Origin of the sequence: Alcaligenes sp. WGS1538, assembly GCF_043187505.1 — a bacterium.
Lineage (GTDB): Bacteria > Pseudomonadota > Gammaproteobacteria > Burkholderiales > Burkholderiaceae_B > Alcaligenes.
The window spans coordinates 3205609-3260916 of the sequence record NZ_CP171109.1 but is presented as its reverse complement, the minus strand read 5'-3'; the positions used below and the strand labels follow the sequence as shown (position 1 = coordinate 3260916).

Here is a 55308-nt window from a genome sequence, read left to right as displayed (position 1 = left end):
CCACCAGGCTGTCCATGTCCTGCTGGCGCAGGCCCGGGTCGCGCGGCAGGCTGTATTCGAGCCGGCCGTGGTGTCCCTGGAACAGGGCGTGCCACTGGCCGGGAGCGCCGGGCCCGGCCGTGATCAGCACGGCATGCGCGCCCGCGGCCAGCAAGGCGGCGGCCGCCGATTCGCTGTCTTCCAGCAGGCCTTCCGAGCGCCACTGTTCCAGGCTGGCGTGGTCCACGACCAGCAGGGAGCTGAGCGGCAGCAGCAGGCGCAGGCAGGCATCCAGGGCGTCCTCGGCGTCGATGTCGTCCAGGCCGGCGGGCATGGCGGTAAGGTGCAGCACCAGGGGCAGCTCGGGGTAGTCGGCGCAGATCTCGGCCACCATGCTGGCCATCTCGGGGCTGTAGAGCGGTCCGCACTTGACGGCCTGGATGTTGACGTCCTCGAGCAGGCAGCGGGCCTGGTCGTCGGCAACGTCCTCGGCCAGCGGCTGTATGCTTTCCAGCTGGGCGGTGTCGCGCACCAGCAGCGCCGTGGGCACGCTCAGGACGTGACAGCCCAGCCGCGCGCCGGTCACGACGTCGGCCGGCAGGTGGGCGCCGCCGCTGGGATCGTGAGGCGCCAGAACGAGCGCCAGCCCTGGACTTGAATTTTCGAGATCAGCAGCCATCTTGTATCAAATGTGGTCCAGCGCCAATTATCTGGCCCGGATGCCGCAGGGTTTAGTAATATTGACCCCATTTTAATGGATTGCCCCGATTTGCACGCGGATCGGACTATGTTTACAAATACAGTAGGAATGTTATGCGTACGTGGATGTGCCTGATTTGCGGCTGGATTTACGATGAAGAAGCGGGGCTGCCCGAGGAAGGGATCGCCCCCGGCACGCGTTGGGAGGACGTGCCTCCGAACTGGGTCTGTCCCGAATGCGGCGCCCGCAAGGAAGATTTCGAACTGATCGAAGTGTGATCGGCCCGTTCCCCACGGTGGTCTGCCCCGACAGGAGGTGCGTATGAGTGCAACAAGCCAGTCGCCGCTGGTCCAGGAAAGCGCCAATCTGACCCACCACCTGTTGCTGGCCATGCCCGGCGTGGTATCGGGCAGCCTGGCCGACACCGTCATCTACGTCTGCGAGCACAATGAGCAGGGCGCCTTGGGCCTGGTCATCAACCGGCCCACGGACCTGACCCTGGCCGATCTCATGTCGCGCATCGAAGTCGAGGTGGACGCCGACACAGACCTGGCCGGCACCTCCGTGTATTTCGGCGGACCGGTGCAGACCGACCGCGGCTTCGTGCTGCATGATTCGGACAAGGCCTACACTTCCAGCCTGGCGGTGGGCGAACTGACCCTGACCACCTCCAAGGATGTACTGCAGGATGTGGCGCACGGCCAGGGCCCGCAGCATATGCTGGTCACGCTGGGCTACGCGGGCTGGAGCGCGGGGCAGCTGGAAAGCGAGATGGCCGGCAATGCCTGGCTGAACGTCAAGGCCACTCACGAAATCCTGTTCTCCACGCCCTTCGAAAAGCGCTACGACAGCGCGCTGGCGCTGCTGGGCATCGATCCCCTCATGTTGTCGGGCGGCGCGGGCCATGCCTGATCGTGCAGAGGGCGCCGGCGCGCCGGCCGCCGAGACCATCCTGGCCTTCGACTACGGCCTGAAGAAGATCGGGGTGGCGCTGGGCAACACCTTGACGCGCCAGGCTCGTCCCTATGCCATCCTGCGCCCCGTCACGCGCGAGCAACGATTTGCCGCCATCCAGAAGTTGCTCGACGAGTGGCAGCCCGACCGCCTGGTCGTGGGTTTGCCTTTGACCGCCGAGGGCGCGGAGCAGTATGCTTCGCTTCGCTGCCGGCGTTTCGCCAACCAGCTGCATGGCCGCTACGGCCTGGCGGTGGAGTTGGTGGACGAACGCGGCTCCAGCATGGAGGCTCAAGCCTTGCTGGGAAGCAACGACGACGACGATGCGGTGGCCGCCTGCGTGATCCTGCAGCGCTACCTGGACCGCCTGCCGCCCGTCTGAGTCCCTCACGAGGCTGAAGTCCTTTGAATACATTCCGTTTTGCCTGGCGCGCCGTGGCGCTGATGTTGTGGATACTGGCAGGCCTGCTGCTGGTGGGCCTGGCATTTCCCATCCTGCGCCCGGGCGGGCGACGCGCGATGGTGCTGGGCATGTCGCGCCTGCTGATGCGCATCTGCGGCGTCGCCGTCCTCCAGCATGGCCGCGCCGTGCAGGACAGAGCCGTGCTCTATGCATCCAACCACGTATCCTGGCTGGACATCTTCGTGCTCAACAGCGTGCGCCCCACCTCCTTCATCGCCAAGAGCGAAATCCGTCGCTGGCCCGTGGTGGGCTGGCTGGTGGCCGGGGCCGGCACGGTGTTCATCGAACGCGGTCAGCGGCGTGCCCTGCATACGGTCAGCCAGCAGATGGAGCGCTGCTTCGAACGGGGCGACGCCGTGGGCCTGTTTCCCGAAGGCACCACCTCGACAGGCCTGGACGTCAAGACTTTCTATGCCAGCCTGTTCGAGGCGGCCATCAATCTGGAGGTGGACATCCAGCCTGTGGCGCTGCTGTTCGAGCAGGCCGGCCGGCGCACCGAGCGTTTCGCCTTCGTGGGCGAGCAATCGCTGGTGGGCAATATCTGGGTCCTGCTCAGTTCGCGCCGGGTCCAGGTGCACTGCCATTTCCTGGACGTCATGCCCGCCCAGTCCTGTATGCAGTGGGGCCGCAGTGCCACGGCCCAGCAGGCCAGGGAACGCATCCGGGCTGTCGTCCGCCCGGACTGGCCGTATGAGGTCGACACGACTGATGAATCCGAGGCGCGCGCCAGCGCCGAGGTGGACTAGGCTCGGGCTGACAGGCCGGAGTTTTTCATCATTCGCCGGGCTTCTGGTTTTCGGGGCAATGGATCTGTACCAGCCGCCGGTCCTGCAGGCGCACGGCGCTCAGCTGTCGACCCCAGACGCAGCCTGTGTCCAGGCTGAGCAGCGTGGGCGTGTTCATCAAGCCCAGCGTGGACCAGTGACCGAAGATGATGGGTACGTCGGCGCAGGCCCTGTCCGGCAGTTCGTACCAGGGCAGGAGTCCTGAATCGGGGTCCGGCGCACCCTTGTGCTTGAAATCCATGCTCCCGTCGGCGCGGCACATGCGCATGCGCGTCAGCGTGCTGACGATGGCGCGCCGGCGCGCCTGACCCGTCAGGGCGGGGTGCCAGGCGTCGGGTTCATTGCCGAACAGTTCGGCGATATGTTCGCGCCAGTCGTCGGCGCGCAGCAGGGCTTCCAGTTCGCGGGCGTGCTCCAGGGTCTGTTCCGGGCTCCAGGCCGGATGCACGCCGGCGTGCACCATCAGATGCTCGTGTTCGTAGTGCGCCAGCGGCTGATGGCGCAGCCAGTCCAGCAGTTCCTGTGCGTCCGCCGCGGCCAGCAGCGCCGCCAGCGTGTCGTGCTTGCCCGGCTTGCGCACCCCGGCGGCCACGGCCAGGCAATGGATGTCGTGATTGCCCAGCACGCAGGTGGCGCGCTCGCCCAGCGCCCGGATGCGGCGCAGCGAACCGGCCGAATCGGGGCCCCGGTTGACGAGGTCGCCTGCGAACCAGAAATGGGCCTGCTCGTCGGCCTGGATGTCGGGGTGGCGCAGCAGCGCATCCAGGGAAGCGCAGCAGCCCTGGATGTCGCCGATGGCCCAGATGGATGCGGAATGGGTCAGGGGCATGGTTCAGTTGGAGACGCTGGAGTGGCGGCGGCGCAGGTTGTGGCGGTTTTCCATCAGGATGAGCGCGCCCAGCGCCAGGGCCATGGCGATCAGGTTGGGCACCAGGGCGGTGACCCAGGGCGGCAGGTTGCTGAGCATGGCCACGTTCAGGGCCAGTTGGTTGACCATGAAAAAGCCCACGCCCAGCAAGATGCCGGTAAAGACTTTGGTGCCCACCCCGCCGTGGCGCGTCTGCATGAAGCCGATGGGCGCGGCGATGGTGATCATGACCAGCAGGGTGAAGGGGTAGGCCACCTTGCGCCAGAGCGCCACCACCTGACGCTTGGTCTGCAGCTTGTTGGCGTCCAGGTAGTCGATGTAGTCCTTCAGGTCCAGGATGGACATGCGTTCGGGCGTGACCACCCGGGCGATCAGGCGGTCGGGCGTCAGCGTGGTCTGCAGGGTCAGTTCCGGCCGCTTCTCGATGCGCGCCAGGGGCTGGTCCGGCGCCTGGGCCTGGGCCAGGGCAAGGTGGGAGGACTCGCTCAGATGGGTTTCGGTCACGTCGCGCAGCACCAGTTCATTTTCCTTGAACTGGCCCGACGGCGCCTGGGCCACCATGTTCAGTCGCTGGCCGTCCATGAAGTCGTAGATGCTGACATCGCTGACGCTGCCGTTGCCCTGCAGGTTGGCGATGTTGATGATGCGCATGCCGTTCCCCGGCTTGTTCTCCTTGAACCAGTAGCCGCTGTCCAGCCGTCCGCCGCCCGAGCGGCCCAGCAAGGCCATGCCCTGCTCGCTGGACTTGATCTCCGCCATGGGCGTGACGTATTCGGACAGCACGAAGGCGCCGGCCACCAGGGGCAGGGTGACGGTCCAGAGCATGACCATCATGCGCAGCCCGCTCACGCCCGAGGCGCGCAGGATGACCAGTTCGTTGCGCTGGGCCAGGCTGGCCAGCGCCAGGATGGCCCCGATCAGCAGTCCGATGGGCAGCAGGTCGTACAGGCGCGTGGGCAGCTCCAGCGCCTGGATATAGAACAGGCTGGCGAGCGTGAACTTGGAGCCCACCTTGTCCAGTTCCTCGATCAGGGCGAAAAAGGTGAACAGCCCCAGCAGGGCGATCAGCACGACGGCGCTGGAGCGGTAGATTTCGGAAGCGAGGTAGCGGCGGGCGGTGCGCATGTAAATAGGGCTGTTGCGATGACGAGGCTAGGTTAACAAAAAAAGCCGTGTACGGTCATGGAATGGCGACCTGCCGCATGCGCTGGCTGATGGTGCGGGTGCGCGATTGCAGGTAGGGGCTGTCGCGGCGCCGGTCGTAGTAGGCCGGGTTGGGCAGCATGCTGGCCAGGCGGGCGGACTGCACGGCGCTCAGGCGCGCGGCGTCCTGCTTGTAATAATGGCGGGCCGCCGCCTGTGCGCCGAAGACGCCTGTGCCCCATTGGGCGACGTTCAGGTAGAGCTCAAGGATGCGTTCCTTGCTCATGACTGCTTCTATCATGTAGGTCAGGATCAGCTCCTGGCCTTTGCGCAGATAGCTGCGCGAGTCCGACAGGAACAGGTTCTTGGCCAGTTGCTGGGAAATCGTGGAGCCGCCGCGGCGGCGCGCCGAGCCTTTCTCGGCCTGACGGCGGTTGTAGTCCCAGGCTTTGCGGATCGCGTCCCATTCCACGCCGGAATGCTGCATGAAGTTGGCGTCCTCGGAAGCAATGACGGCGCGCTTGAGATTGGCGCTGATCTGCTCGTAAGGCACCCATTCGTAGCGCACCTGCGCATCGGGTTGCGCGGCGCGCAGCTCGCGCTGCTCGGCTGCCATGAAGGGCGTGAGCCTGGGCGGCATCACGCTGTACCACAGCACCATCAGGAACAGTGCTATCTGGTAGAGCAGTATGCCGGCGGCGGCCGCCAGCAGCAGCATGCCGGCCAGTTTCCAGGGGCGGGCGGCCAGTTTCACGTCAGACTTGTCCGACCTGGCTGCGCAGCGCGGCCAGCACGGGTTCCACTTCGGGCTCCACGCCGTGCCAGATGGCGAAGCTGGCGGCCGCCTGGCCCACCAGCATGCCCAGGCCGTCCATGACCTGGTCGGCGCCGGCCCGTTCGGCCGCCAGCATGAAGGCCGTGGGTTCGCCTGCATAGAACATGTCGTAGGCCAGGGAGTTCTTGCGGTAGCGCGCATCGGGCAGCTCGGGCAGCGTCTGTTGCAGGCTGGCGGAAGTGGCGTTGATGACGATGTCCCAGTCGCCGGAATGGTCGTCCAGCCCGCCTGCGCTCAGGCGGCGCGAGGCGTCGGGCTCCAGCGCCACGACATGCTCGCGCAGGTCGTGGGCCTTGCTGCTGGTGCGGTTGATGACGTGCAGCAGTTCGCAGCCGGCCTCCAGCAGGGGGAAGACCACGCCGCGCGAGGCACCGCCCGCGCCGATCAGCAGGATCCGCATGTCCGCCGGGTCGTGGCCCAGGCGGCGCAGGTCCGAGCACAGGCCCACGCCGTCCGTATTGCAGCCGTGCAGCTCGCCGTCCTTCATCCACAGGGTATTGACCGCGCCGGCCATGCGGGCCCGGCGGGTGAGGCGCTTGGCGGCCAGCTCGAAAGCCTGTTCCTTGAAGGGCAGGGTGACGTTCAGGCCCTTGCCGTCGGCGAAGAACTCCCCGACGGCGGCTGCGAAGCCGTCCTCCGGCGCCAGGATGCGCTCGTAGCTCAGCGCGATGCCGCACTGGCGGGCGAACTGTTCATGGATCTCGGGCGAACGGCTGTGCTTGATGGGGTTGCCGATGACGCCGTAGCGGCCGGCGGAAGTCGTGTCGGACATGAGAGGCTCTAAGGAAGTGTCTTGTTATTGGATCCGGCCGGCCTTCGTGTTCTGACGGATCCTCCGGACACGGGGGGCCGAGTGAAGCCTGGTCGAGGCTTTATTTTACCGCCGGGCCGCTGGAACGCCGAATTGTCCGAGGTGAAACAGGCCTCTTGGAGCATGAAGGAAGGCGCGCGGTCAATCATTGGCCGGGCCCTGCATGCTGAGGGCGTCGCGAGTGAATTCCCAACTGCGGGTGATCACCAGCACATCGGCGCCGGGGGCCACTTCCGGCGGCAGGGGGGCGAAAGGGGCGGCCAGCTCGACGATGCGCCGGGCGGCAAGGTTCAGAGCCGGGTCGGAGGCGGGCCGCGTCAGTTCGGCGCGCAGCAGGCTGCCGTCGCGTCGTATGTAGACCGTCATCTGCAATTGCCCGTAGAGCCTGCGGCCCTCCTGCCGGGGGTAGTGGCGGGTGCCGGTCTGCTCGATGGTCTGGCGCCACTGGTCCAGGTAGCGCGCCTCGCCGCTGGCGCGCGCGTTCGGGCCGGCGTAATGGTAGCGCGGCTGGCGCTGCTGTTCGCGGATCTGGTCGCGCAGCAGCGCGATGCGCGCGTTGCGGACCTGGGGGCTGCGGTCGTCATCGTCCTGCCCGGGGGCCTGGGCGGCGCCGATGTACTCGGGGGCCGGGGTGGACGACGGCACGGCGTCCTGGCTGTCCAGCTCGCCCAGCAGGCGTTGCTGCTCGGCTTCCAGGCTTTGCTGGCGCTTGCGCAGCGCCTCCAGCACCAGCAGGTCGGGCAGGTCGGGATCGGTGAGCGGCAGGGGCTGGCTGGCCTGGCCGCGCGCATCCTGCCCGCCGCCTTCCAGGTTCAGTTGCGCGAGCAGTTGCGGATCCAGAGGGGCGGATTCGGTGCTGAAGTTGACCAGGGCCACGTCCAGGCTGCGGGCGGCCTGCGGAGCGGGCGCGCGCGCGGGCCAGAACACCAGCGCGGCGTGCGCCAAGGCCGAGACCGCGACCGCCGGCCAGAGGTAATCGCCTTGCGCAGGGCGGCGGGGCGGCCTGGCCATGGCCGTCAGGCTGCGGCGGCGACCTCGCGCAGGCGGCATTCCACCGTCAGCGCCAGTTCGTCGAAGGCCAGCAGGTCTATGGTGACTTCCTGGCCGCGCTCCAGGGCGGGCAGGCCGGGCACGTGCAGCACCAGGGGGGCGTCGTTCAGGCGCACCAGGTCTTCTTTGATATAGGCGGCGCGCGCCTGGGTGATGCCGTTCTGCTGCAGCCAGCGCAGGCACCAGTAGCGCTCCAGCGAAGATTGGTAGTCGGCCCATTGCGCGTACTGGCCTTCGAAGGCGCCGATGATGGCGAACAGGTCGGCGTCCTTGGGCTGGAAGGGGGCGGCCAGGCGGGCGGAGATGCCGTGTTCGGCCGCGGCCAGGATCTGTCCCTGGTTGATCAGGTCCACGTAGCGGCGCAGCGGCGAAGTGGACCAGGTGTATTGCGGCACGCCGATGGACTCATGCGGCGCGGGCGTGGTGGACATGCGCGTGCGCATGAATTGCTGCGAGCGGTAGATGCCGGGCACGTTGTGCTCGGCCAGCAGGCCTCCCCAGAGCTGGTTGGCCAGGATCATGTATTCGGCCACCAGCAGGCTCAGCGGGGCGTTGCGCACGCGGGGTACCAGGCGGATGACGGAATCGGGGTCGTCGTGCGGTCCGTCCAGCTCGAAGGTGTATTCCACGCGGTTGTTGTTCTCGGGCTTGCCGCGCACGGCCTCGCGCTGGGCGGCAAGCTGGCGCGAGAAGGTCCACAGCGGACGCAGCCACTGCGCATAGGGCAGTTCGGCCGCGGGATCGTTCAGGGCCTCTTCGGAGATCAGCGGGTCCAGTTCGTGCTGGCGCAGGTTGCGCTCGACGGTGATGCGCTCCAGGCGGGTGTGATGCGCCAGGATTTCGCCGGTGCTGATGTCGGCGTCCACGTACAGCGACAGAGCGGGGCGCGCCTGGCCCTCGTCCAGGGAGAAGCGCGCGATCAGCTCGGGCGGCAGCATGGGAATCTTGTGGCCTGGCGTGTAGACCGTGGCCATGCGGTTGCGCGCGATCTGGTCAAACTCGTTGCCGCGCTTGACGGCCAGCGTCGGCACGGCGATGTGCACGCCCACGCGGATGCGGCCGGGCTCGGGCGTCTGCACCGACAAGGCGTCGTCGATCTCGATGGTGTTGGCGTCGTCCACCGAATAGGCGGTGACGTCGGCCTTGGGCAGATCCTGGCCCCATTCCTGGACCTGGATGGGCGGAAAGCCCGTGCCTTTGGGAAAGTGGGCCGACAGGAAGCGGTGCTGGTGCAGCGTCAGGGGGTTGGACCAGGCGCCCAGCGACAGCAGCAGTTTTTCCGTGCCCACGCCCAGTTCTTTCTGGGCCTGGTCGAAGGCCTTCCATTCCAGGGAGTTCTTGTCCGGCTGGGCCAGGAACGTATGCGCCTTCTGGGCGACCTGCTCGGGCAGGCGGCCTTGCACCATGTCGCGCGCCCAGGCCTCGATCTGTTCCTGTTGCAGGCGTTTCTTTTCAATGGCGGCCAGCGCAGCCTGCAGGATCTCGGGCGGGGCGGGGCGGTACAGGCCCTTGCCGCGGCGATGGAAGTAGGCCGGGGCGCTGTGCAGCGCGAAAATGGTGCCGGCTTTTTCCACGGCGTCGGGCGCATGGCCGAAATAGTCCTGGGCCAGGGCGGCCGCTTCGAACTCCTCCTGGGGGGCGCATTCCCACAGGAAGTTGATGTCCAGCGACTCGGCCAGGGCCTGGGCCTGTTCCATCAACTGCGCGGGAGCGGGTTGCTCAAAGCTGAACAGCACGGTGTTCTTCTTGATCTTGCTGCGTTTCCCGGAGGCCGATTCCACTTGCAGGGTGGAGTCGCTTTCGGAGAAGACTTTTTCTGCTTTGAAGTTGCCGCTGTCTTCGAAAAGGACGTACATGATGTTCCATCTGGATGGCCGCTGCCATCCGGTAAGTATTTTTAAGGTCGTTGCAGGGCGAACTGCAGGATGTCGGGTATCCAGGGGTCGAAATCCGAGAAGCCGTGGTCGCCGCCTTCGACGATGTGGCCGCGGCTGCCCCGGTACCAGTCCGCCATTTCCCGCCAGTTCAGGACTTCGTCGCCTTTGGCCGCCAGCAAGTAGAACTGCTGCGGATCGGCCGGGCGGGGGACGTGGATGTCGTCCAGTTCGTCCACATATTCGGGCAGGAAGTGAAAGGGCGCGTCCGAGTGGTAGCAGGTGTGTTCGCCCACCTGCGTGGCCAGATCCCGGCCGGCGTAGACCACCGGGTTGATCAGCACGGCCCGGCTGCGGTAGTGCTGGGCCAGGTGGCTGGCGTAATAGCCGCCCAGCGAGGACCCCATGATGCACAGCCGCTCCCGCGCCTGGCCGGCCTCCAGTTCCGTATCCAGGATGCGCCGGCACAGGGCGATGGCCTGCGCCGGGCTGGCCGGCAACTGCGGGCAGCGCCACAGGTGCAGCAGGTCCCGTTCCTGCAGGGCTTGCTTCATGCGCCGCGCTTTGTAGGACGAAGGCGAAGAGCGAAAGCCGTGAAGGTAGAGGATCATGACAGCACCTGGGGGGACGGAAGGGGGGTCAGCGCGGCAGGCGGTCCAGCAGGCGTTGGTGGACGCCGCCGAAACTGCCATTGCTCATCACCACGATGGCGTCGCCGGGACGGCTGGCCTGGACAATGGCAGTCACCATTTTATCCAAATCGTTCCAGGCTGTGGCGCGCTCGCCCATCTCGGCCAGCACGACCGTCGGGTCCCAGCCCAGGGCGTGCTTGCCCTGGGTCTCGCCGTAGCAGAACACCAGGTCCGCCTGCTCCAGCGATTGCGGCAGGCGGGCGGCCATGGCGCCCAGCTTCATGGTGTTGGAGCGCGGTTCCAGCACCGCCAGGATGCGCGTGGCCGGTCCCACCTGGCCGCGCAGCCCGTCCAGGGTGGTGGCGATGGCGGTGGGGTGGTGCGCGAAGTCGTCGTAGACGGTCACGCCCTTGACGGTGCCGCGCACTTCCATGCGGCGTTTGACGCCCTTGAAGCGGCACAGGGCGGCGATGGCCTGTTCTGGCGCCACGCCCGCATGCTGCGCGGCGGCGATGGCGGCCAGCGCGTTGAGCTGGTTGTGCCGTCCGGTCAGCGGCCACTGCACGCGGCCCAGGGCCTGGCCGTGGCGCAGGACCTCGAAGGAAGTCGGGCTGATGTCGCGGCTGTCCCAGTCGCCCTGGGGGCCGAAGTAGTTGACCGGCGTCCAGCAGCCGCGCTCGAGCGTCTGTTCCAGGGCGGGCGCGCCGGTCGGGCACAGGATCAGGCCCGAACGCGGAATGGTGCGCACCAGGTGGTGGAACTGGGTCTGGATGGCGTTCAGGTCGGGGAAGATGTCCGCGTGGTCATATTCCAGGTTGTTCAGCACGGCCGTGCGCGGACGGTAGTGGACGAACTTGGAGCGCTTGTCGAAGAAGGCCGTGTCGTATTCGTCGGCTTCGATCACGAAGAGCGGCTGCGCGGGGTCGAAGCGTGCCGACACGCCCAGGTCGGGCGCCACGCCGCCGATCAGGAAGTTGGGCGCCAGGCCGGCCTGCTCCAGGATCCAGGTCAGCATGGAGCTGGTCGTGGTCTTGCCGTGGGTTCCGGCCACCGCCAGCACGTGCCGGCCGCGCAGGATGTTCTCGCCCAGCCACTGCGGCCCGGACATGTAGGGCAGGCCCTGGTCCAGGATGGCTTCCATCAGGGGATTGCCCCGGGAGACGACGTTGCCGATGATGTACAGGTCGGGCGCCAGTTCGGTCTGGCTGGCGTCGAAGCCTTCGATCAACGCTATGCCCTGTTCCTGCAACTGTGTGCTCATGGGGGGGTAGACCCCGGCATCGCAGCCGGTCACGGTATGGCCCGCCGATCGGGCGATCAGCGCCAGGCCACCCATGAATGTGCCGCATATGCCTAATATATGTATGTGCATGACAATCCTCCGGCCCACATTTTAGTCGAGTGTTTGATCTGGCGCGCCGACTTGGTCGGGATGCGGGTGCTATCATCGCCGAATGATGTGTTCCACCCCGGGGAAGCCCGGGGTGCTTTTAAAGTGTGAGCAAGTATGCAAAGGCGTCTTTTTCTGCGGCGGTCCTTGTTGTGCGCGGGGCTTCTGGCCCTGCACCCGGCGCCCTGGGCCAGTCTGCTGCCCGCCGATCCGTTCCTGGCGCAGAGCTTTCCCGATCTCCAGGACCAGGACCGGCTCTTGTCGGCTTACGCCGGCAAGCCGCTGGTCATCAATTTCTGGGCCACCTGGTGCGCGCCCTGCATCAAGGAGATGCCGGATCTGCAGGCGCTGCACGAGCGCTATCCGGATGTGCAGTTCGTGGGCATCGCCGTGGATTCCAAGAGCAACGTCCAGGAGTTCCTGCAGCGCGTTCCGGTCAGCTACGACATCCTCCTGGCCGGTCCGGGCGGAGTCAGGCAGATGCGCAGCCTGGGCAATAAAAAGGGCGGCTTGCCGTTCACGGTGGTGTTTGGAAGCAACGGCCGGGTGGACGAACGGATTCTGGGCCAGATCGATCCGCAAAAGTTGGACGAAGTTATCAAGCGTCAGCGCTAAATGGCGCACTTCGTCGTTCAATTTCGGCAAATTCCGGCCTGCGGCCGGTTTTCTCCTGAAAAAGCAGAATCCCTCGGTTACCGCTTGTAATCGACGTCGTTGATAGACAAATGGCGCTTTTTAGCGTAAAAAGGCGGTCTGTCTTCACGAAAAATCCGCTATGGCGAATCATGTTCTGGTCCTTAACGGGCCCAACCTCAACCTGCTGGGTACCCGGGAGCCGGATGTCTACGGACATCAGACCCTCGAGGATATCAATGGCGGTTTGCGGGCCCTGGCCGACCAGCGTGGCGCACAGTGTCAGTTTTTTCAAAGTAATCACGAAGGCGGGCTCGTCGACCGGATCCACCAGGCCCGCGCCGAGGGTGTCGATTTCATCATCATCAATGCCGGTGCCTACACACACACCAGCGTGGCGATACGCGATGCTCTGGCCGGTGTCGGCATTCCGTTCATCGAAGTCCACTTGTCCAATGTACACAAGCGCGAGCCGTTCCGTCATCATTCCTATCTCTCCGACGCCGCCCGCGGCGTGATCGTGGGGCTGGGGGCGTTCGGGTATGAGGCTGCGCTGCGTTTTGCCTTGGACAGCTAGGCGGCTGTCTTCGTCTTTTTGACCAATTTTCTTTTTTGATGCCGTTCTGATTCAGCACTAGGACAGTGCGGCGTCGCGGGAAGCATGCATGGATCTTAGAAAACTCAAAACCCTGATCGATCTCGTGGCCGAATCGGGTATTGCCGAACTGGAAATCACCGAAGGCGACGACAAAGTCCGGATCGTCAAATTTTCGCAGAGCTCGGCTGCCCCCGTGGCTTACGTTCCCGAGGCGCAGGCCGCCCAGGTCGTGGCCGCTCCGGCCGCCGCCGCGCCGGCTCCAGCCGCTGCCGCCGCGCCCGCCGCGGCCGAAGGCCATGCCGTCAAGGCGCCCATGGTCGGCACTTTCTACCGCGCTCCCAGCCCCGGGGCCGCTCCCTTCGTGGAAGTGGGCCAGACGGTCAAGGAAGGCGATCCGCTGTGCATCATCGAAGCCATGAAGCTGCTCAACGAGATCGAGGCCGACAAATCCGGCGTGATCAAGGAAATCCTGGTCGAAAACGGCGGCCCCGTGGAATACGGCCAGCCCCTGTTCATCATCGGTTGATGACATGTTTGAAAAAATCCTAATCGCCAATCGCGGCGAAATCGCCTTGCGTATCCAGCGCGCCTGCCGCGAGATGGGTATCAAGACGGTGGTGGTCTATTCCGAAGCCGATCGCGGCGCCAAGTACGTGCGCCTGGCCGACGAGGCCGTCTGCATCGGCCCCGCGCCCGCCCGCGACAGCTACCTGAGCATGCCGGCCATCATTTCCGCGGCCGAAGTCACGGACGCCGAAGCCATCCATCCCGGCTACGGCTTCATGGCCGAGAACGCGGACTTTGCCGAGCGCGTCGAAAAGAGCGGCTTCGTCTTCATCGGTCCGCGTCCCGAGAACATCCGCACGATGGGCGACAAGGTCATGGCCAAGAAAGCCATGATCGAGGCCGGCGTGCCCGTGGTCCCCGGCTCGGACGGCGCGCTGCCCGACGATCCGCAGGAAATCATGCGCATAGCCCGTGAAGTGGGCTATCCGGTGATCATCAAGGCCTCGGGCGGCGGCGGCGGTCGCGGCATGCGCGTGGTCTACACGGAAGCGGCCCTGCTGACGGCCGTGGCCACGACCAAGTCCGAGGCGGCGGCGGCGTTCAACAATCCCGAGGTCTACATGGAAAAGTACCTCGAGAACCCGCGCCACATCGAGATCCAGGTGCTGGCCGACGGCGAGCGCAACGCCATCTGGCTGGGCGAGCGCGACTGCTCCATGCAGCGCCGCCACCAGAAAGTCATCGAGGAAGCGCCCGCTCCCGGCATTCCCCGCCGCCTGATCGAACGCATCGGCGAGCGCTGCGCCGATGCCTGCCGCAAGATGCGTTACCGCGGCGCCGGCACGTTCGAGTTCCTGTACGAGAACGGCGAGTTCTTCTTCATCGAGATGAACACCCGCATCCAGGTGGAGCACACGATCACCGAGATGATCACCGGCATCGACCTGGTCCAGGAGCAGATCAAGGTTGCCGCGGGCGAGAAGTTCGTGCTGCGCCAGCGCGACATCCAGTTCGAAGGCCACTCCATCGAATGCCGCATCAATGCGGAAGATCCGTTCAAGTTCACCCCCAGCCCCGGCCTGATCACCAACTGGCATACGCCGGGCGGTCCCGGCGTGCGCATCGATTCGCACGTGTTCGCCGGCTACACGGTTCCGCCGTTCTATGATTCGATGATCGCCAAGCTGATCACCTACGGCAAGACCCGCGAACAGGCGATCGCCCGCATGGACATCGCCTTGTCGGAAATGGTGGTGGAAGGCATTCAGACCAACGTTGCGCTGCACCGCGAGCTGATGCAGGACGCCAACTTCCAGGCCGGCGGCACCAGCATCCACTACCTGGAACAGAAGCTGTCCCAGCGCAAGTGAAACACAGGGACGACGGCGGGGTCGCGAGCCGTCTCGTCCTGGGCAGTGAACATGCAAAACAGGGGCTCGCCCCTGTTTTGCTTTATGGAAGACAAGTATGCGTGAACTCTTATTGAGCTGCCGTGAAAACGAGGCCGAGCGTCTGTCCGACGCCTTGCTGGAGGCCGGCGCGCTGTCCGTGTCGGTGGAGGACGCCGACGGCGACACCGATCGTGAGCAGCCCCTGTACGGCGAGCCCGGCATTGAGCCGGAGGTGCTGGCGTGGGACCACAACCGCGTGGTGGCGCTGCTGCCCGAGGGCGTCGAACCCGAAGACATGCTGCAACCCCTGTACGAGGCCGGCGTGCTCGATCCGCAGCAGGCTCAATGGAGCGTACGCGAGGTGCCCGACGCCGACTGGGTGCGCCTGACGCAATCACAGTTCGGCCCCATTCCCGTGGGCGAGCGCATCCTGATCGTGCCCAGCTGGCACAAGAACGACGAGGACCTGCCCCTGGTGCAGGATGCGGGCGAGGATCTGGTGCGCATCGAGCTGGACCCCGGCCTGGCGTTCGGCACCGGCAGCCACCCCACCACGCACTTGTGCCTGGACTGGCTGGCGCACCATGTGCAGCGCGGACAGACCGTGCTGGACTACGGCTGCGGCTCGGGGATTCTGGCGATCGCCGCCCGCAAGCTGGGCGCAGGCCACACCGTGGGCGTGGACATAGACGAGCAGGCGGTCATTTCGACGCGCTACAATGCGCAGGTCAATCAAGTCGACGTGCAAGGGCTGCTGCCCGACGAAATGCCGCAAGGCCAGACCGATCTTGTGGTGGCCAACATCCTGGCCAACCCCTTGCGCATGCTGGCGCCCATGCTGGCCAATCGTGTCAAGCCGGGCGGCCACCTGGTGCTGTCGGGCATCTACGACTGGCAGGCCGAGGAGATGATCGCGGTGTACTCGCCTTATCTGTCCCTGTCGGTCTGGCAGGCGCGCGATGGCTGGGTCTGTCTGGCCGGGCAACGGTCTGTGTAGGACAGCAGGAATTTAGGTGGGCTTATGGAGTTGAAGACTCGCTGCCCCCGGTGCGGGACAATTTTTGCAGCCAGCGTCGAGCTGCTGCAGCGCCGCCGGGGCTATATACGCTGCATCCAGTGCGCACATATTTTTGATGGCTTCGAAGAGGTCATCGACGATGACGCGCCCGAGCCTACCTATGATGCGCCGCGATCCGCTCCTGAACCGGCGTCCAGGACCGAACCGATGCTGGGACGCCGCCAGACGCAGGCCGTGCAGCACGTCGATCTGCAGGCCCCGGCGCAGGGGCCGCGCTTCGTCGAGCACTCCCGCCATGCCCCGCCGCGCGACGAGGGGTCTGCGCACGACTCTCTGCAGGTGCGCAAATTTCCTGATTCCGCCCTGGCCAGGGCGCCGGTGACCCCGGCCGATCCGTCCGTCATTCGCGCCCGCGCCCCGATTGCGCGCGACCGGACGGACGACGACGCTTCTTTCTTCGTGTCCGGCCTGGACACCGAGGACGACGCCGGCGATCATCACATCGGCCAATCCTCCTGGGGGGACAACGAGCCCGACTTCAGCGTGGGCGACCGCGCCAGCACCTTGCGCGCCGCCTATCCCTCGCGTCAGGCCGACGGCTCGGGCGAGGACTGGGTCATTCCCTCCAATCCCGCCATGCAGCGCGAGACGCGTTACGAGGGCGAAGCCGGGCTGGGCCGGCGCGCCTGGTCCGTGTTCTGGAAACTGCTCTGCGCAGCGGGCGTGCTGGTGTTGCTGGCCCAGCTGGTCTATGTCTATCGCGTGCAGATCGCCAGCCACATTCCGCTGCTGCGGCCCGCCCTGGAGCAGGCCTGCGCGAATCTGGGCTGCCAGGTGCCCTACGAGCGCCGCATCGGCGACATCCGCGTGGTGTCCTCGGCGCTGCACAAGGAGCCGGGCGAAGGTTCGCGTTCCACCCTGCGTTTTACGCTGCGCAATGAATTCGAGCGTCCCCAGGAGTGGCCCACGCTGGTGCTGGACCTGAAGGATTTTTCCGGCGCCCTGATTGCCCGGCGCAATATCGAGCCGGCCCAGTACCTGGCGCCGGAGCGACGCGGCGAACCCTTTGCGGCGCGCACCGAACTGATGGTGCAACTGCCCCTGGATACCGGGGGCCTTCAAGTCAATGGCTATCAGATTAGCCCTTTTTTTCCATAAGGTAAGTTATGTCCGAGCGAGTGCTGGTATGCGGGTCGATCGCGTTTGATACGATCGCCGTTTTCGAGGGCTATTTCAAAGACCATATCCTGCCCGACAGCATACAGACGCTGAGCGTCTCCTTCTTCGTGCCCAGCCTGCGCAAGGAGTGGGGCGGATGCGCCGGCAACATCTCCTACACGCTCAAGCTGCTGGGCGGCCAGCCCGTGCCCGTGGGCACGGTGGGCGGCGACGGCCTGGATTACATCAAGCGCATGGAGGGCCTGGGCATCGACACCAGCATGGTGCGCGTAATGCCCGAACTGTTCACGCCCCAGTGCTTCATCACGACCGACCTGGCTGCCAGCCAGATCACCTCTTTTCATCCCGGGGCCATGCTGCATTCGGCCGACAACGATCTCTCCGGCCAGCAGGCCGGCTGGGGAATCGTGGCTCCGGATGCCAAGGATGGCATGTTCGCGCATGCGCGGCGCCTGAATGCCATGGGCGTGCCGTTCATCTTCGACCTGGGCCAGGCCATGCCTTTGTTCTCGGGCGAAGATCTGCTGCAGATGCTGCAACTGTGTCAGGTTCTTACGGCCAACGACTACGAGGCCGAGGTCATCGAGCAGCGCACCGGCAAGTCCATGACGCAGATCGCCGCCGGCTTGAAAGCCGCCGTGATCACCCGTGGAGCCCATGGCAGCACGCTTTATCGCGACGGGCAGGAGATTGCCATTGCTCCGGTGCCGGCGACTGAAGTGGTCGATCCCACCGGCTGCGGCGATGCGCATCGCGCCGGCCTGTTATATGGGCTTACAAAAGGCTGGAGCTTCGAGGAAGCCTGCAGCTTGGGCAACCTGATGGGCAGTATTAAAATCGCGAGTAACGGCCCCCAGAACCATGAATTTAAACGATCTGACATTCAGGCTATGCTAAAACAGCATTTCGGCATCGAACGCAGCCTGTAACCTTGCGCCCGCGCGCAGATCTCTTGGTCAGGCCAGATGCATCTTTCGGAGTGAACCGCATGCACGCTTCTTTTTTCAATCGTCCCAAAGTACGCCTGCTGATGGCAGCGAGCCTGGCCGTCCCGGTGTTCCTGATGGCCGGTTGCGCCAATCAGTCGGCATCGAGCTCCGTCTACAGCTATGGCCAGGCCCAGCGTGAACAGATCGTGCGCCTGGGCACGGTGGTGGGCGTGCGCCCCGTCACCATCCAGAAGGATCAGACCTCCGGCGTGGGTTCGGTCGCCGGCGCGGCCATGGGCGGCGTGGCGGCCAGCTCGATCGGCGGCGGCCGCGGCAGCATCATTGCCAGCATCGGCGGCGCATTGTTGGGCGGCCTGGTCGGCAATGCCGTGGAAAACCGCATGGGCAAGTCCCAGGGGCTGGAGATCACCGTTCAACTGGACAATGGCGAAACCCGCGTGGTCGCCCAGGAGGCCGACGTGCCTTTATCGGTGGGCCAGCGTGTGCGCATGCTCAGCGGCAACGGCCCCACCCGCGTGGTGCCCATGTAAATCCGTTCCGGGGCCTGCGGGCCTGCGACACGCAAGAACCCGGCCCAAGGCCGGGTTTTTTCATGGCCGGGCGGCCGGGCTTCAGGAGCGCTCCCGTTCCAGCAGGCTGCGCTTGCGGTCCAGGCCCCAGCGGTAGCCGGCCAGATCGCCGTCCTGGCGCACGACGCGGTGGCAGGGGATGGCCACGGCCAGGGTATTGGTGGCGCAGGCGCGGGCCACGGCGCGTACGGCGCGCGGCTGCCCCATGCGTTGCGCGATTTCGGTGTAGGTAGCGGTCTGCCCGGCGGGGATGCTGCGCAGGATCTCCCAGACGCGCTGCTGGAAGGCCGTGCCCCGGATGTCCAGCGGCAGCGCCAGGCCTGCCGACGGGGTCTCGACCAGCGCCACCACCTGTGCCACGCGCTGGTTGAAGCCGGGATCGGCGCCTATCAGTTCGGCGGCCTTGAAGCGGTCCTGCAGCTCGCGCAGCAGCAGTTCCGGATCGTCGCCCAGGGAAATGGCGCAGATGCCTCGTTCGCTCTCGGCCACCAGCAATGCGCCCAGGCTGCATTGAGCGATGGCAAAGCGTATGGTGGCCCCCTGGCCGGCCTTGCGAAAGGCGCTGGCCGGCATGCCCAGCAGTGCCTGCGACTCTTCATAGAAACGGCTTTGCGCGCCGTAGCCGGCCTCGTAGATGGCGTCGGTGATGCGGGTCCGTGGGTCGTCCAGCTGGCGGCGCAGGCGCCGGGCGCGATGCGCCTGGGCATAGGCGCGCGGCGTCAGTCCCGTCTGGGCCTTGAAGATGCGGTGGAAGTGGTAGGGGCTCATTCCCACGGCGGCCGCCAATTCGTCAAGGCTGGGTGCGTTTTCCGCGTCTTCGATCAGGCGGCAGGCCTGGGTTACGGCTTGCTGGTGCTGCAGGGCCTGCTGGCGGCGGTCGGCGTGGCGGTGGCGGCTGGGGCGAAAGCCGGCCTGCTGCGCCTGCTCGGGCGTGTCGAAGTAGCGTACGTTTTCCTGTTTGGGACGGCGCGCGGCGGCGCTCGGGCTGGCGTAGGTGCCGGTGCTCAGGACGGCATAGACGAAGTGCGCGTCGGCGCGGCTGTCGCGTTCCACGATGGCCTGCCAGCGCTGTGCTTGCGTGGCGTAGGGGGCGGCCTCGATGCGCGGCACGCGCCACAGGTACCAGGCCGCCAGGCTGCGGTAGGGAGACCAGGCCTGGCCCAGTTCGCGCAGGACCCGGGCGGCGGGGGCCTGTTCGAGTTTCTTCAGGCGCCGGTAGCCTTCGCGCACGCCGAAGTCGTCGGCGGGCAGTATGTCTTCGCGCTCCAGGGTGTAGATCAGCATCATTTCCACGGTCCAGCGGCCTATGCCGCGCAGTTGGCTCAGGCCGTGTATCAGCTCCTGGTCGGGCATGAGCAGGGCGGTCTGCTGGTCGGGGATGCGGCCGTCCAGTCGCGCCTGGGCCAGCCCCAGGATGCTGGCGGTCTTGGCGCCGGACAGGCCGCAGGCGCGCAGCGCATCCACGGGCGTGGCCAGCAGTTCGTCGGGGGCGGGGCAGCGGCCGTGCGGGTACAGGGCCAGCAGGCGCTGCAGGATGCGGTCGGCGGCGCGGGTGTGCAGTTGCTGGTAGACCACCGCGCGCACCAGGGCTTCGTAGGGGTCGCGTTCGGGCCGGGGCTGGTGCACGCAGGGGCCGACGGTCTCGACCAGCGCCTGCCAGTCGGCGTCCAGTCCGGCCAGAAAGCGTTCCGCTTCGCTGTAGCGGCCGGGTGCGTCGTGCAAGGGAAGGGGGCTGCTCATGTTGATCTGCCGGTGCTGTGGAGATGGGAGCAGTATAGGGTTGGTTGCGGGCCTGTACATCCTGATTCTTGCGCTCGAATTTTTTACAAATGATTCGAGCCAGTGGTTAGCCAGGAACAGTTCATTACCGTGCTCCACACACGAACCAATTGGGCGATGACAGAGCGGGTCTCTGTGAAAGCGCCGTTCAAGCCTGTGGCGGGGATAGCTCCCGTACGTCAAGAGAACCGAGGCTATTCCGTTTCCATCCTTGGGACGATTCAATGCTGGAAAGTTCTCTGAAAATTATGACGGCCTGCAAAAAAGCCACCGTGACAGGTGGCTTTTCTGGGGCAGGAGACGTGTTCAGATCGGGACCAGGGAGAAGGCCATGCGCGTGACGATCATGTTCAGCACCTGGGTCAGGAGCAGCAGCACCAGGGGCGAGAGGTCCAGGCCGCCCAGGTCCGGCAGGATGCGGCGGATGGGGTCGAGCAGCGGGGCGGTGACCGAGCGCAGCAGCGGCATGGTGGGCGACTGGGGCTGGATCCAGGACAACAGCGCCTGCAGCAGCACGATCCAGAAGACCAGGCTGAGCGCCCAGCGCAGCACGGTGAAGACGGCGGCCAGCAGCAGCATGGGCAGGTTGCCCAGGACGGAGAAGGAGCCGGTCAGGACCATCGCGCTGAGGATCAGGTACACCAAGGCGCTGAGCCAGCTGCCCAGCAGCGAGGTCCAGTCCCAGAAGCGGCCTGCCTTGACCAGGCGGCGCAGCGGCAGGACCAGCCAGTCCGTGACCTTGAACATGGCCTGCGAATACGGGTTGAAGGGATGGACCCGCAGGGCGTAGACCCAGGCGCGCAGCAGCAATATGGTGCCCAGGAGCGAGAAGACGATATTGATTAGGAAAAGGCCGACTTCGCTGAACATGGTTGCTTCAAGTGGATGTAAGGAAGAAGGATTGTCGCATGCGAGCGCTCAAAGCCAAAGAGCCACCCGGATGAGGGTGGCTCTTTGTGTGTAACAGCGTGTCGTGCTTACGGACGCTTGCCGGTGGGGAAGGGCCAGGAGCCGGCGGGGTTGACGTCCTGGCGGCTTGGCTCGGCAGGAGCGGCGGTCTTGGCGGCCTTGCGGGCGGCGGTCTTGTTGCCGGTCTTGGCGGCGGCCTTCTTGGCCGGGGCGGCCGTCGGGGTTTCAGTTGCTTTGGTCACGGGTTTGGCTTCTTTCTTGGGAGCCGCGGTCTTTTTGGCGGCTGCGGAGGTGCTGGCTTTCTTGGCGGCTGTCTTCACGGCCGCTTTGGCGGCCGGCTTGGCCGCAGGTTTGGCCGTGGTTTTTGCCGCGGCCTTGCCGTTGGATTTGTCGGCTGGCTTTTCCGCCGATTTGCCGGCGGCGGCAGGTTTGGCGGCGGTGCTTTTGGTGCTTGCCTTGGCGGCTGTGTCCGCTTTGGCGGCCGGTTTGGCCAGCGTGGATTTGGTCGCGCTTGTTTTGGCAGCCGCCTTCTTTACGGTTGCGGCTTTGGCAGCCGGCTTGGCGGCTGTTTTGGCAGCGCTTTTGCCGCTGGCGGTTGTTGTCGCGCTGGCTTTGTCCGCCGTGGTTTTGGCGGCGGCCGGCTTGGCGGCGGTTTTTGCCGTCGTGGTTTTGGCTGTCGTCGTTTTGGCAGCTGGCTTCACGGTTTTGGCGGCGCTGGTTGCCGTTTTTGCCGGTGCGGCTTTCTTGGCGGCGGCCTTTTTCACGGCCGATTTGGCGGCCGGCTTGGCGGCGGTTTTGGTCGTGGATTTGGTCGCCGAGGACTTGGCGGGCGTCTTGCTTGGGGAGGTTTTGCTGCTGGTCGGGCTGGCCTTCGGGGCTTCAGCATTCACGGGGGTGACGGCGGTTTTGGCTGGCGTTGCTTTTTTTGCGCCGGCCGCTTTGCTGGCGGTCGATTTTGCTGCGCCTTTTTTGGCTGTTGCCATGATCATGCTCCTTGAGAACAAGTCTTTAGTTTGTCCACACCCATTTGACCTGGCCCTGGAAAATCGCATTGGCCCTTTGCAAATGACGCAGGCGTATAAGGTTGATACCTTATACGCCTAGAAGTCTAACGGAACACTCTATACAGTCAAGTATTAATCCCAGCTAAGCGCCCCGCCGGTTTGGTATTCGATGACGCGTGTCTCAAAAAAGTTGCGTTCTTTTTTGAGGTCGATCATTTCAGCCATCCAGGGGAAGGGATTTTCCTCGTTCGGATAGAGCGGCTCCAGGCCGATCTGCTGGCAGCGGCGGTTGGCGATGAAGCGCAGGTAGGACTTGAACATGCCGGCGTTCAGACCCAGCACGCCGCGCGGCATGGTGTCTTCGGCGTAGGCGTATTCCAGCTTCACGGCCTCTTCGAACAGGCCCCGGATCTTCGCGCGGAACTCCTCGGTCCACAGGTGCGGGTTCTCGAGCTTGATCGTATTGATCAGGTCGATGCCGAAGTTGCAGTGCATGGACTCGTCGCGCAGGATGTACATGTACTGCTCGGCCGCGCCCGTCATCTTGTTCTGGCGGCCCAGCGCCAGGATCTGGGTGAAGCCCACGTAGAAGAACAGGCCCTCCATCAGGCAGGCGAAGACGATCAGGGATTCCAGCAGCTTCTGGTCGTTTTCAACGGTGCCGGTCTTGAAGTCGGGGTGCGAGATCTGGTCGATGAAGGGGATCAGGAACTCGTCCTTGTTCCGGATGGACGGCACTTCGTGGTAGGCGTTGAAGATCTCCGACTCGTCCAGGTCCAGGCTTTCCACGATGTACTGGTAGGCGTGGGTGTGGATGGCTTCCTCGAAGGCCTGGCGCAGCAGGAACTGGCGGCATTCCGGAGCCGTGATGTGGCGATAGGTGCCCAGCACGATGTTGTTCGCGGCCAGCGAGTCGGCCGTGACGAAAAAGCCCAGGTTGCGCTTGACGATGCGGCGCTCGTCCTCGGTCAGGCCGTTGGGGTCCTTCCAGAGGGCGATGTCGCGCGACATATTGATTTCCTGCGGCATCCAGTGGTTCGCGCACGTGGCCAGGTATTTTTCCCAGGCCCATTTGTACTTGAAGGGAACCAGCTGGTTGACGTCGGTCTCGCCGTTGATGATGCGCTTGTCGGCGGCGCGGATACGGCTGCCCGTACCCGTGTTCAGGCCGGCCGCCGTCGAGGCCACGGGGCTGGAGGCCCCGTTGTCCTGAGGTTCGGCGGCGGTGGCCGCGGGTTGATCGTTGTCCCAATTCAACATTGTGTCATTCCTGTGAAGAAGGGCTTATTGGCAGGCTTCGCATTCCTCGAAGCCCTCGTCGCCGGGGCGCATGGTGCAGACGGCGCCGAGCACTTCGGGCTCAGGCGCGGCCGCGGCCGCGGCAGCAACAGCGCCGGCGGCCGGGCTGCTGGTGGAAACGGCGTTCAGCTCGCCAATGCGGCCGGTGGATTTCTCGGCGTTGGTGGCGCTGCTGGAACGCAGGTAATACGTCGTCTTCAGGGCGCGGACCCAGGCCAGCTTGTAGGTCTCGTCCAGCTTCTTGCCGGATACGCCGGTCATGAAGATGTTCAGCGACTGGGCCTGGTCTATCCATTTCTGGCGGCGCGAGGCGCATTCCACCACCCAGCGGGTGTCCACTTCGAAGGCCGTGGCATACAGCTGGCGCAGCTCGGCCGGGATGCGGTCGATCTGGGCCAGGCTGCCGTCGAAGTACTTCAGGTCCGAGACCATGACTTCGTCCCACAGGTTCAGGGCCTTGAGGTCGCGCACCAGGTATTCGTTGACCACGGTGAACTCGCCCGACAGGTTGGATTTCACGTAGAGGTTGCGGTAGGTGGGCTCGATGCAGGGCGACACGCCGATGATGTTGGCGATGGTGGCCGTCGGGGCGATGGCGATGCAGTTCGAGTTGCGCATGCCGTTCTTCTGGATGCGGGCGCGCAGGCCGTCCCAGTCCAGGGTCTGGGACTGGTCGATGTCCACATAGCCGCCGCGTTCTTCGCGCAGCATGGCCAGGGTGTCGAACGGCAGGATGCCGCGATCCCACAGCGAGCCCTTGAAGGACGAGTAGGAGCCGCGCTCGACGGCCAGATCGCTGGAGGCCTTGTAGGCGTAGTAGCACACGGCCTCGGCGGAGCGGTCGGAGAATTCCACGGCTTGCTGGGAGGCGAAGGGCACGCGCATCAGGTGCAGGCAGTCCTGGAAGCCCATCATGCCCATGCCCACGGGGCGGTGCAGCATATTGGAGTTGCGCGCCTTGTCGACAGCGTAGTAGTTGATGTCGATGACGTTGTCCAGCATGCGCATGGCGGTGTTGATCGTGCGCTCCAGCTTGGCGTGATCCAGCTCGTACTGGCCCTGCGCGTTCTTGACCATATGGGCGGCCAGGTTCACCGAACCCAGATTGCATACGGCGATCTCAGTGTCGCTGGTGTTCAGGGTGATCTCGGTGCACAGGTTGGAGCTGTGCACCACGCCCACGTGCTGCTGGGGCGAGCGGATGTTGCAGGGATCCTTGAAGGTAATCCAGGGGTGGCCGGTCTCGAACAGCATGGACAGCATCTTGCGCCACAGCGAGACGGCCGGGATCTTCTTGAACAGGGTCAGTTCGCCGGTCTCGGTCTTGCGCTCGTATTCGGTGTAGGCCTTCTCGAACTCGCGGCCGTACTTGTCGTGCAGGTCAGGGGTGTCCGAAGGCGAGAACAGGGTCCATTCGCCTTCCTCCATGACGCGCTTCATGAACAGGTCCGGAATCCAGTTGGCGGTGTTCATGTCGTGCGTGCGGCGGCGCTCGTCGCCGGTGTTCTTGCGCAGTTCCAGGAACTCTTCGATGTCCAGGTGCCAGGTCTCCAGGTAGGCGCAGACCGCGCCCTTGCGCTTGCCGCCCTGGTTCACGGCCACGGCGGTGTCGTTGACCACCTTCAGGAAGGGAACCACGCCCTGGCTTTCGCCGTTGGTGCCCTTGATGTGGCTGCGCAGCGCGCGCACGGGCGTCCAGTCGTTGCCCAGGCCGCCGGCGTACTTGGCCAGCAGGGCGTTGTCCTTGATGGCGTCGTAGATGGAGGCCAGGTCGTCGGGCACCGTGGTCAGGTAGCACGAGGACAGCTGGGAGTGCAGCGTGCCGGAGTTGAACAGGGTGGGCGTGGAGCTCATGAAGTCGAAGGACGACAGGATCTCGTAGAACTCGATGGCGCGCTGTTCGCGCTGGGGCTCGTTCAGAGCCAGGCCCATGGCCACGCGCATGAAGAAGATCTGGGGCAGCTCGATGCGCGTGCCGCGCACGTGCAGGAAGTAGCGGTCGTACAGGGTCTGCAGGCCCAGGTAGTTGAACTGCTGGTCGCGCTCGGCCTTCAGGGCCTGCGCCAGCACGGGCAGATCGAACTGCGCCAGCTTGGGGTCCAGCAGCTCGTTTTCTATCCCTTTCCGGATGAATTCGGGGAAGTATTCGGCGTAGCGCTGGTTCATGCCGGCCTGGGAGACTTCCTCGCCCAGCACTTCGATGCGGATGGTGTGCAGCAGCAGGCGGGCGGTGACCAGGCTGTAGCTGGGGTCGGTCTCGACCAGGGCGCGGGCCGACAGGATGACGGACTTGAAGACTTCTTCGACGGGAATGCCGTCGTACAGGTTCTTGACGGTCTCGCGCAGGATGCCGTCCACGTCGATCTTGATGCTCAGGTTGGAGCCGGCTTCGGCGATGGTGGCGCGCAGCGCGTCGATGTCCAGCGGGCGCAGGCGGCCGTTGTCCGAGACGTTCAGGCCCGACTTGCCGGCGGGTTGCGCGGCGGCCACGGACTGGGAGCGTTCCTGGGCGCGTTTCTCACGGTACAGCACGTAGGCGCGCGCCACGTCGTGTTCGCCCGAGCGCATCAGGGCCAGTTCGACCTGGTCCTGGATGTCTTCGATGTGGAAGGTGCCGCCGCTGGGACGGTTGCGCACCAGCGCGGACACGACTTGCGCGGTCAGCTCTTCGACGAGCTGGCGCACGCGGGCGGACACGGCGCCCTGGCCGCCGCCCACGGCCAGGAAGGCCTTGGTCATGGCGACGGAAATCTTGTTCGGTTCGAAGCCCATGACCGCGCCGTTGCGGCGGATCACACTGAACATGGACCATTGATTGGCTGCAGCGCCGGGTTCGGCCGCGGGAGCGGAAGCGGCCAGGTCGGCGGGTCTGGACTCAGCAATCGGGGAGGTTTGCATGGGGACTCCTGGAGTGGAAAGAGGCGCGCGGGCACGCCCGTGCGGCGGGTTGATTCGGTAATGGTGGTCTTGGGGGAAACTCGGCGAGCTCTAGTGCTTGCTTGGGCTCGAACCACAATATCTAGTGGTTCGAGCGGCCCGTTGCACTAATTGTAGTGACGGGGTGGGGACTGCGCAACATTGACTTTTGTAATTTCCCAATCGATTTCTGCAATCTGCAGACGGCAAAAAAGGCCTTGCCGCAGCAAGACCTTGGAGGGAAGCCATTGTAGCGCCAGTCGGGCGCTCAAAGGCGCTGCGCTGTCAGATTATTTGCAGGTGCAACGCTTTGTGTCAGTTGGGCGGACAGTTCGGCGAAGCGTTGGCGGTAGTGTACCGCGGCGGCCATCTTCACCGGTCCAAAGCCGCGCAGCTGCTGGGGCAGATCGGCCAGCTCCAGGGCGGCCGGGTACTGGCCGGCGTCCAGATGCTGCGCCAGATGCTTGAGCAGGGCCAGGTAGTCGCGCCAGAGGCGGCGCTCCATGCGCCGCTCCTCGGTATAGCCGAACACGTCCAGCGGCGTGTCGCGCAGGACCTTGCCCTTGGCCAGCCAGCGCAGCAGGGTGGCCGTGCGCGGACCCAGGGTGATCTTGCGCGGCCGTCCCGTGGCCGGGTCGCGGCGCGCCAGCAGAGGCGGGGCGAAGTGAAAGCGCAGGCTGAAGTCGCCCTGGAACTGGCGCTCCAGGTCCTGCCGGAAGTCGGGGTGGCTGAACAGGCGCGCCACCTCGTATTCGTCCTTGTAGGCCATCAGCTTGTACAGGCTGCGCGCGGCTTTTTCCGTCAGCGCAGGACGCTGGCCCGGACGCAGATCTTCCTCGGCCTGACGCAAGGCGGCGATGGCCTGGGTGAAACGGCGCGCGTAGGCGGCGTCCTGGTATTGCTCCAGGCTGCGGCTGCAGCGCTCCACGATCTGTTCCAGTGTTTCGCGCCGCTGCAGCGTCACGACCTGGGCCGCGGGCTGTTGCAGGCTGGCCAGGGCCTGGGCGTCGTGGCCCAGCACGCGGCCGATGTGGAAGGCGTCCAGGTTGGCCTGCACGGCCACGCCGTTCAGGCGTATGGCCTGCTCGATGGCGGCGCCGCTCACCGGCACCGAGCCCTGCTGCCAGGCCATGCCCAGCAGCATCATGTTGGACAGCAGGCTGTCGCCGAACAGGCGCGTGGCGGCCTCGTGCGCATTGAAGGAGCGTACCTGGTTGCGGCCCGCTCCGTCCTGCAGCTGCTTGAGCAGCCGTTGGGCGTCCAGCGGCGCATCGGGATTGCGGGTGAATTCGGCGGTGGGCGCCAGGTATTCGTTGATGACGGCGTGGGTGTGGCCGGGCCGCAGGCAGGACAGCGCATTGGGATGCGCGGCCGCGACCACGTCGCACAGAATGGCCAGGTCGGCCTGGCCGGGGTCCACGCGCACGGCGCCGGTGGGGCGCCCGTCGGCCGAGAGCCGGATGTGGCTGATGACGGTGCCGCCTTTCTGCGCCAGGCCCGTCATGTCCAGCACCGAGGCGGCGCGGCCTTCCAGATGAGCGGCCATGGACAGCACGGCGCCTATGGTGATGACGCCGGTGCCGCCCACGCCGGCCACGATGACATTGCCGGCGCGCGCCTGGGCCTCAGGCGCGGGCAGGGCGGGAAGTTTCTCCAGCAGGCGTCCCTTCAGGTCGGCCTGGCCGCCGTCGTCGCCGCGCCGCAGCGCGCCGCCCATGACGGATACGAAGCTGGGACAGAAGCCGTCCACGCAGGAGTAATCCTTGTTGCAGCTGGACTGGTCGATCTGGCGCTTGCGCCCTTCGGGAGTGTCGGCCGGCACCAGCGACAGGCAATTGGACTGCACGCCGCAGTCGCCGCAGCCTTCGCATACGGCCTTGTTGATGAACAGGCGGCGCGCCGGATCGGGATATTCATTCTTCTTGCGACGGCGGCGCTTTTCCGCCGCGCAGGTCTGGTCGTGGATCAGGATGGTCACGCCGGGGATCTCGCGCAGTTCGCGCTGCAGGCGGTCCAGTTCGCGCCGGTGGTGCACCTGCACGCCGGAGGGCAGCTCCACGCCCCGGTAGCGCTCGGGCTCGTCGGTGGTGATGACCACGCGGCGCGCGCCCTCGCCCAGGGTCTGCTGGCAGATGCGCGGCACCGAGATCGGGCCGTCCACCGGCTGGCCGCCCGTCATGGCGACGGCGTCGTTGAAGAGAATCTTGTAGGTGATGTTGGCTCCGGCGGCGATGGCCTGGCGTATGGCCAGGTAGCCGGAATGGAAGTAAGTGCCTTCCCCCATGTTCTGGAACATATGGCCCGTCTGGATGAAGGGCGACAGGCCCACCCAGTCCGTGCCTTCGCCGCCCATCTGGGTCAGGCCGCGCGTCCTGCGATCCATCCAGGTGGCCATGTAGTGGCAGCCCACGCCGGCCATGGCCTGGCTGCCCTCGGGAACCTTGGTGGAGGTGTTGTGCGGACAGCCCGAACAGAAATAAGGGCGCCGCGTCAGGCCGCCGGTATCGACGGCGGGCAGGGTCTGGATCGCACAGGCGGGCAACTGCAGGCCGGCGTGCCGCCCCAGCCAGCGGCGCAGGCCCACGGCCACGCGTGCCGGGCTGAGCTGGCCGTCGGCCGGGATCAGCACTTCCTGCTCCACGTCGCGCTTGCCCGATACGGTGGGGCGTTGCGCGCGGTTGAACAGCAGATTCTTCAACTGGTCTTCGATGACGGGGCCTTTTTCTTCGATGACCAGGACGTGGTCCAGGCCCTCGATGAAGTTCTCCAGCGACTCCGTGTTGACCGGCCAGCTCAGGCCTATCTTCAAGTGGCGGATGGGCGGCAGCTCGCCCGGCCCGGCCAGTTGCTCGAGCGCGTCCAGCGCATCCAGCGTGGCCTTGCCGGTGGAGACGATGCCCAGGCGGGCGCCCGGCGCGGCCTGCAGGATGCGGTCCAGGCTGTGCTTGCGGGAGAAGTCGCGCACGCTTTGCAGGCGCGCCTCCAGCGTGCCCTCGATGGCGGGCGTCAGGAACTCGCCGGGATTGTAGGGATGCAGGCCGCCCTGGGCATCGTTCAGCGCTGCGTCCAGATCGTCCAGCGGCGCGATCTCGAAAGAGCGGCCGCTTTCCACGGTTTCGGTGATGGCCTTCAGCGCCACCCAGGAGCCCGAGTAGCGCGACAGCGCCCAGGCCCAGATGCCGAAGCGTTCGTATTCGTCCACCGAGGACGGATTGACCACGGGAATGCTCCAGGCCATCAGGGAGTGTTCGCTGGCGTGCGGGATGGACGAGGAGGAGGCGACGTGGTCGTCGCCCACGATCATCAGCACGCCGCCATGCCGCGAGGCGCCGGCGGCGTGTCCATGGTGCAGGGCGTCGCCCGCGCGGTCCAGGCCGGGGCCCTTGCCGTACCACATGGCGAACACGCCGTCGACCTTGCGGTCGGCGCGCTCGCCGGCCTGCTGGGTGCCCATGATCATGGAGGCGGCCAGGTCTTCATTGATGGCGGGCTGGAAGCGCACCTTGGCCTGTTCAAGCTGCTTCTGCGCCTTCCACATGGCCATGTCCACACCGCCCAGCGGCGAGCCGCGGTAGCCGGACACGAAGCCGGCGGTGTTCAGGCCGCGCTCCTGGTCCAGGCGGTATTGGGTCAGCAGCATGCGCACCAGGGCCTGCGTGCCGGTCAGGAAGATGCGGCCGGACCGGGCGGTCAGGTTGTCGCTGAGCTTGTAGTGTGTGTCGACGGACTGCGTCATGATGGAACCTCCAGATAAGGTTCATGATAGATTTTCCGCCATCTCTTTTTTTTGCGTTATAGTTGCGCGTATTCCCTATTCTTTGAAATGTTTATTTCGTATTTATTTAAATATGGATAAAACTGATTTAAAAATACTGGACGTGCTGCAACAGGACGGCCGGGCGTCCGCCCAGCAGGTCTCCGAGCGGGTCGGGCTGTCCACCGCGCCGGTGTGGCGGCGCATCAAGACCCTGGAAAAAGACCGGGTCATCCAGGGTTATTATGCGCGCGTCGATCGCCGCCAGGTCGGCCTGCAAAGCTGCATGTTCACCCAGATCAGCCTGGACCGGCATTCGGGCGAGATCGTCGACAACTTCATACGCGCCGTGCGCGATGCGCCCGAGATCCTGGAATGCCACGCCGTCACCGGCGACGCCGACTTCCTGCTCAAGATCCTGGTCTCCAGCGCCGAGGCCTACGACGATTTCCTGCACCGCTTCCTGTTCAACATGCCGGGCGTGCGCCAGACGCGCACCATCGTGGCCATGCGCGAGATCAAGAACGAGACCCGCCTGCCTTTGCCGCTGTGATGCATCTTGTTGAAGGCCCGGCCCGGGGCTTCAGGTAAAATAATCCGGATTGGGCGGCCCGCGCGGCGGGCCGGCATGCAACGACGAAGGACTGGTTTCTATGAAGAAGGCGAATTTTCTGCGGCGGTCTTCCTGGACCGCCTTGCTGGCTTCCGTTCTATTGAGCGCCTGCGCGGTCAAGCCGCCGGCGCCCGCACCTCAGGCGCAGGCGCCCGCCAAGCCCGCGCATCCCGCCTGCCAGCCGGCGGCCGCCGGCGAGGCCCTGACCGGCAACTGGCTCAGCAAGCATCGACAGAAAGGCGTGGTGGGCGAACTGCGTACCTTGTTCACCTTGCAGGCGGATGGCTCCATGGCCTACACCGAGCAGGTCAAGCGACCCAACAAGCCTTCCCAGGGCCTGAACGAGAGCGGCTGCTGGAAGCGCGAGGGCAATGCCCTGATCCTGGACACCCAGGAGTCCAATGGCGTGATCACCGAGCCGGGCGATCCCATCTACCAGAACAGCTACACCATCGTCAGCGTCACCGCCCGCAATCTGGTGCTGCGCAGCCAGGATGGCGCGACCTACCGCCTGACCAGGATGTCGCCGGGCTACCGCCTGCCGTTCTGATTCATCCCCTGTCCAACCGGGGCCGTTCCTGCAACGGCCCTTTTTTCAGGCCCGCCTGGCGGGCCGTCTGCATCATGGCCTTGCGTTCCACCGTCTATAAAGCTGAACTGAATATCGCCGACAACGATCGCGCCTACTACGGCAGTCACGCCGTCACGCTGGCGCGTCATCCTTCCGAGACCGAGGAGCGCCTGATGGTGCGCCTGCTGGCCTTCGGCCTGCATGCCGACGCCGACGAAGGCCTGGCCTTCGCCCGCGGCCTGAGCGACACGGACGAGCCTGCCTTGTGGGAGCACGACCTGAGCGGCGAGCCGCTGCACTGGCTGGAAGTGGGCCTGCCCGACGAACGCCGCCTGCTCAAGGCCAGCTCGCGCGCGCGCCGGGTCACCGTGCTGGCCTATGGCCGCACCGTGGGCGTGTGGTGGAACGGCGTCAAGGACAAGATCACGCGCGCCCGCAACATCCATGTCTATGCGCTGGACGCGGCCGGCACCGAAGCCCTGGCCAAGCTGGCCGGACGCGGCATGGCCGTGAACCTGAACATCCAGGACGGCACGGTCTGGGCCAGCAGCGAGCAGGGCGAGGCGACCATCGAGGTCAGCCGCCTAAATGAAGCGGACTGACGCCTCGTTTCTTGATTGAGTCGGAGCGGATGCCGCGCCTCGATAGGATCGGGGCTTGCCTGCCGCGGCCGAAGGCCTGGCGCAGCAGGGAAAAGCCGTCCGCAATTCCGAGTGGCAAAAAAACCGCCGCCTGTATCGAGGCGGCGGTTTTTTTTGGGGAAGATGAATGGCGCTTACAGCCCCGCCAGACGCCCCAGCACCTTGTCGCGGCCGATCAGGGCCAGCACGGCGTCCACGGCCGGAGTCTGCTTCTGGCCCGTGACGGCCACGCGCAAGGGGATGCCCAGCTTGGGCATTTTCACGTCGTGGTCGGCCAGCACCTGCTTGATCAGCGCAGCCAGGCTTTCCGTGTTCCATTGCGGCAGCGCGGCGGCCTTGGCGGCGAAGTCGCGCAGCAGGACGCGCGCCTCGGGCGTCAGCACCTCGGCCTGCAGTTCGTCGCTGGCGGGCTCGAAGGGGCGGCAGAACAGCAGGGCGCCTTCGGCCAGCTGGTTCAGGGTCTCGGCGCGATCCTTGAGCAGGCCCATGATGCCGGGCAGGTCCTGGCCGTCGGTCTTGCCGCCCAGCGCCTGGATGCGCGGGGCGACGCGCTCGGCCAGGTCCGCGTTGTCGCTGGCCTTGATGTAGTGGGCGTTGACCCAGTTCAGCTTCTTGGGGTCCCACTGCGAGGCGGACTTGTTCAGGTTGCGCGTGTCGAACCATTCCACCAGTTGTTCGCGGGTGAAGAGTTCGTCGTCGCCGTGGCTCCAGCCCAGGCGGGCCAGGTAGTTGATCATGGCCTCGGGCAGGTAGCCGTCCTTGTCATATTCCATGATGCTGACCGCGCCGTGGCGCTTGGAGAGTTTTTCGCCGTCCGGGCCCAGGATCATGGGCACGTGGCCGTACTGGGGCAGGGTGGCGCCCAGGGCCTGCAGGATGACGATCTGGCGGGGCGTGTTGTTGACGTGGTCGTCGCCGCGGATCACGTGGGTGATGTTCATGTCCCAGTCGTCCACCACCACGCAGAAGTTGTAGGTGGGCGTGCCGTCGGCGCGCGCGATGATCAGATCGTCCAGCTCGCCGTTGTCGAAGCTGATGCGGCCCTTGACCAGGTCGTCCCAGCTGGTGGCGCCGGTTTGAGGGCTCTTGAAGCGCACCACGGGCTGGCGGCCGGCGGGCACGGGCGGCAGCGTCTTGCCGGCCTCGGGGCGCCAGGTGCCGTCGTAGCGGGGCTTCAGGCCCAGGCTGCGGGCCTTCTCGCGCATGGCCTCGACTTCCTCGGGGCTGCTGTAGCAGTAATAGGCGTGGCCGTCCTTGAGCAGCTGGGCGATGACTTCGCGGTAGCGGTCCATGCGCTGCATCTGGTAGAAGGGGCCTTCGTCGGCCTCCAGGCCCAGCCACTGCATGCCGTCCAGGATGGCCTGCACGGCCTGCGGGGTGGAACGCTCCAGGTCCGTGTCTTCGATGCGCAGCACGAAGGTGCCTTTGTGATGGCGGGCGAAGGCCCAGGAAAACAGCGCGGTGCGTGCGCCGCCCAGGTGCAGGTAGCCGGTGGGCGAGGGAGCGAAACGGGTGCGGATGGCGTTGGGGGTAGACGTGCTCATGACTTGTGTTCGGCGTTGACCTTGAGAAGTCCGCAAGGGGGACTGGACCGGGCTATTTTAACTCAGCCCGCCGCCCCGGCACGCGATGCCCGTCGGGCGCGGGCTGCGCGCCTGACGGCAGGCCGAGCTGATCGAACAGCCGCACCAGCTCGGCCAGGGAGCCGGCCTGCATCTTCTGCATCACCCGGGCCCGGCGCACCTTCACAGTGACCTCCTTCACGCCCAGTTGCGCCGCGATCTGCTTGTTGAGCAGGCCCTGGGCGACCAGGGCGAGCACGTCCCGCTCGCCCGCATTGAGCGCTTCCCAGCGCTGCCGCAAGGCCTGCCGGGCCTGCTCCTGCCGCAGTCGCCGGCCGTCGGCGGCCAGCGCGGCCTGCACCGCGTCGATCAGGTCCTGGTCCACGAAGGGCTTGGTCAGGAAGTCCGCCGCGCCATGCTTGATGGCCTTGACCGCCATGTGGATGTCGCCGTGGCCGGTGATGAAGATGACCGGCATGCGCAGGCCCAGCGCCTCCATCTGGACATGGAAGTCCGTGCCGCTTTGCTCGGGCATGCGCACGTCCAGGATCAGGCATGAAGGCCCATCGGCGGGCGCATGGGCGAGGAAATCGCGCGTGCCGGAAAACGCCGCGGCCCGCAGGCCCACCGAGGCCAGCAGGTCTTCCAGCGCGGCGCGCATGGAAGGATCGTCATCGATGATGTAGACGGTGGGGGAGTCTGTGGGCATGGCGCATGTCATGGGGCGGTCGGCAGGGTGAACTGAAAGAGGGCGCCCTCGCGGACGTTGTCGGCAGCCCCGATGTGGCCGTTGTTGGCGTCCATGATGGCGCGGCTGATGGTCAGGCCCAGGCCCAGCCCTGCCGGCTTGGTGGTCCAGAAGGTGTCGAACAGCTGCGGCATCTGCCCTGCAGGCAGCCCCGGGCCGTTGTCCTGGATGAGGAACTGTACCTTGCCGGGCTCGGGAGCCAGGGTGCGGATGTGGATTTGCGGCGCACGCTTGCCGGGTTCGGACAGGGCTTCGATGGCATTGAGCAGCAGATTGCCGATGACCTGCTGGATCTGGACCCGGTCGGCGTAGGCGGGCGGCAGCTTCTCCTGCAGAGACAGGGTCAGGGAGATGCCGGCGCGCAGCAGTTCGCCGCGCGAGAGCTCGATGATCTCCTGCGTCGCCTGGTTGAGGTCGAAGGCGGTCCTGGCGGGCGTCTCGTTGCGCGTGATGCTGCGCACGCGCTCCAGCACATCCTTGGCGCGCTGCGCGTCGGCCGCGATGCGTTGCGCCGTTGCCCGGGCTTTCTCCACATTGGGCGGGTCGGCGTCCAGCCAGCGCTGGCAGGCGCCGGCACTGGCTGCAATGGCGGCCAGCGGCTGGCTGACTTCATGGGCGATGGAGGTGCTCAACTGGCCCAGCGTGGTCAGGCGCGACAGGCGCAGCAGCCGTTCCCGGGCCTGGTGGGCGGCGGCCTGGGCGGACTTGAGCTTCAGTCCCAGGTAGGAGGTCACGCCGATGGCGATGATGCTGATGCAGGTATTGACCAGCCCGGCTTCGTAGTGGCCCGAACGCGTCAGCAGGAAGCTGACCACGGTCAGCACGATGCTGGCCGCAGCCAGCATGACGACCTGGCGCGCCGACAGGAAGCGGATGGCGATCAGCAGGAGGGTCGTGTGGAACACGGCGGCCGCGATGGCGTAATCGGTCAGGGTGTCCGCCACGAAGACGAGCAGCATCAGCGCGCCCAGCACGGTCAGGACCCATGCGGGGGAGGCGCTTGCGCGGCGCGGGGAGGCAGGAGTGCTCATGCGTATTCCGGTCAGTCGTGGCCCGGCATCGGACGGATGCCGGGCGATGTCGTCATCATATACTTGCGCGGCGCCGCCGCCGGCAGGCGGAGCTCAGAATCTGACCGACATGCCCAAGGTCACCTGGCGGGCGTCCGAGCCGTCCACGCGACGGCCGACGAGCAGGTCCAGGTCCAGCGGACCGTTGCCCGGGTTCCAGCGCGCACCGGCCTGGTAGCCGCTCCTGGAGCCTTTGCGCTGGAAGGCTTCGGCCATCAGGGAAACCTGAGCGGCAAGGTCGGCCTCCACCTGCAGGCCGTAGAAAGCGGCGTGGCGGCGGCTTTCATCGTCCTTGTCCAAGGTCCAGCCCGCATTCAGGTTCAGGCGCAGCCATGGCCTGATGGGCAGGGTGATCGGCACGATCCAGCCGGCCGTGGTCCAGCGGCCCGTGCGCGCGTCCATCCCGGCCTCGGACTTCAGGCCCAGTCCCAGGCCGTGGTCCGGGGACAGCAGGGACAGCTTCAATGCGGGCCCCACGCGGCTCTCATGGCGGGAGCCGCGCCAGTCATGGCCCAGGTTTGCGCCCAGCTCCAGCCAGGGCAGGGCGGCGGGCGTGCAGGCCGGGGCCAGGGATATCTGCTTCTGGTGGTGTTCCTGGAGCGCGGCCCAGGTGTCGACATGGCAGGAGCCGGGGGCGCCGACTTCGCTGTCGTCGATGACGTGGGCGCCGCCGGCGGCCTGCGCCTGGCCCGCCGCGGCCAGGACGGCGGCGAGCAGGGCGGTGCGGGTGCGGAGATTGCATTGCATGGGAATGACCTCAGAACCATTGGCCGAAACGGCGGATGTACAGGGTCTTCATGCCCTGGGCGAGCAGGCAATAGGACAGCAGCGTGGCCAGCAGCCAGGGGAAGTACTCCCAGGGCAGCGGCTGCAGGCCCACCAGGCTTCCCAGCCCGGAGAAGGGCAGATAGATGCCGATCACGATGATCAGGCCGGTCATGAGCATCACGGGCAGGGCCGCCGTGCTCTGGATGAACGGGATCTTCTGGGTGCGCAGCATGTGCACGACCAGGGTCTGGGACAGGAGGCCCTCGATGAACCAGCCGGACTGGAACAAGGATTGCATCTCGGGCGTGCTGGCGCCGAAAACGTACCACATCAGCATGAAGGTGGTGATGTCGAAGAGGGAGGACGTCGGTCCGATCCAGATCATGAAGCGCCCGATGTTCTTCGCGTCCCATTTGCGCGGCTTGCGCAGGAAGTCCTTGTCCATGCGGTCCCAGGGCAGGGCCAGTTGCGAGATGTCGTACAGCAGGTTCTGGATGAGCAGGTGGATGGCCAGCATGGGCAGAAAGGGAATGAAGGCGCTGGCCACCAGTACGGAGAACACGTTGCCGAAGTTGGAGCTGGCCGTCATGTTCAGGTACTTGATGATGTTGCCGAAGGTCTCGCGGCCCTTGATCACGCCTTCTTCCAGCACCAGCAGGCTTTTCTCCAGCAGGATGATGTCGGCCGACTCCTTGGCGATGTCGGTGCCGCTGTCCACGGAGATGCCCACGTCGGCGTCGCGCAGGGCGGGCGCGTCGTTGATGCCGTCGCCCAGGAAGCCCACGGTGCGGCCGTTGGCCTGCAGGGCCTTGAGCACGCGCGACTTCTGCAGCGGCGTGAGCTTGGCGAACACGGTATGGCGCTCGACGGCGCTGCGCAGCACGGCCTCCTCCATGTGTTCGATCTCCTGGCCCAGCAGCGGCTGGCCGGGCTCCAGGCCGACTTCGCGGCAGATCTTGGCGGTGATGACCTCGTTGTCGCCCGTCAGCACCTTCACGGCCACGCCGTGTTCGGTCAGGGCGGCGATGGCCTGGGCGGCGCTTTCCTTGGGCGGATCCAGGAAGGTCAGCAGGCCCTGTACGGTCAGCCCTTGCTCGTCGGCGATCTCGTAGCGCGACCTGGCCTGTTCACGGGCGATCTCGCGCGTGGCGACCAGCAGGACCCGGAAGCCGTCCGCGTTGTAGGCGCGCGCCAGCTCCTGCAGGCGCTCGCGCTGCGCGGCATCCAGGGCCAGGCGCTGCCCGCCGTGCTGCACGTGCGTGGCGACGTCCAGCATTTCCTCGACGGCGCCCTTGCACACCAGCAGCTGTTCGCCCTGGGGCGCCTGCACCACCACGGACAGGCGGCGGCGGATGAAGTCGAAAGGCAGTTCGTCGATCTTGCGGTAGGCGCCGATCGCCTGCCGCGCGGCGGGCGCTTTTTCGGCGAAGCGCACCACGGCCTGGTCCATCAGGTTCTTCACGCCGCTCTGGTGCAGGCTGTTGAGCAAGGCCAGCTGCAGGACGCGGGCGCTGCTGCTGCCGTCCAGGTCCAGGTGATGCTCCAGGATGATGCGGTCCTGGGTCAGCGTGCCGGTCTTGTCGGTGCACAGCACGTCCATGGCGCCGAAGTTCTGGATGGCGTTCAGGCGCTTGACCACCACCTTGCGCCGGGCCATGGCGACCGCGCCCTTGGCCAGGTTGGACGACACGATCATGGGCAGCATCTCGGGAGTGAGGCCCACGCCCACGGCCAGGGCGAACAGAAAGGCTTCGGTCCAGTCGCCCTTGGCGAAGCCGTTGATCAGCAGCACGACCGGCACCATGACCAGCATGAAGCGGATCAGCAGCCAGCTGACGCTGTTCACGCCGCGGTCGAAGGCGGTCTGCGCGCGCGAGCCCACGATGGCCTTGGCGAGCGAGCCGAAGTAGGTATGCGGGCCGGTGGCCACGACCACGGCGGTGGCGGTGCCGCTGACCACGTTGGTGCCCATGAAGCAGATGTTGGATTGCTCCAGCAGCCCGGCGCCTGCGCTGGCCGGACCGGCGCGCTTGCCGGTCACCGCGCCCAGCGTGTCGTATTTTTCGACGGGCAGGGCTTCGCCCGTCAGCGCCGCCTGGCTGACGAACAGGTCGCGCGATTCGACCAGGCGCACGTCGGCGGGGACCATGTCGCCGGCCGACAGGCGCACGATGTCGCCGGGCACGACCTGGCTCATGGGGATTTCACGCAGGACGGGCCCGCTGGACACGGTGGAGCGGCGCAGCACGCTGGCGGTGGTGCGCACCATGGCTTTCAGGGCCTGGGCGGCGCGCCCGGAGCGGTACTCCTGCCAGAAACGCAGCAGCCCGCTGAGCGTCACCATGGTAAGAATGATGGCTACGCCCGTGTAGTCGGCCGGCTCCCCGGCGCGCAAGGGCAGGACGATGTCGGTGAAGGCGCTGACGAAGGCAAGCGCCAGCAGCACGGCGATGAATGGGTTCTTGAAGGCCAGCAGAAGCTGGATCAGGGCGTGCGGCGGCTTGTCGCGGGCTACTTCATTGAGGCCGCATTCGCCCAGCCGGGCCCGCGCCTCGGTGTCGGTCAGGCCGTGCAGGCTGGCCTGGACGCCGGCCAGCGTGGACTCCAGGCTGTTCCGGGCCTCCTGGGCCGCGCGCATGGACAGGCTGCGGTCCTCGCTGTCTAGGGACTTCAGGTCTAGGGTGTGTTCTGCGGTGTTCATGTGTTTCTCCTGCCTTTGAACAGGTTCTTGTAGGCGTGGCAGCGCCGCCCCTGGGCCGGAAGCGGCAGGGCGCGGCAGGTCGGGCCGCGGGACGCGGCCGGCAAGTCAAGAAAAAAAGTGGGAGGCCCGGCGGAACGCGGCGGACGCCGCCGCGTCAGTGGGCGCGTACCGGCGGAGGCTTGTCGCCATCCAGGGTCCAGCGGCATTCAGGGCGGCGGGTCGTGGCATTGATGCGCCAGGCGATGCCGGGGCGCTTGGGGGCGAGGCGCAGGGCGGCGGGCCGCATATCGGCGCGCGAGGGCGGGGCGGCGGGGCCGCCATGGGCCCGGCCGGAATGAAAATCGAGACGCATGGGTCACTCCTTGGCGTGCTGCGCAGGCCGCCGGAGCCGACCGCATCAATCAGTCACGCCCGGATGGCCCTTGCAGCCTGCTTCTTCGACTACTGTCGCTGGACATAGTGGGTTTTCCTGTCAGAGAGCCGGAAGACGCTGCTTTCCGGACAGCCGTCATTTTACGGCGCGCCGCCGCTGCGAAGCAGGCGTTTGGCCAAGGCATTGGGCTACGCCGCCTATACCAAAGGATAAGTGAGTTGCATCTCCGATGGCTTTTACTTTGGCGGCGGCTGTGCTTAAGATGGGAGGACTTTCAACTTGGCGTGTGCTTACAGTATGGCGGAGCGATCATGGCAGTCTTGAGGCATCGTCTGACGGCATTGTTTGAACCCCGCTCGGTGCTGGTGGTCTCGACCCTGCCTTTGCCCATTCTGCGCGAGGAGCCGGCGCGCCTGGCCGGGCGCATCACCCAGGCTGCGATCAGCGCGACCGAGGTGCGCGTACCCGACCGGCTGGAGGGGCTGACCGGCACGCAGCGCCTGGACCTGGCGCTGGTCTGCATCGCGCCCGATCGCCTGCCGCAGGCGCTGGACGCCATCCGTGCGCACAAGCCGCGCGTGGTGCTCATCCTGCCCTCCGACCTGTCTTCCCAGGATCCGCTGGAGGACATGGTTTACGCCCGCTCCTGGGCGCGCATCAACGATTGCCTGGTGCTGGGCCCGCGCGCCTTCGGCGTGCAGCGGCCGCACCTGGGCATCAACCTCAGCCACGAGCCGCAGATGGCCCTGGCCGGACGGGTGGCGCTGGTTTCCCAGTCGCGTTCCATCACTTCCGCCCTGATGGACTGGGCCGAGGACGTCAGCCTGGGCTTTTCCGCCATTGTCTCGGTAGGGGACGAGGCCGTCGTGGACGTGCCCGAAGTGCTGCACTACCTGGCCATGGATCCGCGCACGGACAGTATCGCCCTGTACCTAGAACACACGCCGGCCTCGCGCCGCTTCACCAGCGCATTGCATGCCGTGGCGGCGGTCAAGCCGGTGGTGGTGCTGAAGGTGGGCGGCCAGCGCCAGCAGGGCGAAGCCCACGAGGCCGTCTTCAATGCATTGATGCGGCGCGTGGGGGCGGTGCGCATCCGGTATTTCGTGCAGTTGTTTTCCGCCCTGAAGGTGCTGGTCTATACGCGCCGCCCCAAGGGCCGGCGCATCGCCCTGTTTTCCAATGGCAACGGCGCCGCCCAGCTGGCCCTGGACGTGCTGGGGTCCGACGCCGCCGTCTCCTGCCCGGAGCTGGCGCCCGCCACGCAGCGCGCTCTGGAAAATTTGCTGGTGCCGGGCGACCAGTCCCAGAATCCGGTGGTCACCTTCGCGCCCCTGACGCCCATGCGCATCGATTCGGTGGTCTCCACCTTGCTGGACGACGCGGACATCGACGGGGTCCTGGTGCTGCTGACGCCCGACCCTCTGTCGGACATGCAGGCGGTATCGCGCCAGCTGGCCGTGCTGTCGGCCAGCGCGCGCAAGCCCATCATCACCTGCCTGATCGGCGATGCGGACATGCGGCCTCTGCGCCATCTGCTCGACGGCGTGGGCACGCCGGCCTTCCGCACGCCGGACACCGCCGCCAACGCCTTCGACCTGCTGGCGCGCTATCACTACAATCAGCACCTGTCGCAGCAGACCCTGCCGCCGCTGCCCCTGGGCACGCTGCCCGAGGTCGAGCCGGCGCGCGCCCTGGTCAGCGAGATCCAGAGCGAGCGCCGCCAGCCCACACAAGAGGAGTGTCGCGACCTGCTGCGCTATTTCCACGTGCCGGTGGTGGACCTGCGCGTCACGAGCGATCAGGGTCTGCCGGACCCCGACCTGCCGCCCATGGGGATCCGCTTCGAGACCGACGACAAGCTGGGGCCCTATGTGGTGTTCGGCGCGGCCGGCCACGAGGGCTGGCTGTCCGCCACCTACCCGGCGGTGGAGCTGCCGCCCCTGAATCGCTACCTGGCCCGCCAGCTGGTGGAGCGCAGCCCTTTGTGGCGCAAAATGCTGTCCTCGCGCCTGACGCCGCTGGTGCTGACGCAATTGCTGCAGACGCTCGAGCGCCTGTCCGACCTGATGAGCGAGCTGCCCGGCGTGAGCGGCGTGGCGCTGGACCCGCTGATGGCCGGCGACAACAGCCTGTACATCCAGAGCATCAAGATCACCCTGAGCAGCCAGTCCATGCTGGTGCTGCCCGAGACGGCGGGCTACCGCCACATGGCCATCCACCCCTATCCGCGCCATCTGATCGAACGGCGCCAGTTCCAGGACGGGCAGCGCTGGACGCTGCGTCCCATCCGGCCCGAGGACGCCGAGGCCCTGCAGGCCTTCATGCGCGGCCTTTCGGACGAAACCCGCTACATGCGTTTCGTGTCCATGTTGCGCGAGCTGACCCCGCGCATGCTGTCGCGCTATACCCGCATCGACTATGACCGGGAACTGGCGCTGATCGCCACCGTGCGCTCGCCCAACCCGGACAATCGCAACCACCCGCGCGACGAGATCATCGGCTTCGCCCACTATCTGCGCAACGCCGACGGCCGGGGGGCCGAGTATGCCCTGGTCATCGGCGACGCCTGGCAGCGGCGGGGTCTGGGGCTGACCTTGATGCAGGCCCTGATCCAGGCGGCGTCCGAGCAGGGCCTGACCTACATCGACGGTTACGTGCTGGCCTCCAATTCGCCCATGCAGGCTTTGATGAAGCGCCTGGGCTTTCAGAATGACCCGGATCCCGAGGACCCCGGCATGCGGCGGGTCTGGCTGGACCTGGGAGAGACGCGCCGCTCGGATTGAGCCTGCGCGAGTTGAAAAAAAACGCCGCTGTGACCAGCGGCGTTCTGCTTGAGCGTCCGTCATTCTAGCGCAGCACGTTGCGCAGGAACTCGCCGATGGCGGCGATTTCGTCCGGACAGACGGCGTGCGGCATGGGGTAGGTGTGCCACTGGACGGCATAGCCCAGGGACTGGAGCTGCTCGCGGCTGGCTTCGGCGCGGCTGATCTGCACGACCGGGTCCATGATGCCGTGCGCCATGAAGATGGGCGTGTTCTGGTTGGCCGGATGGCGCTCGGCCGCCACCGAGCCCGCCAGGGGCAGGTAGCCCGACAGGCAGACCATGCCCGCCAGGCGTTCGGGCAGGCGCAGGCCGGTCTGCAGCGTCATGGCGCAGCCCTGCGAGAAGCCGGCCAGCACGATGCGTTCGGTGGGGATGCCGCGCGCGTTCTCGCGGGCGATCAGGTTCTGCACCTCGGTCTGGGAGTGGCGCAGGCCGTTCTCGTCTTCGCGGCGCACCAGGTCGGCCACGTAGATGTCGTACCAGGAGCGCATGGCCATGCCGCCATTGATGGTGACGGGCTGGACGGGAGCATGAGGGAAGATGAACCGGATGGGCGGGGCGGCTTCCAGGCCCAGCTCGGGGACGATGGGCGCGAAGTCGTGGCCATCGGCGCCCAGGCCGTGCAGCCAGATGACGGCGTGCTGCGGATTGAGGCCGGTTTCAATTTCAATCGACTCAAGCAGGGGATTCATGGGGACTCCGAAAGGTCAACCAGGGTCTTGATGTACTGGTACAGGGCGCGGTAGTGTTTGCGCTGCGGATCCTGACCGGGCATCAGTGTCTCATTTTTCTGTGACTCTTTGCGGGCGGCTCGTATCAGCGTGCGAAGCTGCTGGATATCGGCGCCGGGGAATTCGTTCATGAATTCGGTCAGGGCGTCGTCGCTGCGCAACAGCAGGTCGCGCAGCGCCTCCAGCCGGTGCATGGCCTGGGTCTGTTCCCGGGAACCGTTCTCCCAGACGTCCAGTTGCTGCAGGATGGGTTCGGGGTCGACCTGGCGCATAAGCTTACCGACAAAGTGAATTTGCCGGCGGCGGCCTTCCCGGGCTGTAATGCGTTTGGCTTCCTTGATGGCGATCAGCAGCCGCTCGTCCAGCTGGAGCTGCTTGAGCCTGTCGTCGGAGAGCTCGATCAGTCGTTTGCCCAGGTCCAGCAGGGCATGCATTTCACGTTTGACCTGCGATTTGCTGGGCCGATCGTATCCGTTTTCGTCGATTTCAGTGCGTGGGCGGGACATAAAGAGTGAAAAAGATTGTCGCCAATTGGCTATGATAACCGCCTAACCCTGAAAGAGTAGCAATGAGTCAACGAACTATTTCCCAATTGGCTATCAGCGCCAACCAGTTCCAGTTCTGCGAACTGGTGGACGAAGCGCTGCGTCACGCCAGCAAGCTTGGCGCCAGCGACGCAGCGGTGGATATTTCCGAGAACAAGGGCCTGGCCGTGTCCGTGCGCCAGCGGGAACTGGAGACCGTCGAGCAGACGCAGGATCGTTCCCTGGGCGTGACCGTCTTCGCCGGCCAGCGCAGCGGCTCGGCATCGACGTCGGATTTTTCGCTCAAGGCTCTGCGCGAGACCGTGGAGGCGGCCTGGCACATCGCCCGCTACACGGCCGAGGACCCGTTCGCGGGCCTGCCTGAAAAAGACATGCTGGCCCTGGAGTACCCGGACCTGCAGCTGCATCACCCCTGGCTGCTGGATGCGGACCAGGCGACCCGCCTGGCCATCCGCGCCGAGCAGGCGGCGCTGGACCTGAGCCCGCTGGTCAGCAATTCGGAAGGCGCCTCGGTCGATACCGTGGAAGGCCATTTCGTCATGGGCAACAGCCGCGGCTTTCTGGGAGGCTATCCCTACAGCCGGCACTCCATCAGCGTCAGCCCCATCGTGGGCAAGGGCGATCGCATGCACCGCGACTACTGGTACAGCACCTCGCGCGATCCCCACCGCCTCTCCAGCCCCGAGTCCGTGGGCCGCTACGCCGCCGAACGCACCTTGTCGCGCCTGTCGGCGCGCCGCATTCCGACGGGCCGCTACCCGGTGCTGTTCGAGGCGCCGCTGGCCGTGGGCCTGCTCGGTTCGCTGGTGCAGGCCACCAGCGGCTCGGCCCTGTACCGCAAGACCTCCTTCCTGCTGGATTCGCTGGGCAAGTCCGTGCTGGCCAAGCATATCGACGTGGTCGAGCGCCCGCATCTGGCCGGCGCCATGGGCAGCGCGCCATTCGATGCGGAGGGCGTGCGCACGCGCGATCGCGACGTGGTGCGCGGCGGCGTGCTCAAGGGTTATTTCCTGTCTTCCTACGCGGGCCGCAAGCTGGGCATGCCGTCCACCGGCAATGCCGGCGGATCGCACAACCTGCTGCTGAGCTCGCGCCTGACGCGCCCCGAGGATGACCTGGACGCGATGCTGCGCAAGATGGATCGCGGCCTGCTCGTCACCGAGCTGATCGGCCAGGGCATCAACTACCTGACGGGCGACTACTCGCGCGGCGCCTTCGGCTACTGGGTGGAGAACGGCCGGATCCAGCACGCGGTGGAGGAAATCACCATCGCCGGCAATCTGGCCGACATGTTCGCCCAGATCGTGGCGGTGGGCGCCGACACCTTCGGACGCGGCTCCAAGAGCACCGGCTCCATCCTGATCGAGCAGATGTCGGTGGCCGGCTCCTGAGGCCGTACCGCACGGCGCCCCGTGCGCCGGAGCGCTCCCGCACCTTGTCCGCGCTGCGCCCGCACTGCGTCCGCGCTGCGCCCGCACTGCGTCCGCACTTAATTTCACGGGCGGGTCGCCGTTATGACGGGGTTGCGGGATAATCCCGGTCCCGCTGGGCCCCGCTGGGCTGTGCGCCAGTGTAATATCCTTAGCACAAAAAAACATTTCCCAATGATCGTCGAACGCCCACAAGGAGGTTTTTCATGCAGCGTCGCTCGTTCCTGAAAAAGGCAGGCCTTGGCGCCGTGGCCGGCAGTGCCGCCATCGCCGCTCCTGCCATTGCTCAGAGCAATCCCAAAGTCAACTGGAAGTTGACGTCCACCTACGGACCAGCCACGCCGGCCCTGTTCTCCACCGCCCAGGCATTCTGCAAGATGATTGAAGAGGCGACGGACGGCAACTTCAGCATCCGCCTGTATCCCGCCGGCGAGATCGTTCCAGGCTTTGGCGTGATGGACGCCGTGAGCAACGGTACCGTGGAATGCGGCCAGACCGCCTCCTACTACTACTATGGCAAGGACCCCTCCTTCAGTTTCGACACGGCTGTGCCGTTCGGCCTGAACGCCCGCCAGATGAACGCCTGGATGCAGGAAGGCAACGGCACCAAGCTGCTGCGCGAGCTGTTCGCCACCCGCAACATCATCAACTTCGCCTTCGGCAACACCGGCACCCAGATGGGCGGCTGGTACCGCAAGGAAATCAATTCGCTCGAAGACCTGAAGGGCCTGAAGATGCGTACCGCCGGGTTTGCGGGCGAAGTGCTGGCCCGCATGGGCGTGGTGCCCCAGCAGGTGCCGCCCGGCGACATCTATCCCTCGCTGGAAAAGGGCACGCTGGACGCCGTGGAATTCGTCGGCCCCGTGGACGATGAAAAACTGGGCTTCCAGAAAGTGGCCAAGTACTACTACTACCCCGGCTGGTGGGAAGGTTCGGCCCAGGTGTCGCTGTACGTGAACGATGCCGCCTTCAAGGCCCTGCCCAAGCAGTACCAGTCCCTGATCGAGACCGCCTCGCGCGCCGCCGGCGAGCGCATGATCGCCCAGTACGACGCCCAGAGCCCCGCCGCGCTGCGCCGCCTGATCGCCAGCGGCGCCGTGCTCAAGGCCTTCCCGCGCGACGTCATGGACGAGTCCTTCAAGACCGCCAATGTGCTGTACAAGGAATTCTGCGACAAGGACCCCATGTTCAAGAAGATCCACGACGACTACATGGGTTTCCGCGACGCCATCGTGCCCTGGTTCCGCGTGGCTGAAGGTTCCTACGACAATTACCTGGGCATCGCCCTGGCCAACCAGAAGAAGGGTTGAACCCTGCGCGCCGCGTCCGCGGCGCCTTTCCGGGCCAAAGCCCTTCCCGCGTCAGGGGAAGGGCTTTTTTGTGGCCTCTTTGCCCTGTTTGCCGAAAAACCCTGTGTGTTTTCCGCTATTTATGTTATTATGGCGAGCTATTTGGCAAAAAATGCACGGGCGGAACATAACGTCTTGGCAGGGCCGTATAGGGCTGACCCGTACGTGGTGCGGGCGGCGCAATGGGGCAGGCATGTTGTTTGCCCTGTGTATTTTTCATATTTAGGAACCATCATGAAGACCTTCGTGGCCAAGCCGCATGAAGTCAAACGTGACTGGTTTGTGATCGACGCTAAAGGCAAAGTCCTTGGTCGTGTGGCCAGCGAAGTCGCACGCCGTCTGCGTGGCAAGCACAAACCCGAATACACCCCTCACGTTGATACGGGCGATTACATCATCATTATCAATGCCGCTGAAATTGCCGTGACCGGCAACAAGGCGCAGGATAAGAAATACTATCGCCACTCCAACTTCCCAGGCGGTATTTACGAAACCAATTTCCAAACCATGCAAGAGCGCTTCCCCGGCCGTGCCATCGAAAAGGCCGTCAAGGGCATGCTGCCAAAGGGCCCCCTGGGCTACGCCATGGCCAAGAAACTGAAGGTTTACGCTGGTGCCGAGCATCCTCACAGTGCTCAACAGCCTAAAACTCTGGACATCTAAGGATAGGTCATGATCGGTAACTGGAATTACGGTACGGGCCGTCGCAAGACCTCCGTCGCTCGTGTCTTCATCAAGAAGGGTTCGGGCCAAATCGTGGTCAACGGCAAACCCGTCGACGAATACTTCGCCCGCGAAACGGGTCGCATGATCGTGCGCCAGCCTCTGGTGCTGACCAATCATGTCGAATCGTTCGACATCAAGATCAACGTGCACGGCGGCGGCGAAAGCGGCCAGGCCGGTGCCGTCCGTCACGGCATCACCCGCGCTCTGATCGACTACGACGAGTCCCTGAAGTCCGCCCTGAAACAGGCCGGCCTGGTGACCCGCGACGCCCGCGCCGTCGAGCGCAAGAAAGTCGGTCTGCACAAGGCACGTCGCCGCAAGCAGTTCAGCAAGCGCTAATCCGCTTCGCTGCCTGTCTGGCGCTCAGAAACCCCGGCCTTGGCCGGGGTTTTTGTTTGCCGGCTACATTTGTCCATGCGGCCGGCGCGCTTTGCGCCGGGACGGGCGGGGACTGCGGTAACATACGATTTTTGACCTCATATTCAGGAAAGTTCATGGCTTCACACAGCGATACCCGGATCAAGGTAGGGATTGTCGGCGGCACGGGTTACACCGGGGTCGAGCTGCTGCGTCTGCTGTCCCAGCACCCTAACGTCGAACTGGTCGCCATCACCTCCCGCAAGGAGGACGGCGTGCCCGTCTCGGACATGTATCCGAACCTGCGAGGCCACGTGGACCTGAAGTTCTCCACGCCTGAACAGGCCGGGCTGGAGCAGTGCGACGTCGTCTTCTTCGCCACCCCCCACGGCGTGGCCATGAGCCAGGCGGAGCGCCTGCTGGAGGCGGGCGTGCGCATCATCGACCTGGCGGCGGACTTCCGCCTTCAGGACACCGATGTCTTCCAGAAGTGGTACAAGATGGAGCATGGCTGCCCGGACGTGTTGCGCCAATCGGCCTACGGCCTGCCCGAGCTGCTGCGCGACAAGATCGCCCAGTCCAGGGTCATCGGCAATCCCGGCTGCTATCCCACCACGGTGCTGCTGGGCCTGGCCCCCTTGCTGGAAGGCGGCAAGAAACTGGTGGACACCGCCCACCTGATCGCCGACTGCAAGTCCGGCGTGTCGGGCGCGGGCAAGGGCGCTTCGGTCCCCAACCTGTTCGCCGAGGCCAGCGACAACTTCAAGGCCTATGGCGTGGCCGGCCATCGTCACCATCCTGAAATCGTGGAGCAGCTGCAGCGCCTGGCGGGCGGCCCCGTGGGGCTGACCTTCGTGCCCCATCTGGTGCCCATGATCCGCGGCATGTTCTCCACCATCTATGCCCGCATCCTGCCCGAAGCCCTGGATACCGATTTCCAGGCCTTGTTCGAGCAGCGCTACGCCCAGGAGCAGTTCGTGGACGTGCTGCCGGCCGGCACGCTGCCGGAGACCCGTTCGGTGCGCGCATCCAATCAGTTGCGCATCTCCGTGCAGCGCCCCGGCAACGGCGACCAGCTCATCATCCTGGTGGTGCAGGACAACCTGGTCAAGGGCGCCTCCGGCCAGGCGGTGCAGAACATGAACATCCTGTTCGGCCTGCCCGAGCAGACCGGCCTGCGCCAGGTGGCGATTCTTCCTTGATTGCGGGCCTTGGCGTCGGTCCCGCCGTCCATGACGGGCGCATGGCAAAGCCGGACGCGTCCCGCATGGCGGCGAAGAAGCGCAGGCTGCAAGGCTGGAGCTCTGCCTGGGAACTTGCCGTTGATGAACGGGTCAAACGTTCATGACTGAACCATCCGAATCGTCGCGCGTCGCGTCCGCCCGATCCCGCTTTCCGGGCGCCATCGTGCTGGCCCTGGCGGCCGGCCTGCTGCTGGGGGCCGGCGGCCTGTGGGCTTACCAAGGCTTCATCCAGCAGGACAGGCGCGCCGATCGCATCCAGCAGGCGCTGCAGGACTTGAGCCGCAGCCAGGAGTCCCTGCGCCAGATGCAGACGGAGTTCGAAGTCCTGCGCGGCCAGCTGGTGCTGGAGGAAAGCACGCGCAAAGGGCTGGAGAAGTCCCTGCAGAGCACGCAGGCCGACCTGGCCCACACGCGCGAGCAGCTGGCCTTCTACGAACAGCTTCTTCCGCCCGGCCCCAGCGGATCGGTCAGCATACGGGCGCTGGACATCAGCCGGCGCGGCGATCTGCTCGCCTACAAGGTGTTGCTGCAGCGTAACGCCACGGAAGGCAAGGCTTTTTCCGGCCGGCTGCAATTTCAGGCCACTGGCCGGCAGGGCGGAAAAACCGTTAAAATCGACTTATCGCCGACCGTGGGGCCGGATCCCGCGGCCACAGAGTCCTCCGGCGAACAACCGGATCCCTTGGCCTTGAATTTCAACCAGTTTCAGCGTGCCATAGGCTGGCTGGCCCTGCCAGAGGGCTTTCAGCCCACCTCCCTGACACTGAACATCCTGGAAGGAAACACCATCAGAGTGTCCCGCCAGGCGGACATCGCCCAGTCAGACTGACCGCCCGACCCGCGAGCGGCGCAAGCGCTGTGCGATCCATACGATCATTACGCATGCCGGCGGGGGCCGGCAGGAGAACCACATGAGCACCCTTACCGAATCCGTTGATCTGCAAGCCCCTCCTTCTCCCCTCATCTTCACGGATGCGGCCGTGGAGAAAGTGCGCGAACTGCTGATCGAAGAGGGCAGTCCCGAACTGAAGCTGCGCGTATTCGTGCAAGGCGGCGGCTGTTCGGGGTTCCAGTATGGTTTCACCTTCGATGAGCTCGTCAACGACGACGACACCATCATCGACAAGGACGGCGTGCAGCTGCTGGTGGACGCCATGAGCTTCCAGTACCTGGTCGGTGCGGAGATCGACTACAAGGACGATCTGGACGGCGCGCAGTTCGTCATCCGCAATCCCAACGCCACCACCACCTGCGGCTGCGGCTCTTCCTTCACGGTGTAAGCCGCGCGCTTCCTTGCTGAAGCGGCGTCTGCCACAAAAAAACCTGCCTTTCATCGGGCAGGTTTTTTTTGCGGCCAGGCCCTCCAAAGACAAGAGGGCGGCCATTTTGGGGCCGGCAGGCCGGCGCGGCCTGCACTGCACGAGGGCGCTGCTCTTTGCCGGAAAGCAAGCCCGAGGCAGGCGGGCCGCAAGCCGGATCAGGCCGGGTAGCAGGCGCCCAGGATCGTAGGTCGACGCGCCCCGGTCACGGCGGGCAGGCCGGCGGGGATGCGCTCCACGTGGGCATGGGCCAGCCAAGCGAAGGCCAGCGCCTCGATGTGCTGAGGATCCAGTCCCAGTTCGCTGGTGGGCCGCACGGGCAGGGCCAGTTCGTCCGACAGACGGGCCAGCATGCAGGGATTGGCCGCGCCGCCTCCGCAGACCAGGACTTCCTGCGCCTGCGGCGCGCTGCGGCGGATCGCATCGGCGACGCTGCGCACCGTCAGTTCCAGCAAGGTGGCCTGGACGGCGGCCGGGTCGAACGGCTGTGCGCCATAGACCTGCAGCAGGCGCTGCTCCAGCCAATCCAGGTTGAACAGATCGCGGCCCGTGGACTTGGGCGGCGGCAGCTGCAGCCAGGGTTCGGCCAGCAGGGCGGCAAGCAGGTCCTGGTCGGGCGCGGCGCTGGCGGCCCATCGGCCGTCCTGGTCGTAGGACAGGCCGCGGTGCTTGCGTATCCAGGCGTCCAGCAGCATATTGGCCGGACCGGTGTCAAAGCCGAATACGGGCTGGCCGGGCAGCAGCAGGGAAATATTGGCGATGCCGCCCAGGTTCAGGATGACGCGGCCGCCTTCGCTGCGGAACAAGGCCTCGTGGACGATGGGGACCAGCGGCGCGCCCTGGCCGCCGGCGGCAATATCGCGGCTGCGGAAGTCGGCGATCACGTCCACGCCGCAGCGCTCGGCGATCTGGGCGGGAGCGTTCAATTGCAAGGTATAGCCCTGGTCGGGCGCGTGCCGGATGGTCTGGCCGTGCACGCCGATGGCGCGCAACGCCGTTTTTTCAGGGCCCTGAATCCAGGGCAGGCAGGCCTGCACGTACAGGTCGGCCAATTGCAGCGCGGCGCGACTGGCGCGGGCCAGCTCGTCGTGGCCGGGGTGCTGCAGGGCCAGGAGTTCGTCGCGCAAGTCGGTCGGCATGGGCAGGCTGTTCGCCTGCAGTATACGGGCGCCCTGTGCGCCGAATTCGGCCAGCACGGCGTCGACCCCGTCCATGCTGGTGCCGGACATCAGGCCGATGTACAGGGGCCCTTGCATGGCCGTGCTCAGCGGCTGGCCACTTGCACGCCTTCGGCGGCCGGCTGCAGCAGCGCGAAGTTGTTCTGGTAGGAGGCCAGCACGGCGGTGAACTGCTTGCGTTGCGGCGCATCGAGCACGCGTGCCACGGGCAGGTCCACGGACAGCGGGTCCACCGCCTTCTGGGCGATGCGGAATTCGTAGTGCAGATGCGGGCCGGTGGCCCAGCCGGTCGAGCCCACGTAGCCGATCAACTGGCCTTGTTCCACGCGGTCGCCCTTGCGCAGGCCTGCGGCAAAGCGGCTCTGGTGCGCGTACAGCGTGGTGAATTCGCCGTGATGCTTGAGGATGATGGTGTTGCCGTAGCCGTTCTGGCGCCCGATGAATTCGACCACGCCGTCGGCCGTGGCATGAATGGGCGTGCCGCTCGGGGCGGCATAGTCCACGCCTTTATGGTCCCGCCAGCCGCCGTGCACGGGGTGGCGGCGTCCGCCGAAGGTGGAGCTGATGCGGGTGAATTTCAGGGCGGTGCGCAGGAAGGCGCCTTTCAGGCTCTTGCCGTCGAAGTCGTAGTAGCCGCCGCTGCCGCTGTCGGGCTGGAACCAGGCGGCTTCGTGGACCTTGCCCTGGTTAATGAACTCCACGGCCAGCAGGCGTCCGGCGCCCACTTCCTGGCCTTCGTGGCCGTAGGATTCATACACCACGCGGAAGCTGTCGCCCTTGCGCAGGTCCTTCAGGAAGTCGATCTTGCTGCCCAGGATGTCGGCCATCTGCAGCGTGATGCTGTCGGGAATCCCGGCCTGGTCGCTGGCGCCGAACAGGGAGCTGTTGATCTCGGCCTGGGCCACCCGCACCTGGGCGTGGGCCTGGTCGGTCTGCTCCTGGGCGGTGAAGCCCTTGCCGCCGTCGGGGCGCACTTCCAGCCAGCGCGCCACGCCGCCGCCCGCTTCCTCGGAGTAGGGCGTATGCTTGTAGCGCAGCCAGAGCAGGTTGCCGTTGGCGTCCAGGGCGGCCTGCAAGGTGCGGCCGGGATACAGCTTGTAAATGGAGCGCGCCTGCTTGTCGTGCGTCAGGAACTGCAGCAGGCCTTCCTCGTTGATGTTCATGCGCTGCAACAGCGCGGCCAGCGTGTCGCCGCGGCGGATGCGGGTTTCACTGACGTAGGCCTGGCTGTCCCGGGTCTGCAGCACCGTCATCTCGGCCGGCAGGGGCAGGGCGGTGCGCGCCTGGTAGATCAGGGGCTCGGGGCTGCTGGGCATGACGACCGCCAGCGCGCCGGCGGCTGCGAAGGAACCCAGGGCCAGGACGACCAGTCCCGCGCGGATGAATGGAGCTCGACGAGGTCGAGGCTGGTGGATGTCAAGGGGTGGGGAGGAGCGTTTCCCTTTGCTGAACATAAAACCAGAACCTTGATGGACGTACGAGTCACTGTCCCCCTTGCCAGCAGGCGGCGGTCAGTGAGTACTGGGCGGACAAAAAGCATTCCTGCCCGGGCGAACTGACCTGCGCGGGAATGATAAGATAAGTTGGGATACGAATCCTTGCCGAATTTCAAGCGCGGCTCGCAATAGCAGGCTATCCTAGCGCATTAGACTTCATTTTTCGAGCATTTTTACTTATTAGTTTGTCACCAGATCGTTATGTCTTCCCCATCAGAGCCCCTTTCCCCGGATGTCCTTGCCGACCTGGCCATTGTCAAGCGTGGCTGCGACGAATTGCTGGTCGAATCCGAATTCGCGCGCAAGCTGGAGCGCAGCCGTTCCAGCGGCCAGCCGCTGCGGATCAAGCTGGGCCTGGATCCCACCGCGCCGGACATCCATCTCGGGCACACGGTGGTGCTGAACAAGATGCGCCAGCTCCAGGACCTGGGGCACACCGTCATCTTCCTGATCGGGGACTTCACCTCGACCATCGGCGACCCCAGCGGGCGCAACAGCACCCGGCCGCCGCTCACTCCCGAGCAGGTCGTGACCAACGCCAAGACCTACTACGATCAGGCCGCGCTGGTGCTCGATCCCGAGCGCACCGAAGTGCGCTACAACTCCGAATGGTGCGACAAGCTGGGTTCGCGCGGCATGATCCAGCTGGCTTCGCGCTATACCGTGGCCCGCATGATGGAGCGCGACGACTTCACCAAGCGTTTCAAGGCCAACCAGCCCATTTCGGTGCATGAATTCCTATACCCCCTGCTGCAGGGCTACGACTCCGTCCAATTGAAGGCGGACCTGGAACTGGGCGGCACGGATCAGAAATTCAACCTGCTGGTGGGCCGGGAGCTGCAGAAAGAATACGGCCAGGAGCAGCAGTGCATCCTGACCATGCCCCTGCTGGTGGGCCTGGACGGCGTGGAGAAAATGTCCAAGTCCAAGGGCAATTACATCGGCATCAGCGAAACGCCGGACTCCATGTTCGGCAAGCTCATGTCCATTTCGGACACCCTGATGTGGCGCTACTACGAGCTGCTGTCCTTCCGCAGCCTGGGGGACATCGCCGGCCTGCGGCGCCAGATCGAAGAGGGTCGCAATCCGCGCGACGTCAAGGTGGAGCTGGCCCAGGAGATCGTCGCGCGCTTTCACAGCGCCAAGGCCGCCGGGCAGGCGCTGGAGAACTTCGAGGCGCGCTTTCGCCGCGGCGAAATGCCCGAGGACATGCCCGAAGTCACCGTTGCCGGGCAGTTGGCCCTGCTCAAGGTCCTGCGCGAAGCGGGCCTGGTGGCCTCGGGCAGCGAGGCCCAGCGCAACGTGGAGCAGGGCGGCGTGCGCATCGACGGCGAGCGCGTGGACGACAAAGGTTTGCAACTGGAGCCGGGCAGCTACGTGATGCAGGTGGGCAAGCGCAAGTTCGCCCGCGTCACCCTGACCGGCTGATTGATTGTGGAGGTCTGCAATGAAACTGCGTAGTGATTCTTTCCAGGACCAGGGCGTCATCCCCGAGCGTCTGGCTTTCTGCCGGTACGACGCCCAGTCCCATGTCGCCCTGGCGGGCAATGCCAATCCGCATCTGGAGTGGTCGGACGCGCCCGAGCAGACCCAGTCCTACGTGGTGATCTGCCACGACCCCGACGTCCCCAGCCGCCCGGACGACGTCAACCAGCCCGGCCGCGAAGTGCCGGCGGACCTGCCCCGGGTGGATTTCTTCCACTGGGTGCTGATCAATGTGTCCGCCAGCGTCGCCACGCTGGCCGAAGGTTCGTACTCCAAGGGCATCACGCCCAGGGGCAAGGCCGGTCCGCTGGCGCTGGACGGCACGCGCCAGGGCGTCAACGACTACACCGGCTGGTTCGCCAACGACCGCGACATGAACGGCGACTACTTCGGCTACGACGGCCCGTGCCCGCCCTGGAACGACGCCTTGCCGCATCGTTACGTGTTCACGGTCTATGCGCTGGATGTGGCCGAGCTGCCGCTGGAAGGCCGCTTCACCGGCCAGGACGTGCTGCGCGCCATGGAGGGCCACATCCTGGCCAAGGCGTCCATCACCGGGCTGTATACGCTCAACCCGCGCCTGATCCAGCAATCCTGACGCAAGCGGCGGGCTTGTTGAGCAATGCTCATATTGTCTTGAGCCCGCCTCCTTCCGCCCGGCTTTTTACCCGGGTTTGCGTGGTTTCCGGCGTGAAAGCCGCCGGATGCGGCGGATCGGCCCGCATCCGCGCTAAAATGTCGCTTTCTTGTTTGCTTCCACTTAAACGTTAGGAACCCTCATGTTTGACCGTTCTGCCACTCTCGACAAAGTCGATCCCGAGCTCTGGGCCGCCATTCAGAAAGAAGACGTGCGCCAGGAGCAGCACATCGAGCTGATCGCCTCTGAGAACTACACCAGCCCAGCCGTGATGCAAGCCCAGGGCACGCAGCTGACGAACAAGTATGCAGAGGGTTACCCCGGCAAGCGCTACTACGGCGGTTGCGAGTACGTGGACGTGGTGGAGCAACTGGCCATCGACCGCCTGAAGGAACTGTTCGGCGCCGAGGCCGCCAACGTGCAGCCCAACTCGGGCTCGCAGGCCAACCAGGGCGTGTACATGGCCGTGCTCAAGCCCGGCGACACGGTGCTTGGCATGAGCCTGGCCGAAGGCGGCCACCTGACGCACGGCTCGCCCGTGAACGCCTCGGGCAAGCTGTACAACTTCGTGTCCTACGGCCTGAACGCCGACGAGGAAATCGACTACGAGCGTCTGGAGCAACTGGCCAAGGAGCACAAGCCCAAGCTGATCGTGGGCGGCGCTTCGGCCTACGCGCTGCGCATCGATTTCGAGCGCATGGCCCGCATCGCCCATGAGAACGGCGCGCTGTTCATGGTGGACATCGCCCACTACGCCGGTCTGGTCGCCGGCGGCGCCTATCCCAACCCCGTGCCGCACGCCGACTTCGTCACCTCCACCACGCACAAGTCCCTGCGCGGTCCGCGCGGCGGCGTCATCATGATGAAGGCCGAGCACGAGAAAGCCATCAACTCCGCCATCTTCCCCGGCATCCAGGGCGGTCCGCTGATGCACGTCATCGCCGGCAAGG

General features: G+C 65.7%; 51 protein-coding genes (2 of these 51 cut by a window edge). 26 read left to right on the top strand and 25 right to left on the bottom strand.

Translation table 11 applies throughout. From position 1 onward, the window contains the following. On the bottom strand, positions 1-658 hold the 5' portion of the coding sequence (locus ACF3ND_RS15145) for a bifunctional hydroxymethylpyrimidine kinase/phosphomethylpyrimidine kinase (RefSeq protein WP_394061871.1). The gene continues 152 nt to the left of window position 1, outside the view; only the first 658 of its 810 coding nucleotides appear in the window; its start codon is at positions 656-658; its stop codon lies off the left edge, out of view. Positions 659-792: 134 nt separating this feature from the next. Between ACF3ND_RS15145 and ACF3ND_RS15140 the strand changes: the two genes are divergently transcribed. The 4 genes from ACF3ND_RS15140 to ACF3ND_RS15125 are packed head-to-tail and all read left to right on the top strand — an operon-like array spanning position 793 to position 2842. Beyond that, positions 793-957, top strand: coding sequence for a rubredoxin (locus ACF3ND_RS15140; RefSeq protein ID WP_102068856.1), 165 nt, complete (start codon positions 793-795; stop codon positions 955-957). A gap of 43 nt (positions 958-1000) precedes the next feature. Further along, the gene (locus tag ACF3ND_RS15135; RefSeq protein WP_394061868.1) at positions 1001-1591 is read left to right on the top strand and encodes a YqgE/AlgH family protein; all 591 of its coding nucleotides are present in this window, start codon (positions 1001-1003) and stop codon (positions 1589-1591) included. After that, on the top strand, positions 1584-2015 hold the full coding sequence (gene ruvX / locus ACF3ND_RS15130; protein ID WP_394061866.1) for a Holliday junction resolvase RuvX: 432 nt from the start codon (positions 1584-1586) through the stop codon (positions 2013-2015). The genes ACF3ND_RS15135 and ruvX overlap by 8 nt, the downstream gene beginning before the upstream one ends. A gap of 23 nt (positions 2016-2038) precedes the next feature. Next, positions 2039-2842, top strand: a complete 804-nt coding sequence (locus ACF3ND_RS15125; RefSeq protein ID WP_394061864.1) for a lysophospholipid acyltransferase family protein — start codon at positions 2039-2041, stop codon at positions 2840-2842. Positions 2843-2870: 28 nt separating this feature from the next. On the opposite strand, the gene ACF3ND_RS15120 is transcribed toward ACF3ND_RS15125, so the two are convergent. The 8 genes from ACF3ND_RS15120 to mpl form a co-directional block, all read right to left on the bottom strand. Beyond that, a complete protein-coding gene (locus tag ACF3ND_RS15120) occupies positions 2871-3710 on the bottom strand; it encodes a symmetrical bis(5'-nucleosyl)-tetraphosphatase (protein ID WP_394061861.1) in 840 nt (279 codons plus the stop codon). A gap of 3 nt (positions 3711-3713) precedes the next feature. Continuing rightward, a complete protein-coding gene (lptG, locus tag ACF3ND_RS15115) occupies positions 3714-4874 on the bottom strand; it encodes an LPS export ABC transporter permease LptG (protein ID WP_394061859.1) in 1161 nt (386 codons plus the stop codon). A gap of 55 nt (positions 4875-4929) precedes the next feature. After that, a complete protein-coding gene (gene mtgA, locus ACF3ND_RS15110) occupies positions 4930-5610 on the bottom strand; it encodes a monofunctional biosynthetic peptidoglycan transglycosylase (RefSeq protein WP_394065850.1) in 681 nt (226 codons plus the stop codon). A 37-nt stretch (positions 5611-5647) separates the two neighbouring features. Beyond that, entirely contained in the window at positions 5648-6499 is an 852-nt protein-coding gene (aroE, locus tag ACF3ND_RS15105) for a shikimate dehydrogenase (RefSeq protein WP_394061857.1), read from the bottom strand. Positions 6500-6679: 180 nt separating this feature from the next. After that, on the bottom strand, positions 6680-7549 hold the full coding sequence (locus tag ACF3ND_RS15100) for an energy transducer TonB (RefSeq protein WP_394061855.1): 870 nt from the start codon (positions 7547-7549) through the stop codon (positions 6680-6682). 5 nt (positions 7550-7554) lie between these two features. After that, positions 7555-9444, bottom strand: a complete 1890-nt coding sequence (locus ACF3ND_RS15095) for a ribonuclease catalytic domain-containing protein (protein WP_394061853.1) — start codon at positions 9442-9444, stop codon at positions 7555-7557. A gap of 41 nt (positions 9445-9485) precedes the next feature. Beyond that, a complete protein-coding gene (locus ACF3ND_RS15090) occupies positions 9486-10073 on the bottom strand; it encodes a YqiA/YcfP family alpha/beta fold hydrolase (RefSeq protein ID WP_394061851.1) in 588 nt (195 codons plus the stop codon). Positions 10074-10101: 28 nt separating this feature from the next. Beyond that, positions 10102-11466 carry a UDP-N-acetylmuramate:L-alanyl-gamma-D-glutamyl-meso-diaminopimelate ligase gene (gene mpl, locus ACF3ND_RS15085; protein WP_394061849.1) on the bottom strand — a complete coding sequence of 455 codons (1365 nt, stop codon included), beginning with the start codon at positions 11464-11466 and terminating at the stop codon, positions 10102-10104. Between the two features lie 135 nt (positions 11467-11601). Between mpl and ACF3ND_RS15080 the strand changes: the two genes are divergently transcribed. From ACF3ND_RS15080 to ACF3ND_RS15045, 8 genes are all read left to right on the top strand, one after another. Then, positions 11602-12099 carry a TlpA family protein disulfide reductase gene (locus tag ACF3ND_RS15080; protein WP_394061847.1) on the top strand — a complete coding sequence of 166 codons (498 nt, stop codon included), beginning with the start codon at positions 11602-11604 and terminating at the stop codon, positions 12097-12099. 160 nt (positions 12100-12259) lie between these two features. Beyond that, a complete protein-coding gene (aroQ, locus tag ACF3ND_RS15075; RefSeq protein ID WP_394061845.1) occupies positions 12260-12694 on the top strand; it encodes a type II 3-dehydroquinate dehydratase in 435 nt (144 codons plus the stop codon). Between the two features lie 88 nt (positions 12695-12782). Continuing rightward, positions 12783-13241: an acetyl-CoA carboxylase biotin carboxyl carrier protein gene (gene accB, locus ACF3ND_RS15070; RefSeq protein WP_394061843.1), complete on the top strand. Its 459-nt coding sequence runs from the start codon at positions 12783-12785 to the stop codon at positions 13239-13241. Positions 13242-13245: 4 nt separating this feature from the next. Beyond that, on the top strand, positions 13246-14592 hold the full coding sequence (gene accC, locus ACF3ND_RS15065; RefSeq protein WP_394061842.1) for an acetyl-CoA carboxylase biotin carboxylase subunit: 1347 nt from the start codon (positions 13246-13248) through the stop codon (positions 14590-14592). Positions 14593-14689: 97 nt separating this feature from the next. Beyond that, entirely contained in the window at positions 14690-15610 is a 921-nt protein-coding gene (gene prmA / locus ACF3ND_RS15060; protein ID WP_394061840.1) for a 50S ribosomal protein L11 methyltransferase, read from the top strand. 24 nt (positions 15611-15634) lie between these two features. Continuing rightward, positions 15635-16789 carry a zinc-ribbon and DUF3426 domain-containing protein gene (locus ACF3ND_RS15055; RefSeq protein WP_394061838.1) on the top strand — a complete coding sequence of 385 codons (1155 nt, stop codon included), beginning with the start codon at positions 15635-15637 and terminating at the stop codon, positions 16787-16789. 8 nt (positions 16790-16797) lie between these two features. Next, positions 16798-17739, top strand: a complete 942-nt coding sequence (locus ACF3ND_RS15050) for a carbohydrate kinase family protein (protein WP_394061836.1) — start codon at positions 16798-16800, stop codon at positions 17737-17739. A gap of 50 nt (positions 17740-17789) precedes the next feature. Beyond that, complete coding sequence (locus ACF3ND_RS15045; protein ID WP_394061834.1) at positions 17790-18290, top strand: glycine zipper domain-containing protein; 501 nt, start codon at positions 17790-17792, stop codon at positions 18288-18290. Positions 18291-18371: 81 nt separating this feature from the next. Here ACF3ND_RS15045 and ada read toward each other — a convergent pair whose 3' ends face one another. The 6 genes from ada to ACF3ND_RS15015 form a co-directional block, all read right to left on the bottom strand. Then, positions 18372-20069 carry a bifunctional DNA-binding transcriptional regulator/O6-methylguanine-DNA methyltransferase Ada gene (gene ada / locus ACF3ND_RS15040; protein ID WP_394061832.1) on the bottom strand — a complete coding sequence of 566 codons (1698 nt, stop codon included), beginning with the start codon at positions 20067-20069 and terminating at the stop codon, positions 18372-18374. Between the two features lie 345 nt (positions 20070-20414). After that, on the bottom strand, positions 20415-20978 hold the full coding sequence (locus tag ACF3ND_RS15035; protein ID WP_394061830.1) for a YggT family protein: 564 nt from the start codon (positions 20976-20978) through the stop codon (positions 20415-20417). A gap of 107 nt (positions 20979-21085) precedes the next feature. After that, positions 21086-22000 (bottom strand): hypothetical protein, encoded by a 915-nt coding sequence (locus ACF3ND_RS15030; RefSeq protein WP_394061828.1) that lies wholly within the window; start codon positions 21998-22000, stop codon positions 21086-21088. Positions 22001-22153: 153 nt separating this feature from the next. After that, entirely contained in the window at positions 22154-23281 is a 1128-nt protein-coding gene (locus ACF3ND_RS15025; protein WP_394061826.1) for a ribonucleotide-diphosphate reductase subunit beta, read from the bottom strand. Between the two features lie 24 nt (positions 23282-23305). Further along, positions 23306-26218 carry a ribonucleoside-diphosphate reductase subunit alpha gene (locus tag ACF3ND_RS15020; protein WP_394061824.1) on the bottom strand — a complete coding sequence of 971 codons (2913 nt, stop codon included), beginning with the start codon at positions 26216-26218 and terminating at the stop codon, positions 23306-23308. 286 nt (positions 26219-26504) lie between these two features. Then, entirely contained in the window at positions 26505-29972 is a 3468-nt protein-coding gene (locus ACF3ND_RS15015; RefSeq protein WP_394061822.1) for an indolepyruvate ferredoxin oxidoreductase family protein, read from the bottom strand. A 112-nt stretch (positions 29973-30084) separates the two neighbouring features. On the opposite strand from ACF3ND_RS15015, the gene ACF3ND_RS15010 reads away from it, so the two are divergent. The 3 genes from ACF3ND_RS15010 to ACF3ND_RS15000 all read left to right on the top strand — a co-directional run bounded on the left by ACF3ND_RS15010 (position 30085) and on the right by ACF3ND_RS15000 (position 31776). Next, entirely contained in the window at positions 30085-30543 is a 459-nt protein-coding gene (locus tag ACF3ND_RS15010; RefSeq protein WP_394061820.1) for an Lrp/AsnC family transcriptional regulator, read from the top strand. A 100-nt stretch (positions 30544-30643) separates the two neighbouring features. Continuing rightward, on the top strand, positions 30644-31153 hold the full coding sequence (locus ACF3ND_RS15005; RefSeq protein ID WP_394061818.1) for a hypothetical protein: 510 nt from the start codon (positions 30644-30646) through the stop codon (positions 31151-31153). Positions 31154-31227: 74 nt separating this feature from the next. Beyond that, positions 31228-31776 carry a YaeQ family protein gene (locus ACF3ND_RS15000; RefSeq protein WP_394061816.1) on the top strand — a complete coding sequence of 183 codons (549 nt, stop codon included), beginning with the start codon at positions 31228-31230 and terminating at the stop codon, positions 31774-31776. 173 nt (positions 31777-31949) lie between these two features. Here ACF3ND_RS15000 and gltX read toward each other — a convergent pair whose 3' ends face one another. The 6 genes from gltX to ACF3ND_RS14970 all read right to left on the bottom strand — a co-directional run bounded on the left by gltX (position 31950) and on the right by ACF3ND_RS14970 (position 39016). Further along, entirely contained in the window at positions 31950-33359 is a 1410-nt protein-coding gene (gene gltX / locus ACF3ND_RS14995) for a glutamate--tRNA ligase (protein WP_394061814.1), read from the bottom strand. 52 nt (positions 33360-33411) lie between these two features. Continuing rightward, positions 33412-34086: a response regulator transcription factor gene (locus tag ACF3ND_RS14990; RefSeq protein WP_394061812.1), complete on the bottom strand. Its 675-nt coding sequence runs from the start codon at positions 34084-34086 to the stop codon at positions 33412-33414. Positions 34087-34094: 8 nt separating this feature from the next. Next, a complete protein-coding gene (locus ACF3ND_RS14985; protein ID WP_394061810.1) occupies positions 34095-35156 on the bottom strand; it encodes a sensor histidine kinase in 1062 nt (353 codons plus the stop codon). 93 nt (positions 35157-35249) lie between these two features. Continuing rightward, a complete protein-coding gene (locus ACF3ND_RS14980; RefSeq protein WP_394061808.1) occupies positions 35250-35942 on the bottom strand; it encodes a hypothetical protein in 693 nt (230 codons plus the stop codon). A gap of 10 nt (positions 35943-35952) precedes the next feature. Continuing rightward, positions 35953-38664: a magnesium-translocating P-type ATPase gene (mgtA, locus tag ACF3ND_RS14975; RefSeq protein ID WP_394061806.1), complete on the bottom strand. Its 2712-nt coding sequence runs from the start codon at positions 38662-38664 to the stop codon at positions 35953-35955. Positions 38665-38818: 154 nt separating this feature from the next. Beyond that, positions 38819-39016: a hypothetical protein gene (locus ACF3ND_RS14970; protein WP_394061804.1), complete on the bottom strand. Its 198-nt coding sequence runs from the start codon at positions 39014-39016 to the stop codon at positions 38819-38821. A 332-nt stretch (positions 39017-39348) separates the two neighbouring features. On the opposite strand from ACF3ND_RS14970, the gene ACF3ND_RS14965 reads away from it, so the two are divergent. After that, the gene (locus ACF3ND_RS14965; RefSeq protein WP_394061802.1) at positions 39349-41820 is read left to right on the top strand and encodes a GNAT family N-acetyltransferase; all 2472 of its coding nucleotides are present in this window, start codon (positions 39349-39351) and stop codon (positions 41818-41820) included. A gap of 64 nt (positions 41821-41884) precedes the next feature. Here the strand turns inward: ACF3ND_RS14965 and ACF3ND_RS14960 are convergent, their stop codons facing one another. Next, a complete protein-coding gene (locus ACF3ND_RS14960; RefSeq protein ID WP_394061800.1) occupies positions 41885-42553 on the bottom strand; it encodes an alpha/beta hydrolase in 669 nt (222 codons plus the stop codon). Beyond that, a complete protein-coding gene (gene yjgA, locus ACF3ND_RS14955) occupies positions 42550-43098 on the bottom strand; it encodes a ribosome biogenesis factor YjgA (protein ID WP_394061798.1) in 549 nt (182 codons plus the stop codon). Before yjgA ends, ACF3ND_RS14960 begins: the two co-directional genes overlap by 4 nt. A gap of 62 nt (positions 43099-43160) precedes the next feature. On the opposite strand from yjgA, the gene pmbA reads away from it, so the two are divergent. The 7 genes from pmbA (at position 43161) to erpA (ending at position 49523) form a co-directional block, all read left to right on the top strand. Continuing rightward, on the top strand, positions 43161-44528 hold the full coding sequence (pmbA, locus tag ACF3ND_RS14950; protein WP_394061796.1) for a metalloprotease PmbA: 1368 nt from the start codon (positions 43161-43163) through the stop codon (positions 44526-44528). 245 nt (positions 44529-44773) lie between these two features. Next, positions 44774-45877, top strand: coding sequence for a TRAP transporter substrate-binding protein (locus tag ACF3ND_RS14945; RefSeq protein WP_394061794.1), 1104 nt, complete (start codon positions 44774-44776; stop codon positions 45875-45877). 273 nt (positions 45878-46150) lie between these two features. Beyond that, the gene (gene rplM / locus ACF3ND_RS14940) at positions 46151-46579 is read left to right on the top strand and encodes a 50S ribosomal protein L13 (protein ID WP_394061792.1); all 429 of its coding nucleotides are present in this window, start codon (positions 46151-46153) and stop codon (positions 46577-46579) included. 9 nt (positions 46580-46588) lie between these two features. After that, complete coding sequence (rpsI, locus tag ACF3ND_RS14935; protein ID WP_394061790.1) at positions 46589-46981, top strand: 30S ribosomal protein S9; 393 nt, start codon at positions 46589-46591, stop codon at positions 46979-46981. A gap of 155 nt (positions 46982-47136) precedes the next feature. Further along, positions 47137-48201 carry an N-acetyl-gamma-glutamyl-phosphate reductase gene (argC, locus tag ACF3ND_RS14930; protein WP_394061788.1) on the top strand — a complete coding sequence of 355 codons (1065 nt, stop codon included), beginning with the start codon at positions 47137-47139 and terminating at the stop codon, positions 48199-48201. Between the two features lie 142 nt (positions 48202-48343). Beyond that, the gene (locus ACF3ND_RS14925) at positions 48344-49072 is read left to right on the top strand and encodes a DUF6776 family protein (RefSeq protein WP_394061786.1); all 729 of its coding nucleotides are present in this window, start codon (positions 48344-48346) and stop codon (positions 49070-49072) included. Positions 49073-49154: 82 nt separating this feature from the next. Next, positions 49155-49523, top strand: coding sequence for an iron-sulfur cluster insertion protein ErpA (erpA, locus tag ACF3ND_RS14920; protein ID WP_394061784.1), 369 nt, complete (start codon positions 49155-49157; stop codon positions 49521-49523). 197 nt (positions 49524-49720) lie between these two features. Here erpA and ACF3ND_RS14915 read toward each other — a convergent pair whose 3' ends face one another. Beyond that, on the bottom strand, positions 49721-50818 hold the full coding sequence (locus ACF3ND_RS14915) for an anhydro-N-acetylmuramic acid kinase (protein ID WP_394061782.1): 1098 nt from the start codon (positions 50816-50818) through the stop codon (positions 49721-49723). An 8-nt stretch (positions 50819-50826) separates the two neighbouring features. Then, positions 50827-52194: a peptidoglycan DD-metalloendopeptidase family protein gene (locus ACF3ND_RS14910; protein ID WP_394061780.1), complete on the bottom strand. Its 1368-nt coding sequence runs from the start codon at positions 52192-52194 to the stop codon at positions 50827-50829. Between the two features lie 243 nt (positions 52195-52437). Here ACF3ND_RS14910 and tyrS point away from each other — a divergent pair, with 243 nt between their 5' ends. The 3 genes from tyrS to glyA form a co-directional block, all read left to right on the top strand. Beyond that, the gene (gene tyrS, locus ACF3ND_RS14905; RefSeq protein WP_394061778.1) at positions 52438-53664 is read left to right on the top strand and encodes a tyrosine--tRNA ligase; all 1227 of its coding nucleotides are present in this window, start codon (positions 52438-52440) and stop codon (positions 53662-53664) included. 19 nt (positions 53665-53683) lie between these two features. Then, a complete protein-coding gene (locus ACF3ND_RS14900; RefSeq protein ID WP_394061776.1) occupies positions 53684-54319 on the top strand; it encodes a YbhB/YbcL family Raf kinase inhibitor-like protein in 636 nt (211 codons plus the stop codon). Positions 54320-54500: 181 nt separating this feature from the next. Beyond that, a protein-coding gene (glyA, locus tag ACF3ND_RS14895; RefSeq protein ID WP_394061774.1) for a serine hydroxymethyltransferase crosses the window boundary here: on the top strand, positions 54501-55308 show its 5' portion. 440 nt of this gene lie beyond the right edge of the window; 808 of the gene's 1248 nt are visible here — the first part of the coding sequence; it begins with the start codon at positions 54501-54503; its stop codon lies off the right edge, out of view.

Excerpts from the sequence above, each read along its gene's own strand:
- ACF3ND_RS15140 (WP_102068856.1), top strand. The coding sequence starts at position 793 with ATGCGTACGTGGATGTGCCTGATTTGCGGCTGGATTTACGATGAAGAA.
- ACF3ND_RS15135 (WP_394061868.1), top strand. The coding sequence starts at position 1,001 with ATGAGTGCAACAAGCCAGTCGCCGCTGGTCCAGGAAAGCGCCAATCTG.
- ruvX (WP_394061866.1), top strand. The coding sequence starts at position 1,584 with ATGCCTGATCGTGCAGAGGGCGCCGGCGCGCCGGCCGCCGAGACCATC.
- ACF3ND_RS15120 (WP_394061861.1), bottom strand. The coding sequence starts at position 3,710 with ATGCCCCTGACCCATTCCGCATCCATCTGGGCCATCGGCGACATCCAG.
- lptG (WP_394061859.1), bottom strand. The coding sequence starts at position 4,874 with ATGCGCACCGCCCGCCGCTACCTCGCTTCCGAAATCTACCGCTCCAGC.
- mtgA (WP_394065850.1), bottom strand. The coding sequence starts at position 5,610 with ATGCTGCTGCTGGCGGCCGCCGCCGGCATACTGCTCTACCAGATAGCA.
- aroE (WP_394061857.1), bottom strand. The coding sequence starts at position 6,499 with ATGTCCGACACGACTTCCGCCGGCCGCTACGGCGTCATCGGCAACCCC.
- ACF3ND_RS15100 (WP_394061855.1), bottom strand. The coding sequence starts at position 7,549 with ATGGCCAGGCCGCCCCGCCGCCCTGCGCAAGGCGATTACCTCTGGCCG.
- ACF3ND_RS15095 (WP_394061853.1), bottom strand. The coding sequence starts at position 9,444 with ATGTACGTCCTTTTCGAAGACAGCGGCAACTTCAAAGCAGAAAAAGTC.
- ACF3ND_RS15090 (WP_394061851.1), bottom strand. The coding sequence starts at position 10,073 with ATGATCCTCTACCTTCACGGCTTTCGCTCTTCGCCTTCGTCCTACAAA.
- mpl (WP_394061849.1), bottom strand. The coding sequence starts at position 11,466 with ATGCACATACATATATTAGGCATATGCGGCACATTCATGGGTGGCCTG.
- ACF3ND_RS15080 (WP_394061847.1), top strand. The coding sequence starts at position 11,602 with ATGCAAAGGCGTCTTTTTCTGCGGCGGTCCTTGTTGTGCGCGGGGCTT.
- aroQ (WP_394061845.1), top strand. The coding sequence starts at position 12,260 with ATGGCGAATCATGTTCTGGTCCTTAACGGGCCCAACCTCAACCTGCTG.
- accB (WP_394061843.1), top strand. The coding sequence starts at position 12,783 with ATGGATCTTAGAAAACTCAAAACCCTGATCGATCTCGTGGCCGAATCG.
- accC (WP_394061842.1), top strand. The coding sequence starts at position 13,246 with ATGTTTGAAAAAATCCTAATCGCCAATCGCGGCGAAATCGCCTTGCGT.
- prmA (WP_394061840.1), top strand. The coding sequence starts at position 14,690 with ATGCGTGAACTCTTATTGAGCTGCCGTGAAAACGAGGCCGAGCGTCTG.
- ACF3ND_RS15055 (WP_394061838.1), top strand. The coding sequence starts at position 15,635 with ATGGAGTTGAAGACTCGCTGCCCCCGGTGCGGGACAATTTTTGCAGCC.
- ACF3ND_RS15050 (WP_394061836.1), top strand. The coding sequence starts at position 16,798 with ATGTCCGAGCGAGTGCTGGTATGCGGGTCGATCGCGTTTGATACGATC.
- ada (WP_394061832.1), bottom strand. The coding sequence starts at position 20,069 with ATGAGCAGCCCCCTTCCCTTGCACGACGCACCCGGCCGCTACAGCGAA.
- ACF3ND_RS15035 (WP_394061830.1), bottom strand. The coding sequence starts at position 20,978 with ATGTTCAGCGAAGTCGGCCTTTTCCTAATCAATATCGTCTTCTCGCTC.
- ACF3ND_RS15030 (WP_394061828.1), bottom strand. The coding sequence starts at position 22,000 with ATGGCAACAGCCAAAAAAGGCGCAGCAAAATCGACCGCCAGCAAAGCG.
- ACF3ND_RS15025 (WP_394061826.1), bottom strand. The coding sequence starts at position 23,281 with ATGTTGAATTGGGACAACGATCAACCCGCGGCCACCGCCGCCGAACCT.
- ACF3ND_RS15020 (WP_394061824.1), bottom strand. The coding sequence starts at position 26,218 with ATGCAAACCTCCCCGATTGCTGAGTCCAGACCCGCCGACCTGGCCGCT.
- ACF3ND_RS15015 (WP_394061822.1), bottom strand. The coding sequence starts at position 29,972 with ATGACGCAGTCCGTCGACACACACTACAAGCTCAGCGACAACCTGACC.
- ACF3ND_RS15010 (WP_394061820.1), top strand. The coding sequence starts at position 30,085 with ATGGATAAAACTGATTTAAAAATACTGGACGTGCTGCAACAGGACGGC.
- ACF3ND_RS15005 (WP_394061818.1), top strand. The coding sequence starts at position 30,644 with ATGAAGAAGGCGAATTTTCTGCGGCGGTCTTCCTGGACCGCCTTGCTG.
- ACF3ND_RS15000 (WP_394061816.1), top strand. The coding sequence starts at position 31,228 with ATGGCCTTGCGTTCCACCGTCTATAAAGCTGAACTGAATATCGCCGAC.
- gltX (WP_394061814.1), bottom strand. The coding sequence starts at position 33,359 with ATGAGCACGTCTACCCCCAACGCCATCCGCACCCGTTTCGCTCCCTCG.
- ACF3ND_RS14990 (WP_394061812.1), bottom strand. The coding sequence starts at position 34,086 with ATGCCCACAGACTCCCCCACCGTCTACATCATCGATGACGATCCTTCC.
- ACF3ND_RS14985 (WP_394061810.1), bottom strand. The coding sequence starts at position 35,156 with ATGAGCACTCCTGCCTCCCCGCGCCGCGCAAGCGCCTCCCCCGCATGG.
- ACF3ND_RS14980 (WP_394061808.1), bottom strand. The coding sequence starts at position 35,942 with ATGCAATGCAATCTCCGCACCCGCACCGCCCTGCTCGCCGCCGTCCTG.
- mgtA (WP_394061806.1), bottom strand. The coding sequence starts at position 38,664 with ATGAACACCGCAGAACACACCCTAGACCTGAAGTCCCTAGACAGCGAG.
- ACF3ND_RS14970 (WP_394061804.1), bottom strand. The coding sequence starts at position 39,016 with ATGCGTCTCGATTTTCATTCCGGCCGGGCCCATGGCGGCCCCGCCGCC.
- ACF3ND_RS14965 (WP_394061802.1), top strand. The coding sequence starts at position 39,349 with ATGGCAGTCTTGAGGCATCGTCTGACGGCATTGTTTGAACCCCGCTCG.
- ACF3ND_RS14960 (WP_394061800.1), bottom strand. The coding sequence starts at position 42,553 with ATGAATCCCCTGCTTGAGTCGATTGAAATTGAAACCGGCCTCAATCCG.
- yjgA (WP_394061798.1), bottom strand. The coding sequence starts at position 43,098 with ATGTCCCGCCCACGCACTGAAATCGACGAAAACGGATACGATCGGCCC.
- pmbA (WP_394061796.1), top strand. The coding sequence starts at position 43,161 with ATGAGTCAACGAACTATTTCCCAATTGGCTATCAGCGCCAACCAGTTC.
- ACF3ND_RS14945 (WP_394061794.1), top strand. The coding sequence starts at position 44,774 with ATGCAGCGTCGCTCGTTCCTGAAAAAGGCAGGCCTTGGCGCCGTGGCC.
- rplM (WP_394061792.1), top strand. The coding sequence starts at position 46,151 with ATGAAGACCTTCGTGGCCAAGCCGCATGAAGTCAAACGTGACTGGTTT.
- rpsI (WP_394061790.1), top strand. The coding sequence starts at position 46,589 with ATGATCGGTAACTGGAATTACGGTACGGGCCGTCGCAAGACCTCCGTC.
- argC (WP_394061788.1), top strand. The coding sequence starts at position 47,137 with ATGGCTTCACACAGCGATACCCGGATCAAGGTAGGGATTGTCGGCGGC.
- ACF3ND_RS14925 (WP_394061786.1), top strand. The coding sequence starts at position 48,344 with ATGACTGAACCATCCGAATCGTCGCGCGTCGCGTCCGCCCGATCCCGC.
- erpA (WP_394061784.1), top strand. The coding sequence starts at position 49,155 with ATGAGCACCCTTACCGAATCCGTTGATCTGCAAGCCCCTCCTTCTCCC.
- ACF3ND_RS14915 (WP_394061782.1), bottom strand. The coding sequence starts at position 50,818 with ATGCAAGGGCCCCTGTACATCGGCCTGATGTCCGGCACCAGCATGGAC.
- ACF3ND_RS14910 (WP_394061780.1), bottom strand. The coding sequence starts at position 52,194 with ATGTTCAGCAAAGGGAAACGCTCCTCCCCACCCCTTGACATCCACCAG.
- tyrS (WP_394061778.1), top strand. The coding sequence starts at position 52,438 with ATGTCTTCCCCATCAGAGCCCCTTTCCCCGGATGTCCTTGCCGACCTG.
- ACF3ND_RS14900 (WP_394061776.1), top strand. The coding sequence starts at position 53,684 with ATGAAACTGCGTAGTGATTCTTTCCAGGACCAGGGCGTCATCCCCGAG.